The following is a 57671-nucleotide window of genomic DNA, read 5'->3' on the forward strand; positions in this document are numbered from 1 at the left end:
ATAGCAAATGAAATTAAAGAGGTCGTCTAAAAAGTAATATCTTTCTTGAGGAGTACAAATTGCATAAGTAGGCATAAATAATAACCTTTAAGAGCATACGAGGATGGTAACTCGAAGTTGCTACCACCCTTGTAACTTTGCTCTAATGCTGTATGTCTAAATTATCTACTATCGTGTTTACGACACGAACGGGATGATTCACAGGAACTAAATCATCATAACTTGGAGGTAATAAACTTAACTGGCCTTGATGGTAAGTTTTGAAAACTACTTTTTTGCGCATCCTTAAAGTTAAAAACTAACTCAGTAAATTACAAAAAAAAGACTGCCTTTTCAGACAGCCTCTTTACTATCTGTAATCAAACTTTTATTGAATGACTATTTTTTTAGTTTCTTTAAAACCTTTCGATGTGGTAATCTGAATTAAATACATTCCTTTATCTAGATTTGATAGATCTAATTTATTTTCTAAAAACTCATTTTCCACGTTTTTAAAAATGAACGTTTTAACAACTTTACCTTGTAAACTTATCACTTTTACTTGAACAGCAGCAGCGGAGTCTTCCAAATCTATTTCTGTTCTGATTGTTGTAAAGTTTTTAGCAGGGTTCGGATAAAAACTAAGGTCATCTACTTCGACTTCAAACTCATCTGTATTTAAATAGGATAATCTGCCTATAGAATTATTTTTACCGTCTTTTAAGTTACTTCCTGATGAACTGGCGACTCCAGAAACTTTGTCAATATAGATTTGGTCAGCATTTGAACTTGCATCACATCTAAACCTAAATTGTGCATTAGTCGGAAAACTATAATTATTACTAGAAATAGTAGCCGTAGCCGTGTAGAATGAATTATTTTCGAAATCAGTTCCACTAATATAGGTTTCGATAGTCTTCCAAGTGGTGCCATCAAAATATTGCAACCAAAAATCTTCCCCATTTTCCATGCTATAGCTGTAAAAGAAGAATGTTACTTCTAAGCTGCTATACGAAGACACGTTGTAAGCACTCGAAGTCATAGAAGAAGCTATTCCTGAGTTATCTCGAATTCTAATAGAATAATTGCCATCATACGAACGGGAGCTATTAATTCTGTAACAATCTGAACCACCGTCAGACCATCCTTCCCATCCACTCTCAAAAGAGTTATCAAATAATACTTCAGAAGTACTATTTGCGATTGTCGTCACTTGAATAGTATTACTATTAGCAGAGATATTATTGGCAGCATCTTTAGCATTCACATAAAAATTATAATTAGTTGCAGCTGTAAGTCCAGTAATATTTAAGCTAGTTGATGCGGTTGTTGCAATAATACTGCCATCTTGGTAAACGTCATAAGAGATAACATTTACATTATCCGTAGCAGCAGTCCAAGATAAATCTGTAGTAATTTGTGTAGTATTTGTAGCAGTAAGATTTGTCGGTGTTGTGGGTGCAGTTGTGTCTATTGTACTTGTATTGAGCGTACTACTAGCGGTTGAAATATTACCTGTAGCATCTTTTGCATACACAACAAAAGAATAATTGGTTACGATACTTAAACTGGTTACATTATAAGTGGTTTCATTAGTAGAAGCTAATAAATTACCATTCATAAAAATATTATAAGCTGTCACAGCTGTATTGTCTGTAGATGGATTCCACGTAAGTGTTAAAAAAGTTTCGCCAATATTAGAAGCTGCAAGATTAGAAGGGGCAGTTGGAGCTTCAGTATCTTGATTATTTCCGCCTCCATTTATGGTGTGATTCCCTAAACCACTAAAGGTATCAATGCTAAAAGTATCCCATTCAGATGGTACATAATTTGTATTAGGAGCATTCACTGACTGTTTTCTTCTTAGTGTAACATCTTGAGCAAAATTAGCTGAACCACCAGCAAAGGTTCCTATAACGTCAATCAAAACATTATTTTTAAATAAGCCTACAGGGTCATTTCCATTAAATAGTAGCGCATCAGATGAAGTAGTTGCATCAGCAACATTAAGAATCGTCGAATTTGATGAACTATTTGCAATTACAAAAACATCGCCATTTGCTACAGAGCCAGATAGACTATAAGCGGCTCCCCAAGAGCTTCCTCCATTAGTATTTCTTTTTAGTGAATAATCTGATAAGTTAACTATAGCTCCAGTAAAATTGGCAATTTCTAAAGCTTTATTGTTAGAAGAGCCTTCAACATATTCAGAAAAGAACAATTCATCGGTAGTACCAGAACCAGCTCCAGTTAGTGTAGTTATTGAAACAGAATTACTATTAACCGATGTATTACCAGCAGTATCTTTGGCTCTAACTGTAAAGGTATAAGTAGTGTTTTCAGTTAATCCTGTAACATTAAAAGTGGTAGTGGTTGTTGAGTTGAATAAACTACCATCTCTATATATGTCATAAGCCGTAACGGCAATATTATCAGTTGATGCATCCCAATTTAAAGTAGTTTCTGTTTGCGTGGTATTAGAAGCAACTAAATTAGCAGGAATGGTTGGTGCTTGTATATCACCATTATTACCTCCTCCAAATCTATCTTCAGCTTGAGGTCCGCCCCAAATTTCTGTCGCTAAGGCTGGATTGTCTATAAAAGGATTTCTATTTCCTTGTGCAAATGCATTTGCTGACAATCCATGATATTCATTTCTATTGATCTCGATTTGAGAAACAGGATCTTCAGCATTCCACTGTAGAAACAAATCAATCATTGCATCGGGTGTATTCGATGAAGAACCAATACCTACATTAGTAGGCAAACACTGACTTCCATAACGTAAATACATATACATCATCATACGCGCAATATCTCCTTTCCATTCATCTCCAGGATACCACCCTCCATTTGAGTCGCCTGCAGTACCTGAACCCGAGGCAAATTTCTTACTGCTTCTTTGTCCGTTAAAGGTTACATCTGAAGGACGTAGATGATGTGCATCAGAACCAGGGCCAGAAGTGCCAAGATTAGGGGTTCCTAATGATTTTGGGTATGTATGTTCGCGATTCCAATCTGTACCAGCAGTGCCTCCATTTAAATCTTTACTTCGTGTTCTATCTGTTATGTAATTACCATCATTGTCATTGTAACCATAGACTAAGATTATTTTTGACTCTGTGGCATCACTTGGGTCTAAATCAGTTATTTTCGAAGCGTCCCAAACTTGCGAATATGATAAAAATCGTGTATGCGTACTTGTAATTTTTGTGGCAAGCTCATCTTTTAAAGCAGTACCTGTTAAAGATAAATTCACATCATTATAATACGATGGAATCTGAGAAATTGCCATTAATGGTAAAAATAATAGCAAAAAAGTAATTTTTTTCATGTGTTGATTTTTAGGTTAAAATTTGAAAACATGCAAAAATAATAGTCTAACACTGCTATATGTTATATAAAAACCAATTTTATTAACTCATTTTTCAACATTTTGTAAAACTTTTGTAGCTGCAAGATGTTTCTTAACTTTAGAGAGTAAAATTGACTTATGATTTTTATTATTGATAGTGGCTCGACTAAGTGTGATTGGATAGCTGTAAATAGTAGTGGTATTCAGTTATTTGAAAAAATACGTACCAAAGGATTAAATCCTGCAATACTAAGTCCTGATGAATTATTAGGGCGCATTCAAGAAAGTGATTTATTAAGACTGCATAGAGAAGAAGTTGAAGAATTATATTTCTATGGCGCTGGATGTGGTACCGAAGGCCCAAAAATGGCTTTAGAACAAGTGCTTAAAGGTTATTTTAGAAATGCTACTATTCGTGTTGAAGAAGACACATTAGCGGCGGTATATTCTACCGTAGAAAATAATCAGCCAGCCATAGTTTGTATTATGGGAACAGGCTCTAATTGCACTTTTTTTGATGGTGAAAACATATATCAAGAAGTAAAGTCTTTGGGCTACATAATTATGGATCATGCAAGTGGTAATTATTTTGGTAAACAATTAATTAGAGACTATTTCTTTAATCATATGCCTTCAAATTTAAAAGTTTCTTTTGCAGAAAAGTATAATCTAGATCCAGATTTTATTAAATATAATTTATACAAGCAGCCAAATCCGAATGCATATTTGGCTTCATTTGCCGAATTTATGTTTTTAAATAAAGAGAGTAAGTATATTCGTGATATGATCAAATTAGGTTTTGAGCGCTTTACGCGGAATATGATTTATCAGTTTAAAGACAAGTTACATGAAGTACCTGTACATTTTGCGGGATCTATAGCCTTTCTTTCACAAGAAGAAATTAAAGAAGTGGCTGACAAAATGGGTTTTAAAGTTGGTAATTTTGTGAAAAGACCAATTGACGGATTAGTAAAATACCACACAAAATCGATAGCATAATTATTTAATTGCTATCATCGATATTTCTACATTCACATTTTTTGGTAAACGAGCTACCTGAACCGTTTCTCTTGCTGGCGCAGTTTCATTATTAAAATAAGAACCATAAACTTTATTAATTGCTGCAAAATCATTCATATCTGCTATAAAAATGGATGTTTTAACTACATTTTCGAATGTCATATCTGCTGTAGCCAAAACGGCGTTCATGTTTTTCATCACTTGTTTAGTTTCTGCTTCTATATTGTCTAGAACTAAATTCCCTGTTTCTGGGTCTAATGCAATTTGACCTGAAGTGTATAAGGTATTACCGTGAAGTACTGCTTGATTATAAGGGCCGATTGGCGCTGGTGCTTTGATTGTAGTAATAATTTTTTTCATATTTTTTTTTCTATTATTTTATGTTAAAATAACCTGCGATCGGGCACTCGGCGCTGGTCGTATTTTAAATCTTGTAGAATTGATCCTTTTACACCGATAAAGAAATAATAAGTTGCACTTCTACCAAAAGGTATCCAGTTAAAACTCATGCGCCAACTATCTAGATCACGCTCAAAATTTAAACTCGTTGGTGTAATTCCTTTATTCTTAAAGTCATAACCCGATGATATTCCTACATTCCATTTGGGTGACAATTCGACACTTCCAGAAAATTGAAGTGAATTATTAGAAATTTCATTTTCTCTTCTCGAATTACTATAGCCCATACTATAACGAAAACTTAAATTCCATGGAATTATCGCACCATATAATTTGGCAGTTTTGATTTCTTCTTCATCCGATCCGCCTCCTCTCGAGTCAAAGGCGCTATTTCTTGTGTTAAGGTTTCCACCTAACAATGCTTCTGAGTCCCCATCTTTAGCTCTGTTTGACGAATTTGATTTATTTTGACCCTTATTTTTACCTATGTCGTCACTAGATATAGAGTAGCTGGCACTTAAATTAGCACCTGTTAATCTAAACAAACTTCCGCCATTATTAATGTTAAATTTATCTATTTTAGTACCATTAGCATTCAACGCGTAAGGATCTAACGTAGCACCAAAATTCAAGCTCAATTTCTCATTGAAAATTCGTGTTCCGCCAGTCATTCTAACAGGGCTCCATTTTAAAGAATCAGCAGCCATATTATAATTTGTAGAAAAGTTAAGGTTGTTGAGTAAGGTTATTTTCTTGGGTTCTGTTTCGGTAGAGTCTTTAGACATTACTTTAGCCTCTAAAACATTGTTAATTTGTATGCCTATGCTGCTTGAAAGTCCTCTTGAAGGCTGACCAAAGATACCGCCTTCAAATCTACTATACTCTAGTATATCATCAGGATCATCACTCTGTTGTATTTCGTCATAAAAATTACTAAAATCAGGTCTGTAATTATAAGATATCGAAGGTCTTATAGTATGTCTAATCGCTTTTAAACGTCCTTTTTTAAAGATAAATCTTCCGTAAATATTAGTAGAGGCAGCGATACTACCAGAATATTCTCTAAACGACTCGAAACCGTTAATGGTATCAGTTACTACCTGATCACCTATAGGTAAAGAAGCATCAAATTCTCTACGTATCGTTTTTAAATACCAAACTTCATTATAATTAGCACTTGGGGCAATTGTAATATATTTTAGTGCCTTCATATTTGTGCTTGCAGTTACTGTTTGACGTATGCCATTTCGTGCATTTTCAAACATGCCAGCTTTTAAGAATTGATCGTCAGTAGTACTAATTCTATTCTGTAAGTCTAAGTTGTAATTTAAACCCAAGTTTTGAATAGCATTTTTCTTTGCCCCAGATCTTGGTGCGAATGGGTATATACGATCCATACTTACTTGTAGAGAGGGTAGATTCATATCAATACGTTCTGTATTTGTATTTTGAGAATGCGTTAATGAAGCATTCAATTTAAAAGGCGTGCCTACAAAACTCCTATAATAAGAAATCGAAGAATTAAACGTATTTGTTAAGTTCTGTGAAACATTAATTTCGTTTAATGATTCTCTAAAAAATCGACTACTTCCTAAATTTACTGATGCAGAAAATCTAGAATTCGGATTTGATTGTGTGGCTTGACCATGACTCCAGCGAAGATAAAAATTATTAGTTTTACTAAAATTGTCAAAGCCTCGTTGTCCAGAAATTAGATTCTCAAATCGTAAACTAAAATTACCTGTAAATCTATAACGTAGTGCGTAACTCGATTCAAATCGCATTCCCCAGCTACCATTGGTGTAAACATCACCTAAGACAGCCAGATCAACATAATCATTAATTGCAAAATAATAACCGCCATTTTGCAAAAAGAAACCTTGATTTCCATTTTCTCCCCAAGTTGGTAATATAATACCTGATTCTGCTCTTTCTTTACTTAAAGGAGCGTAGAAAAACGGCAGAATAGCTGGCGTGGGCACATCGGCTATATAGAGTTGTGATAAGCCGCCTACTACTTTCTTGCCTGGTACAACTTTAATGTTATTTGTACCTATATAATAATCTGGTTTTTCTTTTTGAGAGGTTGTAAATTTCGCACTGTTTATGTATAGAGTTGAATCATTTTCTCTTTTGGTGATTTCTCCTCTTATGATAACACCAGTTTGTTCTGTAGTTGTATTATAAATTACAGCTTTCTCGTTTTTAAAATTATAAACTAAAGAATCTTGTACAGATTCTTGTCCAGCTTGCTTAAAAATAGGTCTTTGTGTATAAACTCCCGCTGTATCTACAATACCCTTAGCATAGGCCAAGTTTTTTCTGTAATCTAGTATGATGATACCAGCGCTGAGCTCAATATCTTGGTAATTAATTTTAGCATTGTTATAAAGCGTGGCTTTTTTAGTAATAAAATCATTGGCTATATAATCATCGGAGCTCTTTTTAATAATATCGGCTAGCAACTCTTTGGGCACAGGAATGCTATCAACTTTAGTAGAATCGGTTGCATTTATGGTTAGCGGTTTACGAATAGTATCTCTTCTAATACTATCTATTTTAATAGTATCTCTTTTTTTTAAACCAATTCTAGTTTCCCTTTGTATGCCTAATTCTTTTTTATTTAGGTTAGAGGATGATCCCTTTCTAAGAACACTGCCAGAAAACTTGATTGTGTCTTTTTGACTGAAACTAAGCTGATTTACTAAACTAATAAAAAGTAAAGCTAAAAGTATGTGCCTTAGATTTGTGTGCAAAGCGAATAATACTATTTTTGTAAATTATAAAAACGGCTTAGTTTTTGAGTTCACAAACTTACATATATTTTTTGTGTGGTTATGCTTAAAGCTAAGTTAAAAAAAGAGAATATTATTTTTCCCCTAAATAATAGATAAGATAAATGAAAAAGATTGTATTGATTTTATTCATAGTAGGATATTTATGTGCTAGCCCTACTATTGTTAATGCTCAAGAAAAATTTAAAGTAGTGTTAGATGCTGGTCATGGAGGTACCGACCCTGGTAATACTGGCGTAAAAGGTAGTGGTTATTTAGAAAAAAATATTGCCTTAAAAGTTGCTAAAAAGGTGGGAACTAGACTAAATAAATATAAAAATATTGAAGTATTGTACACAAGAAAAGATGATACATTTATAGGGCTTAAAGAAAGAGGGGAGTTTGCACATAAGAATAAGGCCAATATTTTTGTTTCAATTCACTGTGATTCGTTTGATAAGACTTCAGTGCATGGGGCTGGTACTTTTGTTTTAGGCTTGAGAGGTAATGACGGTAATTTTAGGGTGGCCCAAAAAGAGAATTCAGTAATTTTATTAGAGGATAATTATGAAGAGAAATATGATGGATTTGATCCTAATTCACCTGAAGCTGTTATCGGAATCACACTTTTAATTGAAGAATATTTGGATGAGAGTTTATTACTTGCTAGTTATATTCAAAATAAAATTGTAAAGGATTTGGATAGAAAAGATAGATTAGTTAAACAGGATAATTTCCAGGTTTTAAGAGAAACCTTTATGCCAAGTGTATTAGTAGAGTTAGGCTTTTTAACCAATAAAAATGAAGGAGCCTATTTAAATTCAAGTAAAGGACAAGATCAATTGGCTAGTGCAATCTATCAAGGAATACTTAATTACAAAAAAGCATATGATGCAAATACTGTCGTAGATCCACCAAAACCAAAAGAGAAACCTATAACTGTTAAAAAGGATGCACCAAGAGTTTTTAACGGTGTAACGTTTAAGGTGCAAATAGCTTCAAGTGCAAGAAAAGTTACTACGGCATCTCAAAATTTTAAGGGTTTAAAAGGAATTGAACGTGTTAAAGTAGGAGCACATCATAAATATTATTACGGTAAAACTTCTGATTACACTAAAATCAAGAAAATGCAAAAATTAGCTAAAGATAAAGGCTATATAGGTGCTTTTTTGGTGGCATTTAAAAATGGAAAAAAAGTATCTGTACGTTCTGTTTTAAATTCTAAATAAAATAAGAAGGGGTGCTTTCTACTGCCAAAAATTATTAGTATTATTGTTCTATAAATAATACAATTTGAAAATTTCAAGCGAATTAAAAACAGGTGTAATTGCACTTGTAGCCATAGCTGCTTTTATCTGGGGATATAGCTATTTAAAAGGAGAAAACTTATTAGGTAGTTCGCGCTATTTTTACGCGGAATATGACAATGTTCAAGGTTTAGAAACCTCTGGTTCGGTAACGATTAATGGGTTAAAGGTTGGAAAAATAGACCAGATATACTTTCACCCTAAAAAAACAGGTCGTATTGTAGTTCGTTTTTCCTTAGAAAATCCTTATCAATTCTCAAGACAAAGTGTGGCTAGAATTTATAGTCCAGATTTTATTAGTGGTAAAGCTATAAAACTGTTACCAGTTTATGATGGTGATATGGCTAAATCTGGTGATACCTTAAGAGGAAACGTAGAAGTGGGCATTTTAGGAAGTATTAATGATCAAATAGCTCCTTTACAAACCAAAGTTGAGACGTTTTTAAAAAAGACTAATAGTGTGATTAGTAAATTTGATACTGTTTTTGATGATCAGAGTCAAAAGAACTTAAAAGAAGCAATAAGTGGTTTAAATTCAACTCTTTCGACTTTTAGATCAGCAGGAATTTCTTTAAATCAAATGTTATCAAAAAACGGAAAATTAGATTCTATATTAACTAATGCTAGTATTGCTTCTACTAATCTTAACAACCTTACCGATTCTTTAAACAATGCAAACATTAAGCAAACGGTATTAAAACTTGAAAAAACGATTGGTAATTTTAATGCGATTCTAGCTAAAGTAGAGAATGGAGATGGTACTTTAGGTAAATTACTCAAAGATGAAGGATTGTATAATAATTTAGAAGGCGCAACGAAAGAAATGGAAGCGTTATTACGTGAGATGAAATTAAATCCTAAGCGATTTGTGCATTTTTCTTTGTTCGGCAAAAAACCTAAGCAATACAAACCTTCAGATTCTACTGAAGCTAAAAAATAAACTACTTTCTAATTATTTGATTTCGTTGCCTTTAAATTAAAAGTTATTAAAAATTAACCGTTAATAACTTCACTTTTTCTTACTATTAAAACTTAAGATATTTGGTTAGCTTTACGCGACGCTTTTATTGTCGAAAGTAACCACAAACTAAAATAGTACGCCTTAATGCAATACTTGCCAAATATTATTTTTGCCATTCTTTTAGTTGCGGGGATTGGTTTTTTTATAAAGAATATTAAAAAGCTCGCTAGAAACATCAAATTAGGCAAAGATATTGACCGGTCTGATAATCCTTCTCAACGCTGGAAAAACATGATCAATATTGCCCTAGGCCAATCTAAAATGGTTAAAAGACCTATTGCAGGTATATTACATGTAATCGTATATATTGGTTTCATCATCATCAATATTGAAGTAATTGAAATTATTATAGATGGTCTGTTTGGTACGCATCGAATACTGTCATTTTTAGGTGGTTTTTATGGTTTTTTAATTGCGTCGTTTGAAATACTTGCACTGCTAGTTTTAGTGTCAGTCATTATTTTTTGGATTCGCAGAATGATAATGCGAATTCCTCGTTTCTGGAATAAGGAAATGAAAGGTTTTCCAAAAAATGATGCTTTGTACATTCTCTACTTCGAAATGGTGTTGATGATTTTGTTTTTAGTAATGAATGCAACAGATCAACCTTTTCAAGAGGCTGGCAATGGTAATATAATAAGCCAATTTATAGCACCATTTTTTAACGGATTTAGCTCGGAAACAGTACACTTCATAGAACGAGCGGCTTGGTGGTTACATATTGTAGGTATTTTAATCTTTTTAAACTATTTATATTATTCTAAACATCTACATATATTATTAGCGTTTCCTAATACCTATTATGCAAATCTTAAACCTAAAGGACAGTTTACTAATCTTGCTTCGGTAACTAAAGAAGTTCAACTAATGTTAGATCCTAATGTTGATCCTTTTGCAGCTCCTGCCGAAACTGAAACAGAAGAAGTTCCAGAAAAATTTGGCGCAAGTGATGTTACAGATTTAAATTGGGTACAGCTTATGAATGCTTATACCTGCACAGAATGTGGAAGATGTACCTCGGTATGTCCAGCAAACCTAACAGGTAAAGAATTATCACCTAGAGCTATTATGATGAAAACCAGAGATAGGTTAGAAGAGGTTGGGCGAAATATAGATGCTAATGGAGGAGAATTTAAAGATGACGGAAAACAATTATTAAACGATTATATAAAGCCCGAAGAATTGTGGGCATGTACCACCTGTAATGCTTGCGTGCAAGAATGCCCAATAGACATAGACCCATTATCGATTATTATGGATATGCGCAGATATCTAGTTATGGAACAATCTGCCGCACCACAAGAATTAAATATGATGATGACAAATATTGAGAACAATGGAGCAATGTGGCAATACAATCAAATGGATAGACTAAATTGGAAAGATGAAGAATAAATTTAATAAAGAATTATACGAGCTAAGAGATGATCAAGGAAACTTGTTGAGTCCTACATTGCCTGAAGATGTTAAAAATTATCTTATCGATATTGACGGAACTATCTGTGATGATATACCTAATGAAGAACCTGAACGAATGCTTACCGCAGAGGTGTATCCAGACGCGCTAAAAACATTAAATAAGTGGTATGAAGAAGGACATATTATTTGTTTTTTCACATCTAGAACAGAAGAGCATAGAACCTATACAGAGATTTGGTTACGTGAAAATGGATTTAAATACCATAGTTTATTAATGGGTAAACCTCGTGGAGGAAATTACCATTGGATAGATAATCACTTGGTAAAAGCAACACGTTATAGAGGTAAGTTTACTGACTTAGTTGATAAAAAAGTTACGATTCAAGTTTTTGATGACGGTAATCACGAATAAATTTTTTTAAGAATGAATGTACCTACGATGGCAGAAATGATGGCGCAAGGCAAACAACCAGAAGTGTTGTTTTGGGTTGGCTCTGCGGGTAGTTTTGATGATAGAGCAAAAAAAATTACAAGAGCATTTGTAAAAGTATTGCATGCTGCAAATGTTGATTTTGCTGTATTAGGAGTAGAAGAGAGCGCCACTGGAGATGCTGCTAAAAGAGCTGGTAATGAGTTTTTGTTTCAGATGCAAGCTATGACCAATATAGAAATTTTGAATGCCTATGAAGTCAAAAATATTGTTACTGCCGATCCACATTCATTTAACACGTTAAAAAATGAGTATCCAGGTTTAGGGGGAACGTATCATGTTTGGCATCATACACAATATGTAAAGAAATTAATTAAAGATGGGCGTTTAAAAATAGACGGAGATAAATACAAGCAGCAGCGTATCACATTTCATGACCCATGTTATTTAGGAAGAGCCAATGAGGAATATGATGCGCCTAGAGAACTACTAAAACAATTAGATACTCAATTTATTGAGATGCATAGAAACAAATCTAATGCACTTTGTTGTGGAGCAGGAGGGGCGCAGATGTTTAAAGAACCTGAGAAGGGAAACAAAGATATCAATGTTTTAAGAACAGAAGATGCTTTAAAGACAAACCCTACGATTATAGCAACAGCTTGCCCATATTGTAATACAATGATGACTGATGGTATAAAAAATAAAGAAAAAGAAGAAGAGATTAAAGTATTAGATATTATTGAACTCATAGCTATCAACCAAGACCTATAAATAAAAATTTCCCCTAAAATTATGCCCTATATAAAAGACAAAAATCTAATTAATATTTACGAAGAGGTAGATAAGGCGAACCAAACCATAGGTAAACTAACAGATCTTTTAAAAGAAGAGGAAGAGAATAATTCTATACTTAAAAAACACCGTGCTTTACTGGGTATTCTAGGCTTACTTTTACTAATTATCTTTTTATGGTCTTTTTTAAGTAAGGATAAAACAGCTAAAATTAATGATGATTATCTTATTCAAAATAACTTATCACTAGTAGATACTGATAGTTTAGCTTTATTTAGAGATGTGGCAGCTATACAAGTTGCAGATGATGAGTTTATTAATGATGAAGGAGCTGAGCAATCTACAGGTTTAGAGGGAGAAACGATAGTGTATAGTGTACAGATAGGTGCTTTTAATAATTTTAAAGCAAAGTTATTTTCAGATGACTTAGCACATATGAAAGAATTTGAAGAAGGAGGTCTTAACAAATATGCGATTGGTAATTTTATAACCTATAAAGAAGCTTCTGAGCTTAAAAATGACCTAAGAAATCTCGGTTTTAAAGACTGCTTTGTTATTGCGCAATCATACGGAGAACCTGTAAATATACAAGAAGCTCTTCAGTTGAGTGAAGAGACCGAGTATCTGTCAAGTAACTAATTATGTTTAAAGCTTTTCTAAAAGCTGCACGTTTACGCACCTTACCATTATCTATTTCTGGGATTATTGTGGGTTCCTCTATGGCTTATTCAGAAGGATATTTTGATTGGAAAATATTTTTATTGGCTATAGCAACAACTATTGGATTTCAAGTAGTTTCGAACTTTGCTAATGATTATGGTGATGGTGTAAAAGGTACCGATAATGATGATCGGGTAGGACCGAAAAGGGCACTGCAGAGTGGTGAAATTTCACCTAAACAAATGTTAAATGCTATAAAAATAACAAGTGTTTTTACCTTTTTAATTGCTCTTTTACTTATTTATTTTGCTTTTGGTCTTAAAGAAAATTCAAAATATTTTTTCCTTTTTCTGGTTTTCGGATTAGCGAGTATAGCTGCAGCTATAACATATACCATGGGCAAAAAAGCCTATGGTTATAGTGGTTATGGTGATGTTTTTGTTTTTTTATTTTTTGGATGGTTAAGTGTTGTTGGTAGTTATTTTCTATTTACAAAAGAATTAAATTTCATTGTTTTTTTACCAGCGACTTCTATAAGTATGTTAAGTGTAGGTGTACTAAATCTTAATAATATGCGTGATCGTATATCTGATGAAAAAGCAGGTAAGAGAACACTTGTGGTAAAAATTGGTGAAGAGTTTGCCAAGTATTACCACTATTATTTATTGGTAGCTGCTTTTTTATTGGCATTGTTATACACTACGTTTAATTACCAAAAGCCAGTACAATTTTTATTTATAATCGCATTTATACCTATAGCTGTGCATTTATTTACAGTATATAGAAACAAAGATGCAAGATTACTCGATCCAGAGCTTAAAAAACTAGCATTAAGCACTTTCCTATTTGCCGTCTTATTCGCGTTTGGTCAAATTTTTTAATTCATTTTCATTAATTTTAGGGTCAATAAACTAACTTATAATGAAGATTACTTACTTAGGTCATGCAACTTTAGCTATAGAAGTTGCAGGTAAAAACCTTATTATCGATCCTTTTATTTCAGGTAATGACTTAGCAAAAAGTATTGATGTAAACTCGCTAAAGGCTGATTATGTTTTGATTACGCATGCACATCAAGATCATATTTTAGATGTTGAAAGCATAGTCAAAAATACGGGAGCAAAAATTATTTCGAACTATGAAATTGTTTCTCATTACGGCACTAAAGATATCGAAGGGCATCCTATGAATCACGGTGGGTCTTGGCAATTTGATTTTGGTAAAGTAACCTATACAAATGCGGTACATACAAGTTCTTTTCCAGATGGAAGTTATGGAGGTCAGCCAGGTGGGTTTTTACTTCAGACAGACGAAGGAAACATTTATATAGCTGGTGATACATCACTTACGTATGATATGAAATTAATTCCGCTTAAAGCGAAAATAGACTTAGCTGTATTGCCCATTGGTGATAACTTTACCATGGGTATAGATGATGCAGTTATTGCTTCAGATTTTGTTGAATGCAATAAAGTGTTAGGCTATCACTATGATACTTTTCAATACATAAAAATTAATCATATTGAAGCAAAATCAAAATTTTCTGTAAAGAATAAAGAACTTATCTTATTAGCGATTGGTAACCATATAACTATTTAAAATTTTAGAAAATTAATATTATGAAACAACAAATGGTAGGCTGGTTCGAAATTCCTGTTTTAGATATGGATAGAGCTGTTAAATTTTATGAGAATATTTTCCAAATAAAAATTACTGTGCAAGAGTTTGGACCTACACTCATGGGCTGGTTTCCAGCATCTCATGACGAAAAAACTTCTGGCGCGAGTGGCTCATTAATTCATAATTTAAAGCATTATAAACCGTCTGATCAAGGTACATTGGTCTATTTTAATTGTAATAATCTAAGTGATGAACTAAATAGAGTGAGTGCGTTAGGAGGAACAGTATTACAAGAGAAAACTCAAATAAGCCCAGAAATAGGCTATATGGCTTTATTTAAAGATACAGAAGGTAATAGAGTAGCATTGTATTCTAAAGCATAATGCAAGCCACTTTTAAAAGATACATTCTTGATTTTAAACAAGCTAGCGGCACTTCTCGTGGTATTTTGCATACGAAAGAAACCTATTTTTTAATTATCAATAAAGATGGAAAACAAGGAATAGGCGAATGTGGGCTTTTTCGAGGATTAAGTGCTGATGATAGACCTGATTATGAAGAAAAGTTATGGTTGGTTTGCGATAATATTATTAAAGGCAAAGAGTGGCTACTAAATGAAGCCTATGGCTTCCCGTCTATTCAGTTTGGAATTGAGCAAGCATTTTTGTCATTAGAGAGTAGGCATCCGTTCGAATTATTTCCTTCAAAATTTACTAGAGGAGAAGATGTTGTATCAATAAATGGATTGATATGGATGGGTGATGAAGCTGATATGAAACAGCAGATTATCGATAAGATTGCTGCAGGATTTACCACGGTTAAACTAAAAATTGGAGCCATTGATTTTGAAACCGAATTAAGTTTATTAAAATTTATACGTCAAGAATTTTCTGAAAAAGACATTGAACTTCGTGTTGACGCTAATGGTGCTTTTCATCCAGATCAAGCCTTAGAAAAACTTAAAAAGTTATCTGAATATAACCTACATTCTATAGAGCAACCCATAAAACAAGGACAATGGGAAAAAATGGCTAAATTATGTGAACAAACACCCTTACCTGTAGCACTAGATGAAGAATTAATCGGTGTTTTCGATTTTTCTGATAAGAAAAAATTAATTGAAACCATACAGCCCCAATATATCATTCTAAAACCTAGTTTAATAGGTGGTTTTACAGGAAGCGAAGCGTGGATGAAAATTGCTAAAACCCACTCTGTGGGGTGGTGGATTACTTCTGCACTAGAAAGTAATGTGGGTTTAAATACGATAGCTCAATTTACCTATACATTAAATTCAAACATGCCACAAGGTTTGGGTACTGGCGGACTCTTTACGAACAATTTTGATTCACCATTATATGTTGAAAGTGGCACACTAAGGTATAATCCCAAAATGGTATGGAATTTTAATTTGTAAACCCTACATTTGAGAATTAAAGTTAATTAGTATGGATTTTATTCAACAAGGATTTAAAGGAAATACTGAATGGTACAGGTATATAATTACCTTTATTATTGTATTTATTTTCTGGCAGGTAATTGGTATTGTACCACTTATGGCGGTGGCTTTTCAATATTTGGGCGCAGATGTTAATGAATTTATGAAAGCTGGTGAAGATGGCTTTGCATCCATTGGTTTGAATTCTAATTTCTATTTATTCTTAGCACTATTATCGCTCATTATGGGATTGGTAGGCTTAATTATAAGTGTAAAATTTATACATAAAAGATACATTAAAACTATTGTAACCGCTAGAATTAAGATTGATTGGAAGCGTGTATTTTTTTCTTTTTCCCTTTGGGCAAGTATTTCGATTGGGTTTATAGTTATTGGTATTTTATTAGAACCTGAAAATCTTGTCTGGAACTTTAGACCAATTCCTTTTCTTATACTTTTGGTGATATCTTTATTGTTAATTCCGTTGCAAACAAGTTTTGAAGAACTTTTAATGCGAGGGTATTTAATGCAAGGATTGGGAATCTTAGTAAAAAATCGTTGGCTACCACTTTTGTTAACGTCTTTAATTTTTGGGCTTTTACATGGTGCCAACCCCGAAGTTGCCAATTTAGGATGGGAAATAATGATTTTTTATATAGGAACTGGACTTATTTTTGGAATTACAACCTTAATGGATGAAGGTACAGAAATAGCTTTGGGGATGCATGCTGCTAATAATATCGTTGCTGCGCTTTTTGTGACTACAAATTGGACTGTTTTTAGAACAGAGGCACTTTATTTAGATACTTCTGAACCATCAATGGGGTGGGAAATTTATTTTACTGTTTTTGTATTGTACCCTATAGTACTATTTATTTTATCAAAAAAATACAAATGGTCTAATTGGAAGCAAAAATTATTTGGTAAAGTTGAAAAGCCAGATTTAATAATAGAGAATTAATTTCATTCTAAATAAAGTGGAAGATTTTAATTTTCATAAAGATTTTCGCCTTAACGGAAAGCGTTTTGTAACTGAAAATGAGTTACTACATCACTCAAGAAAGATTTCTTCACCTATCTTTTCTTTTTTATCTAGTTGGTTTAATAAAGACGATTTCATAATTGTAAATACTTCGGGATCTACAGGAGTACCCAAAGCCATTCAGTTAAAAAAAGAACACATGGTGAATAGTGCGATGGCTACAGGCACCTATTTTAGCCTACCTAGTAGAACTACAGCACTATTATGCCTCTCTACAGATTATATTGCTGGTAAAATGATGTTGGTAAGAGCTTTAGTATTAGGTTGGCATATCGATATAGTAGATCAGACTTCAAGTCCGTTAACGCAAACGAATAAGACGTATGATTTTTCGGCAATGGTACCTTTACAAGTACATAATTCTCTAGATAAACTTTCTCAAATTAAAAAGCTCATTATTGGTGGAGCTGTGGTTTCAAAAGACTTAGAAGCAAAATTACAAGTGGTTTCGACGCAGTGTTATGCAACCTATGGTATGACAGAAACCATTACACATATCGCGGTAAAACAACTTAATAATTTTGATACCATTGCGAGTGAAACGAAGCAATCTGTTACTTCACAAGAAGAGATTACTTCGGTTGCTAGGCAACCTCGTAATGACCTATACATGATTTTACCCAATGTGACCATTTTACAAGACGACCGTAATTGCTTAGTTATTGATGCACCAAAAATATCTGATGAGTTAGTTGTCACTAATGATGTAGTCGATATTATTTCTAAGAATGAGTTTAAATGGTTAGGACGCTATGACAATATCATTAACTCAGGAGGTATTAAATTAATACCAGAACACATAGAAGCAAAATTATCTAAGATTATTGATCAGCTTTTTTTCGTAATTGGCTTACCAGATGAGGTTCTTGGCGAAAAATTGATTTTAATAGTAGAACAGGATACTAACTCGAGAAAAGCTAACAATTTTCTCAAATCTCAAATCTCAAATCTCAAATCTCTAGATAAGTACGAAATACCGAAAGAGATTTATTTTATACCTAAGTTCGTAGAAACTGAGACAAAAAAAATCCAACGTCAACAGACATTAGATTTGATTTTAAAAAAAAGTTGAATTTAGTAATGTTTTTAAAAAGGGAAGGCTACATAATTACTAGAAACTTATCATGAAGCTTCTCCCTAAATGAATAATAGAAAAATTTATCCCAATCTATATATGGTTTGAACTTAAAATTTAAGACTAGAGAGCCACCACCAAGAAAATCTTTCTTTTGTAAATAGGTTAATAAGCTAATTTTGAAGAAAATAGATCAAGAAACAAACTAATACTAAATCACGAAAGTTATTTTCAACCTTCCTTAGCACGAAATGATAACTATCGTTGGTAAGCAGATTTCGGTTTTGAACTACCCATTTGGAAATTTTTAAACTTTAAAATAAATTACCTTCATGCATTTGAAAGCATAGTGATAGAAAGCCAAAAACAAGAAGATAAGTTTTTAACTTTCGGGTTTACGCTAAAAAGCTATTAATTCCTTAAAAAGTAACTTAACGCTTACGTCTCTTACCTTTATGTTTAAATGATTTGTCACTAAAATCAGAAGAACGGTTTCCTTTCTTAAAGCCACCAGAACGTCTGCCACCGCCAAAACCACCACGTTTTTTACCACGTGAACGTTGCTTTTGCTTTTTAGTAACTTCTACAATTACTTCACGTCCTTCAAATTCTTGATGTCTAAACGATGTTAAGACCTCTTCTTCAACAGCTTTATCAATCTCAAAAAATGAAAAATTCTTTAAAATCTCTATCTGACCTATTTCTACATTATTTTTTTTGATATGCTCATTAATGAATCCTATTAATCGTGCAGGATTCAGTTTGTCCATTTTTCCTAAATTAATATAGAAACGTGTAAAGTTTTCATCACCGCTTCTTTTACGCTCTCTAGATGTGTCACCATTAAGATCTGGTGCATCTTCATAATACGACAAAAATTGATTGAATTCTATAGAAACAAAACGCCTAATCAATTCTTCCCTATCTAGACCATCTAGTTTTTTGTAGATTCCGTCAAGATATCCTTCAATTTGAGATTCATTTACCTCTACTTCTTTTACTTTTTCAATAAGTTTGAATAATTGTTTTTCACAAATTTCTTCACCATTAGGTATCTGTTTTGCAACAAACTTTTTACCAATTTTCTTTTCAATTGGCGCGAGCTTTCTCTTTTCACCATTCGTAACAATAGCGATAGAAATCCCTTTATTACCTGCTCTGCCTGTTCTACCGCTGCGGTGTGTATAAGACTCAGCTTCATCAGGTAATTTATAATTGATTACATGAGTTAAACTATTAACATCTAGACCTCTTGCTGCTACATCGGTGGCTACTAACAGTTGCAAATGTTTATCTCTAAATTTTTGCATGACAATATCACGTTGCGCCTGTGATAGATCACCATGTAGCGCGTCTGCATTGTATCCGTCTTCAATGAGCTTTGCAGCTACATCTTTGGTTTCTCTACGGGTTCTACAAAAAACAATACCGTAAATATCTGGATTAACATCTGCTAAACGTTTTAAAGCTGCATATCGATTGCGTTCTGAAACTAAATAGAATTCATGAGAAACATTATCTGTACCAGAATTTACAGTACCTGCATTAATCTCAACAGGTTTTTTCATATAGTTTTTTGCAATCGCATTTACCTCTTTAGGGAAGGTAGCTGAGAAGAGTAGTGTTTGTTTAGAAGCAGGAGTAACCTCTAAAACTTTATCTAGATCTTCTTTAAAGCCCATATTTAGCATTTCATCGGCTTCATCTAAAACAACCCATTGTATGTTTTCAAGCTTTAATTTTTTACGCTTTATAAGATCTACCGTACGACCTGGTGTACCTACAACAATGTGTACACCTTTTTTAAGGCTACGTATTTGTTTTTCGATATCTGATCCACCATACACTGTCAGCACACTTAAGCCTTTTATGTTTTTAGAGAACTCTTCTATGTTTTTACCTATCTGTATCGCTAATTCGCGTGTAGGTGATAAAATGATCGCTTGCGTATCATTTGATGTTGTATTAATTTGTTCTATTATAGGTAAGCTAAAAGCCGCTGTTTTTCCTGTTCCGGTTTGCGCAAAAGCTTTTAAGTCATCTGTTGAACTTAAAATCTGAGGAATTGTTTTTTCTTGAATTGGAGTGGGTTGCTCATACCCTAATGTTGTTAAGGCAGCAACAATTTCTTGACGTAAGCCAAGTGTATTGAATTGAGACATATTTTTTATTTATCTAAACTAAGACTCCAAGATACATGCACGACTAGCAGATAAATAAGCCTCCTGTTTTTTATGAGGGTGCAAAAGTACACTAAATAAATGGAAGAAAATAATTTAAATATCAGTTACTCAAGTGCTTTTAACTGATCTTCAAAATTGCGCGTATTTAAATGCGTAAAGCCGTTAGAAACAATACCGTCTTTAGATACCAGAATTGTTCTAGAAAAATCAAAATGTAACCAATCATTATTTACTTCTTTGTCTAGTAAAAACTGATTTTTAGCATTGAATTGCTGTTTTTTTAGAAAACCATTCCAGTTTTTAGTAGGGAATTTAGAATTGATACCAACAAATAATAGATCGGGATGCTGTTTTTCCAGATATTTTACTCGCTTAGACAGATTTTCTACCTGCCCAACTTTTTTTGGCCAGAAGTAGATAACAGCGTTATGTCCTTTTATAACATCGTTAAGACGAATTTTATTAAAAGAGTTATTATAGATAATAAGTTCAGGTAATTTTGAATCTTTAGGTAAAGCTTCTTTAGCCTTCATTAAAGAATTGATAGTGTTTACAATCTTTTTATCATTACACTTTTCAAAAAAGATGTTTTTTGCTTCGCTTAAATCTTCTGCTGTTAGTTCACTCGATACACATAGATTCCACATAGCCTCATCAAGCAGATTGTTTCGCAACTCATCATTTTTAACCGCAAGAGAAACTTCTTTTAAAAAATACAAAGGCATCGGTTTTTCTTTACCATCTGTCAAGTACTTTTCATAGCTGATATGATTTAGACGTGTTCTCATATATTCACGATATACATAAAATGTAGCTAAATCGTCATCATTATAGTTGATAGTATTTCTATAGTTATAAAAATCTTTCGTAAGCTTAGGATAGTCTGCTAAGGCTAACGCTCTTTTGTGCAAATGAGGATACGCTTCTTTCTTACGATACAAAGGAAATTCAATTAACGCATTGGTATATTTTTCATACAAAGGCGTTACCGCATTGTCTTTTTTAAATTCTGCGAAAAGTGCTTGTTTTATTTGTTTAAGAGAGTCAATTACTTGCTCAAACTTATCGTGTTCTAGTTTATAATATTCGTAAAACGACTTGTTTTCTTTTTCATTGATTAAGAATAGATTAATTAACAGATTATTTCGTTCAGCTCCTGTCCCACTAAAAACTAGTGATTCATCAAAATCCCATGTATTCAATCGTAATAGTAAGCTATCATTAGGTTTTAGAAAAATAAACTGATATTCATTGCCATGAAAGAAACTATAAAGGCCTTCATCGATATCATCGAATTTAAACATAAACCGATTCTTTTCAGATAGATCTACAGAATCTAATAATTTTTCGCCTTTATAGAATAGAACTTGTGACGATTTAGGGTTTACAATTTTTCCTCCAAAATAGGTAGCATCTACTAGATGCTTATCAGTTTTACAAGCGGCAAATAAAAAAGGTAAAATAAAAAGTAATTTATATCTCAATAAAATCTCCATTTTAAAAAATTATCCAAAGCTAACATATTCATCCTAACAGCGCAAAAGTACTTTAAAGCCAATTTTTAGCTTGTTAATTAGATGTTAAATTATCTGGCTTTCATATCGCTAGAAATACTTCATTTCATTACTTTTGCCAAAATTTTAAAAAAGATAAAATGTTAACAGTTTCAAACTTATCTGTTCAATTTGGTAAGCGCGTTTTGTTTGATGAAGTAAATACCATATTTAATAAAGGTAATTGCTATGGTATTATTGGAGCCAATGGTGCAGGGAAATCAACATTTTTAAAGATATTATCAGGTGAATTAGAAGCTACTTCTGGAAACGTTTCGCTAGAAGGCGGAAAACGTATGTCGGTATTGTCACAAGATCACTTCGCGTATGATGAATATACAGTTTTAGATACGGTTTTAAGAGGAAATAAACCGCTTTATGAAGTGAAGAAAGAAATGGACAAACTTTATGAAGATTATTCTGATGAAAATGCTGATAGAATAGGGGAGCTACAGGTACAGTTTGAAGAAATGGATGGCTGGAATGCCGAAAGTGAAGCTGCTGCATTACTATCTAACCTTGGTGTTAAAGAAGATTTACATTATACATTAATGTCAGATATTGACGGAAAATCTAAGGTTCGTGTATTACTTGCACAGGCGTTATTTGGTAGTCCTGATGTATTGATTATGGATGAGCCTACAAACGACCTTGATTATGAAACAATCTCTTGGTTAGAACATTTTCTTGCAAATTATGATAATACGGTAATAGTTGTTTCGCATGACCGTCACTTTTTAGACGCTGTGTGTACCCATATTTCAGATATAGATTTTGGTAAAATTAATCATTACTCTGGTAACTATACGTTTTGGTATGAATCTAGCCAGTTAGCTGCCCGTCAGAGAGCACAGCAGAACAAAAAAGCTGAGGATAAAAAGAAAGAATTAGAAGAGTTTATAAGACGTTTTTCTGCGAATGTAGCGAAGTCTAAACAGGCTACTAGTAGAAAAAAGATGATTGAAAAATTAAATGTTGAAGATATTCGCCCGTCTAGTAGAAGGTATCCTGCCATTATTTTTGAGCGCGATCGTGAAGCAGGAGATCAAATTTTGAATATTGAAGGTCTAAGTAAATCATTAGACGGAGAATTATTATTTAAAGATGTGCATTTAAACCTTACCAAAGGTGATAAAGTGGTGATTTACTCTAAAAATTCAAAAGCGGTTACCGCTTTTTATGAAATTATCACTGATAATTTGAAGCAAGATAGTGGCACTTACTCTTGGGGAGTAACTACCACACAATCGTATCTACCTTTAGATAATTCTAAGTTTTTTAATAATACACTTACACTAGTAGATTGGTTACGTCAATGGGCAACTACCGAAGAAGAACGCGAAGAGGTTTACATTCGAGGCTTTCTAGGTAAAATGATTTTTAGTGGTGATGAAGCGTTAAAGAAAAGCAATGTGCTTTCTGGAGGTGAAAAAGTGCGTTGTATGTTATCACGCATGATGATGATGCGGGCTAATGTATTGTTGCTAGATGAACCAACCAATCACCTAGATCTAGAGTCTATTCAAGCATTTAATAATTCGCTTAAGAATTTTAAAGGAACTGTATTATTTTCTACACATGATCATGAATTTGCGCAAACTGTTGCGAATAGAATTATAGAAATTACACCAAATGGTGTTATAGATAGATATATGAACTTCGATGAATATTTTGAAGATTCAAAAATTAAAGAGTTGCGACAAAAAATGTATTCTTAAGTCAAAAAAGGAAATTATTTGGCTTCCTTTTTTATGGTTTTGAAACTATATATCCTTTATTTGATTTTAATTTCATGTAAAAAACACCTTTGCATTTATAATATGTTTTTCCAGTAAGTTTTACATTTTCTCCACCTTCAGGTAACTCTGCAATAATGGCTCCTTTTGGTGCTGGTTTTAATACATACTTATTTTTCATTTTGGTATGCCATAAACCATCAATCATATAAAAAGTAATACCATCGTGTTTTATTACTTTAGTATTCTTTTTTTTAGTAGCAATAATCGTTTCTTTTTCTTTTATGCTCGTCTGTGCCTGTATTGATTGAATACCAATAACTCCTAAAAGCAAGACAAAGCACCATTTCAATTTTTTCATGCTCCTCTTTTTTGAAATTTCACTTTGCTGTTATAACGAAAAATATGTGGGATTCTTATGACAAGTGCTACTTTTTTCTTCGATTTCTAAACTCGCGTAATAGTCTTTTGTTAAAATCTTGCTCTGCTTTAAAGAGTTTAATCATTTTTTTTCCAGAAATGATACCTTTTAAATTTTTTCTAAGTTCTTGCTTCGCATTAGCGATGTCAAAATCTATGTTGATATAAGCTTCTAGAATTTCATTAGCTTCTTTATCTGACAAATTCTCTACACCGCCTGCCAATCGTATTTTTTTAGTTAAGCTACGTGTTTTTACTATTTTGGCATTAAATATTTTTTTATCATACTCATTATAAACAGGCCAGAATTGTTGCGCTTCTTTAGAACTCAAATCTAATTCTGTAGTAATGAATGCTGTTTTCATCGCCTTGATCTTATCTGTATTACCTCTTTGACCCAAGGCGTAGTTAACAGAAATTGTTAAAATTAATAGTACTAGTATTTTCTTCATCTTTATTAATTTTCTAGCATGATACTTTCAACATCTATGCCATTTAAATAATCGTCGGTTAATTCTATATCTTCGGTGAGTGTAAAATTCTCTATATCAGTATCATCATATACTTCAGCAATTTCATAGGTATTAAGAGAAACCAAATCTTCTTCTATAAATGCATCTAAATCTACTTCAGCCAGTATTGCAGGCGCAGTATCATTAGTATAGGTTAGCAGAAATACCAAAAGAATTGAAGCAGCAACTGCAACAGGAATCATTACTTTTTTTAAACGATTATTTAAGCTAATTACTTTTGGCTCTTCCTTTTTTAATTTTTCAAAAACACGATCTTCTACCGTATCAAAATAGCCTTCGGGTATAGCTGGTTTTTTAACTGAACTAAATACATTGTCTTCAATAGTTTCAAAATACAATTCAGGTAGCTTGAATCCTTCTTCTTTGGGTAGTTTATTCAAATTTACATGTGTTATTACAGTGTTCTCTACCGAATCAAAATAATCGTTAGGGACCGTAAAACCCGACCCTTTTTCTTTTAGCATGTCTAGAAGAGTCTTTTCCATTTTATTGCGTTAATATATTTTGAATTTTCTTTACGGCATGATGATATGAGGCTTTTAGGCTTCCTACAGAAGTATCTAAAATTTCTGACATATCATTGTATTTCATTTCGTCAAAATATTTCATATTAAAAACCAATTGCTGCTTTTGTGGAAGCGTGGCAATTGCTTTTTGTAATTTTAATTGTATCTCATCACCGTTAAAATAGACATCACTTTCTAAATTTTCTGCTAACTGATATTGTATCTCGGTAATATCAACATTACGTTGCTTTGCTCGTTTGTTTAAAAACGTAATGGCTTCATTTGTGGCTATACGATACATCCATGAATACAATTTACTTTCTTCATTAAAACCAGCTATATTTCTATATACCTTAATAAAAGTATTTTGTAAAACATCATCTGCGTTGTCATGATTCAATACAATTTTACGTATATGCCAGTACAAACGCTCTTTATAAAGCGTCATTAATTTCCGAAAAGCACTGTCAAGTGTTTCAGTATTCTTTAATTGTCTAATTAATTCTGGTTCTTCAATCACCAAGCTTGTGTTTGAAACTTAGACCTTAAAGTTACTAAAAGGTTTAAAACCTAATTTTAAAAAAGATAGCTATAGGTGAATGACTAAAAGCTGGCCTTAAATTTTAAGTTCAAAACTCTACCAGATAAGAAATTGGGAATGGCTACTGATTGTTGTGCCGAAATATCACGCACCCAAGTGTTTGTAATGGTATTTTGTACATCAAACATGTTAAACAATTCAAGTCCTGCTGAAAATTCTTTAAATTTTTGAAGCCAGCTAGCATAAGGTTTCTTTTTACCATCTACAAAAACATACGATATCCCAATATCTGATCTAAAGTAATCTTTGAGTCTGTTTTGAAAAATATATGGGTCGGCGTACGATGGCGACCCTCCCGGAACCCCCGTATTATATACCATATTCAAATACATTTTTAAATTAGGATTCTTAGGTAAATAATCCTGAAAAAGTATTGCAAATTTTAAGCGTTGATCGGTGGGCCTAGAAATATATCCTCTATTGTCAATATTTTCTTTGGTGATTAGATATCCAAAAGTCACATATGACTCAGTTCCTGGCACAAACTCTCCGTTTAAACGCATATCTAAACCCGTAGCAAAAGCTTTAGCGTTATTTCTAGCTCTATAGCGTATTTGCACATTATCTACTGTAAAGGGATTGACATCAGATAACGTTTTGTAATAAGCTTCTGTAACAAGTTTAAAAGGGCGATCCCAAAGTTTGAAACTGTAGTCATTTCCTAAAACAAAATGTATAGAGCGTTGTGCTTTTACCTGCGGATTCACCATTCCTAATGAATCTCGCAATTCTCTGTAAAATGGAGGCTGGTAGTAAAACCCCGTAGCAAACCTAAATAGCATATCTTTTTCCCAATTAGGTTTAAAAGCGAATTGTGTTCTAGGGCTAATCACCGTATGATTATCAGGCAGATTACCTTTGGGTTTTACCTTCCAATATTGTAAACGTGTACCTGCATTCACCCAAAATTGGTGTTCATTAAGTTCAAAGCGGTGGCTCCATTGTGCAAATGCAGAAACTCTATTTGTACTTACATCATTAAATGCTCTAACTCCTGAAAAAGGAAAAATAGGGCCAGTAAATGGAGTGTAAGGCTCGTCATTTCTTGGAATTAAGTTTGGTGGTCTTACTGAAAACCCAGCAGAGTCAATCACTTCCCATTCAATAATTCGATCTTTAATATTTTCTATTTGGTATTTTATGCCCGCTTCAAATACATGATCATTTTTTGTAAGATTTGCGCGCAATTGTACATTTGCTATTGCTGCATCTAGATCATTACGTGCATGGTCTAATTGAGACCCTATGGCTTGAGAAAATTCAACATCACCAAAATTTTCACTACCAAAATCGGCATTGACTTCACCAATAGAGTAGCTTCCTAATATATCATAATATTCTTCTTCTTGCGTATTATAAGAAGAGGTTATTAAACTGATGGTTACATCTTTATTTGGTTGGTAAGTGGCTTTTAAAGCTCCGAAAAGTGTTAAGTAATTATCCTTTTCTTGTCCTTGGTAATTTACGGTAAGCGCTTGGGTATTCGCTATTGTACCAAAATTAGTTCTACGTGTCAATGGCTTGTAATCATAATTATTCAAGGAAAAAGTTCCAAGAAAATCAATAGTTAATTTATCTGAAACTGCATATGAAAAGTAGGATTGAATATCTGTAAATACAGGCTCAAAATTTGTTTCAGTGTTTTTACTATTTACAAAAAGGCTATTATTACGATAGCGTGCTCCCAGAATAGCTGATAGCTTATTATCGAACATTAATCCTTCTAAAGTCAAACTGGCACCTAGTAAACTTGCTTCTGCAATAATACCAAACTCTTTAGGCTTTTTATAGGTAATATCTAAAACTGAAGAAAGTTTGTCTCCATATTTCGCTTGAAAACCGCCTGCAGAAAACCGTACATTTCGTGTCATATCTACATTAACAAAACTAAGTCCTTCTTGCTGACCCGAGCGCACCAAAAAAGGTCTATACACTTCGATGCCATTTACATATACTAAATTTTCGTCATAATTACCACCTCTAACATTATATTGTGTACTTAACTCATTGTTACCACTTACGCCTAAGCCTATATTTTTCAATGTACCTTCAATTCCTGCATTCGCACTAGGTAGTTCTTTTGCAGTTTCAACATCAATTTTATCAATGCCTTTTACTTTATCACGATCATCAGTAACGACAACCTGATCTATTTTTTCTGCTCTAAAATTAAGTTTTGGGTAGAAATTTACTGTACGATTTCTTTGAACACGAATTCGCTTTCTAATAGTGTCATATCCTATATGAGTGAATAGTATCGTTACTAACCGTCCAGAGGGAATTTTAAGTTCATATTCACCTTTGGTATTGGTAGCAGTGCCTTTTTGCTCATGACGAATGTTTACACCTTCAATAGGTTTGCCGTTTTGATCTTTAACCACACCTTTTATAGTACCTGTTTGTGTATAAACAGTACTAAAAATACCTAGAGCTAAAAATAAAAAAAGAAATAACTTTTTCAAGAAAGTTGACTTAACCGATAACACTACTTATTTTTTCTATAAAACGTCGCAATATACGTATTCGAATTGTCAACGTTATCGACAACCGTGAGTTTTAATACCTGCTTTTCTTCCGTCAATTCTGTATCATTAAAATCATAGGTAAGCAATCCTCTTTTTGCATCAAATTCCATCAGTATCCATTTACCATTCAACTCTGCTCTGTAGGATTTTATACCTGATAAGTTATCAGTTATTCTAACTTTTAAATATCTATATTTAGATAACCATTGGCCATCTTTAAAATTTATGGGTTTTATTTTAGGTTTTTGATTATCAGAAAATAACGCATAATTACCTAGTGTTTTATTTAAGGTGTAAAGTTTATTGGGTTTTCTTCTTGTCCTAGAATAGTAAGGTTTCCCTTTGGTGGTTAATCTAGCAATAAATAGTTTATCCTGTTCTTCTTTCGTATATTTTGAAACATCAAAAGTTAAAGTGAAATTTTTATGTATGGGTACACCTTGATTGTGTAAACGCACTACATTATCTTCATGTTTAAAGTCAAAATATACATCTTTGTAAAAGCTTTTTTTGGGAAAAGCTACTGTAACCGTACTATCCGTAATCTTATTAAACTCGCTAGCTTTAAAATAATAAGGAGTGACTTTTACATTGTTCTTTATGATAATGCTGTCTTTTTTTCCTTTTACAGGAATAATAAGTTTACTTGAATTACCTTTAAAGTCTTTCGCAATAATTGCTACCTGATATGATTCACCATCTTTGACTTTTAGCAATCCGTTATTTAAAACATTATCATAAATACTCAGTTTATTACTTGGTTCAACAAAACATTTTTGAATGCGTTGTCTCTTTTTATAGTACCTACCATAATCGATATGCGTGTTGATATATCTAGATTCTGCAAAAGAAAAAGTACTTACTTTATGTTGATAAGTCGTTTTACCATTCACTTTCATTTCTAGTTCGTAAATACCATTGTTATTTAGAGCGCCGTCTTGTTTATCAACAACATTAACACCGAAACCAATTGTACCGTAAGCATCTATTTTATTAGCCACTATAGTACCCTCTTTTTTTGATGTTAACGTCAATTCGCGTATGGTATTGGTTTGATCTACATTTGAAGAATCCCCAAATGAGTAGGCGACGGCAGCTCTTATTAATGGGTTTTTCGAATCAGGTATATTAATGCCAAAATGCATTGGGTTAATAGGCTTTGCATTCGCATCTCGTATCTCATAGTGTAAATGAGGTCCGCCAGAACTTCCACTATTACCACTATAGGCAACTACTTCACCTTTTTGCACCTTTAATTCAGTGTTATTTGGGAAGAGTTCAATTTCATAACTTTCTTTTTCATATTGTTTTTGTTTTATATAGCTTTCTATTTTGTCGCCAAATTTTTTTAAATGAGCATATACTGTCACATAATCATTAGGATGTGTTATGTACAAGGCTTTGCCATACCCCCAATGAGAAATTTTGATTCTGGAGACATAACCCTCAGCAGCAGCAAAAACATCCCAACCTGTTCTTTTTTGAGTTTTAATATCTAAGCCTGAATGAAAATGGTTACTGCGTAGCTCGCCAAACGTTCCTGACAAGATTAGAGGTATGTCTAAAGGCTTTCTAAAATAATCTTTTGGATAGTTCTCTTGGCTAAAAGAAATAAAGCATGTACCGATAAAAAATAAAACAAAAAATATTCTCCCCATAATTGCAGGCTAAAATACAGATTAGAATTATAAATAAAAAACATGATTATAAGTATTTGCAGGTTAGTGTTTTACTACCTTTTTTTAATATAAATACTTAAAACAGTTGTTTAATTGAAAGCATAATATTAAATTTGTTGAGAACGCTTATACTCTTTGTATTTGATGAGTAATGTTTTAGAAATAGTTGATTCTCTGCAAGGTAAGTTAGAATTACTACTATCGAAATATGAATTATTAAAAATTGAAAATCAGCAATTGCTTGACAAGAGTAATTTATTAATTCAAGAAATCGATAAACACAAAGAATCAATACACATTTTAGAAAACAAACACGAGTCGTTAAGAATTGCAAATGCAATTGTAGGCAGCAAAGAAGATAAGCATACAACTAAATTAAAAATAAATACGTTAATACGCGAAATAGATAAATGCATAAACCAATTAGCAGAGTGAACTTACAATGAGTAAAAAACTTAGAATAAAAGTTACAATAGGCGATAGGGTTTATCCGCTAACCATAAACAGCGAAGGAGAAGAAGAAGGTATTAGAAAAGCTGTAAAAAAAATTAATGATCTTATTAAAAAGTTTGAAGAAAATTATGAGGTCAGAGATAAGCAAGATGTACTAGCTATGTGTGCTTTACAGTTTGCTTCGTTGAAAGAGGTTAATAGTGTATTTAATTCGCAAGATAGTGTAGCTGTAGAGCGCAAATTAAAAGAAATGAATGCCACTATAGACGCACATTTATAAGTTCTTTAAAATACAACAATTACTGCCTACATTAGTTATTTGTTTATTAAACTCAACACTATTTAATTAGAAAGGGTGAGTTTTAGTTGAGAAAGCGTGCCGTCTCGAACGGATTTTTGACCAACTAGTTAGCCCTAAACCTGTTTTTACGGAGTTTAAAAAACCCCAGACTAGTGTAGGCTTTTTTTATATCTAAAACTAATAACATGGACGGAATGATATTACCAATAGTGATTGGTATTGCAGGCTTAGCTATAGGTTTTTTTATAGCTAAAGCTTTAGAAAAAAATAAAGCATCAGTAATTATAAAAAACGCCAAAAAAGAAGCTGCTTCAGTTTTAAAAGAAGCTAAAATTGATGGCGAAAACATCAAAAAAGATAAGATACTACAAGCAAAAGAAAAATTTATTGAACTTAAATCTGAACACGAGAAAGTAATACTTTCGCGTGAGAAAAAAGCTTCAGATGCCGAAAAAAGAATTCGGGATAAAGAATCTAAAGTTTCTCAAGAACTTGATAAAAACATAAGGCTTAACAAATCTTTACAATCTAAAGAAGACGACTATAATTATAGAATTGAGTTTCTAGATAAAAAGAAAGCCGAAGCAGAAAAACTTCATAAAAAGCAAGTTGAACAGTTAGAGGTAATTTCTGGTTTGTCTGGAGACGATGCTAAGGCGCAATTATTAGAATCTTTGAAAGAAGAAGCTAAAACAGATGCGATGGCCTTTATACAAGATACTTTAGAAGAGGCGAAGTTAACTGCCCAACAAGAAGCCAAAAAGATAGTATTAAATACGATTCAAAGAGTTGGTGTTGAACAAACTATAGAAAATTGTGTTTCGGTATTTAACTTAGAATCAGATGATGTTAAAGGGAGAATTATTGGTCGTGAAGGCCGTAATATTCGTGCATTAGAATCTGCAACAGGTGTTGAGATTATTGTAGATGATACTCCCGAAGCGATTATACTATCTTGTTTTGATCCAGTTAGAAGAGAAATTGCTCGTTTATCGATGCATAAATTAGTTACCGATGGTAGAATTCATCCGGCAAGGATAGAAGAAATAGTAGCCAAAACTCGTAAAGAAATTGATCAGGAAATTATTGAAGTGGGTAAGCGCACAGTAATTGACTTGGGTATTCATGGACTACATCCTGAATTAATAAAAATTATAGGGCGTATGAAATATCGTTCTTCTTACGGTCAAAATTTGTTACAGCATTCTCGTGAGGTAGCGAACTTATGTGCATTAATGGCTTCAGAACTTGGCTTAAACCCTAAGGTTGCAAAACGCGCTGGTCTATTGCACGATATAGGTAAAGTACCTGAAACAGAAAGTGAATTACCACATGCTTTACTAGGTATGGAGTGGGCAAAGAAATATGGAGAGAAACCAGATGTATGCAATGCTATCGGAGCGCATCATGATGAGATAGAAATGAAATCTTTAATATCGCCTATTGTTCAAGTATGTGATGCAATTTCAGGAGCCCGACCAGGTGCGCGTCGTCAGGTATTAGATTCTTACATACAACGGTTAAAAGATTTGGAAGATGTAGCTTTTGGTTTTAATGGTGTTCAAAAAGCATACGCAATTCAAGCAGGTAGAGAGTTGCGTGTGATTGTAGAAAGTGAAAAGGTAGATGATGTAAAAGCTTCAGAACTATCCTTTAATATTTCTCAGAAAATACAGAATGATATGACATATCCTGGTCAGGTTCGTGTGACCGTGATTAGAGAGACTAGGGCTGTAAATATTGCCAAATAAAATTTTACTAATTCAAATGATTAAGAATCCTTTTCAAAAATTGAGAAGAATTTTTTATTTTCTTGGGTGGTATTTTTCAACGACTTCTTTTAAGAATGTTTTATCTACGTGCATATAAATTTCGGTAGTGGTGATGCTTTCATGACCTAACATTTGTTGTATTGAGCGTAAATCAGCACCATGTTCCAGCAAATGCGTTGCGAAAGAATGTCTAAATGTATGTGGACTCACATTTTTTTTAATATCGCTTTTCTCAGTATGTTCTTTTACAATTAAAAAGATCATATTTCTGGTTAATTGCTTACCTCGTCTATTTAAGAATAGGGTGTCTTCAAATCCTTTTTGAGGATTCATATGATTTCTAACTTCATTTTTATAAATAGTTATGAGTTTTTCTGTATAGTTGTTTATCGGTACAAAACGCTCTTTATTTCCTTTACCCAGCACTCTAATAAAACCTTCATTAAAAAAAAGATCAGAGATTCGAAGTGATACTAATTCAGAGACGCGCAATCCGCAACTGTATAAAGTCTCTAAAATTGTTTTGTTACGTTGCCCATGCTGATGAGTTAAATCAACAGCATCAATTATTTTATTAATATCTCCCTCTGAAAGTGTGTCTGGCAGCTTTCTACCTATTTTAGGAGCTTCTATAAGTGCTGTAGGATTGTCTTTTCTATAATCTTCAAAAATCAGATAATCAAAAAAACTTCGTAATCCCGATAATATTCTTGATTGCGAGCGAGGATTGATATGTTTTGCTGTTTCATAGATAAATTGCTGTATAGTTTCTTCGTCAATTGAAATTGGAGTATTTGTTATTTCATTCTCCTCTAAAAAAACAACTAATTTTTTGACATCTCTACCATAATTTTCAATAGAATTCTTAGATAAGCCACGCTCAATTTTGAGATAGTGTTGAAAATCAAATAAAGCTTGCTTCCATTTCATAATGTGGCATCCAGTTTACTAAAATTTGTATATTGCAATTTAAACTAAAAGATTAATTATGAAAAAAACATGTCTGGTTATATTATTAACCATTTTTAGCTTATTAACAACTAACGCTCAAAGCGAAACGAATTTTGGAATAACAGGAGGATATATTAATGGTTCAGGAAAAGCTAGTGTTGCGGGATTTGATGTCGCAGAAGTTGTGGATGGATCAGGTTTTTTTATTGGATTGCTGGCCGACATAGCTGTAGCTGAGAAATTTAATGTTCAGCCAGAAGTTATGTACGCAAGAATAGACGGTGAAGGTGTAATTTTAATTCCCATCATGGCAAAATATTATATTGCTGATAAAATAAATATTCAAGCTGGACCACAATTAGATTTCGCTGTAGGGTTAAATGATTTAGAAAAAGAGATAATTAAGACCACTGGTTTCAGTATTGCCTTCGGAGCTGGCTACGATATCAATGATAGTTTTGCTGTACAAGCTAGATATAGTGTTGGATTAAATAACCGTGTTGATGGTGATATTACAAGACTTTTAGATGGATTTGATATACCAATTTTAAGTAATCTAGTCAGTCCAGAACTTAAAGTGAACACATTTCAAGTAGGTGTGGTATATAAGTTTGATTAATCAATTTAAAACACTCATTATCAACTTTTTGTTAACAACACTGTTGATTAATTGTTAATAAAGCTGTTTATTTAAAAGAAATTGTACTTAATTTGTAGTTATAATTATCAAAAATTAAAATTATGAAAAAATTATTTTTAGTTGCAGTTGTAGCTTTATTTGGGATAACTGCTGTGAATTCACAAAGTTTTAATGGAGGTGTTAACTTGGGATTACCAATAGGTGATGCAGGTGATTTTTACACATTTAACATTACATTAGATTTAAATTATTTATGGGAAGTATCAGATCAGTTTGAAGCTGGGGTAGCTTCAGGTTTCTCTTATAATTTCGGAGATGAAGTAGGAGGTTTTGATTTTGATGACATTAGCTTCTTACCGATAGCTGGAGCAGGACGTTTTCATGCCTCTGAAGAATTTACTATTGGTTTAGATTTAGGATATGGTATTGGGATTTCACCTAGTGGAAATGACGGTGGATTCTACTATGCTCCTAGAGTACAATACGCAGTTTCTGAAGCACTTGATATTGTTGCTGCTTATCGTGGTGTAAGTAGAAAAGGTGGATCTTTTGATGTACTTACCTTAGGAGTTGAATTTAGCCTTTAAGAACAAATAATAAGTATATAATATTTAAAGGAAGCTATAATTAGCTTTCTTTTTTTATTTTAGCAATATGAAGAAGCTAATCATAATAAATGGTCCTAATCTTAATTTACTCGGTAAACGTGAACCAGAAATATATGGCGATACTACTTTTGTAGATTATTATAATGAGTTAAAAGCAAAATTTTCTTCTGTTCAATTAGAATATTTTCAATCAAACATTGAGGGAGAACTTATAGATAAGTTACACGAAGTAGGTTTTGAATATGATGGCATTATTCTAAATGCTGCGGCTTATACGCATACTTCTATTGGTATAGGCGATGCGGTTAAAGGAATAGCAACTCCCGTTATTGAAGTACATATTTCAAATGTATATGCTCGCGAAGAATTTAGACATAAATCGTACATCTCACCAAATGCAGCAGGAATAGTGATTGGATTCGGTTTAAATGGTTACGAATTAGCTGTTCAGTCTTTTACTAAATAAAAGCCTAATTATTAGTATTCTAGAAAGAATATTAAATTTACATTTTGCTATCAATAAACTTTATTACTTTTTCTTCTCTTTTTAAAATTGATTGGTATATGGCTTCAGCCTTAGCAATAATGATATCTGCAAAGGCTCTATCTTTAATATCTTTTGCATTAATACGTACATTAAAATACGCACCAATTACAGCGGCTCTAGCACATAATATTCCAACGCCAGCATCAGATAGTGAACTTTGTAATCCTTCTTTAAGCATAGCTTCCATTATTTCCATCGAATCATGAGCAGTTTTCATTACCTCAAAAGGAATTTCGGTTGCATATTTGGTAGCACTTTCAATAGCTTTTTTTCGAAGCTCTTTTTCTTGGTCAGTATTTTTTGGCATTCTAAAGCCTTCAATAATCTTATTAAAAGCACGTGTATCTTCATCTACTAGAAACAAGAGTCTTTCTTTATAAGCTTGTCCTTTTTCTGCCCATTTAGAATAAAATTCCCATTTGTCGTCCCAACCAGGTTTATGTGCTGATAGATTTGCTACCATGGTTCCTAAAGAAACACCTAAAGCACCTACGTATGCAGAAATAGATCCGCCGCCAGGCGCCATAGATTCGCTAGCAGTTTCATCGGCAAAAGCATTTAATTTAAAATCTACAAGCTTTTTAGTATTGTTGTTAAGTTGATATTCAATAATCTTTTCTTCTGGATTAAAAGGCTTTAAATCGTCTAAACCTAGAGATTTTACTGCAATTTTAATTTTCTCACCTTCAGCAATACCTAAAGAGCGTCCTTGTTTCATTAAATAGTAATCAGCAGCATCGAGCATCGCTTTTAATGGAACCAAACCTATCAATTCTGAACCTGTTACACGCAACCCTCTTGATTCAGCTGCTTTACAGCTTTCATCAAAAGCTCTATGCATGGGTGTTATAGAAATATTCGTAAGATTGTAAGAAATTTGGGCAATCCCATATTCTTCTATATACCATCCAATACCTTTTACTGCTTTTAGCTTACCTGCAATGCGTATGGGCTCACCATTACTATCTAAAACTTTTTTTCCTGTGATAGGATTTCCTTCTCGTTTAATACGACCTGCTTCTCGAATATCAAAAGCTATGGCATTTGCCCTTCGGGTAGAAGTAGTGTTTAAATTAATATTATAAGCTACTAAAAAGTCTCTTGCAGAAATCGCTATCGCACCTGTTTTTGAAACACTAGCGTTGAATGCTGCAGGGCCAAAATCTGGTTTCCACGTTGGATCAATCAGTTTTTTTGGTAAACCTTCATATTCACCTGAACGGCAATTTGCCAAGTTTTTACGTTTTTCTTCTGTAGCAGCTTCTTCATAAAAATAACCAGGAATACCCAACGCATCACCAATACGTTTTCCTAAGGCATGTGCATAGGTGGCAGTTTCTTCTAGTGAAATGCCAGAAATAGGTACTAAAGGACAAACATCTGTTGCACCAAATCTCGGGTGTTCACCTGTGTGTTTGCTCATATCGATCAATTCAGAAGCTTTTTTTACCAATCTAAAAGCAGCTTCAATAACTAGTTTTGGTTCACCAACAAACGTAATTACGGTTCTATTTGTTGCTTTACCAGGATCAATATCAAGTAGCTTTATACCTTCGACAGTTTCAACTGTGTGGGCAATTTCATTGATCTTATCTAAATCGCGCCCTTCACTAATATTTGGTACGCATTTTATAAGTTGTTTTTGCATAGTTAGGCTTAAATTTCATATCAAAAATAAACTAGTTTTGTTAAAAGTGAATCTTTTTTATGATAAAATATACTGTAGAACATCGTAATTTTTCTATTTTTGGCATTTCTAAAAAATAAACAATGAAATACTTTAAATCAATACTATTTATAGCAGCTACTATTACATTAGTGGCATGTAATAAGCAAGGAACTACTACTAAAGAATTAAAAACAGAAATTGATTCTGTAAGCTATGCCCTAGGAATGAATATGGCGAATCAAACAAAAGCTAACTTTCAAGAAATAAATCAAGATGTTTATATTCAGGGGTTTGAAAACGGATTAGATTCCACAAATCTATTGTTAGCTCAAAAAGATGCTGGGCAGGTAATCAATAACTTCTTTAGAAAACGACAGATGGAGAAGCAACAACAGATGCAAGAAGAAGCATTGAAAAAAGCAGAGGCAGAATTTGGTAATGTGAAAAAAGAAGGAGAAGATTTTTTAGCAGAAAATAAGAATAAAGAAGGTGTAAAAACTACTGAAAGTGGTTTGCAGTATGTTGTTTTAAAGGAAGGAACTGGAGCAAAGCCAAAAGCTACTGATAAAGTTAAAGTTCATTATCATGGTACTTTACTCGATGGAACTGTTTTTGATAGTTCAGTAGATAGAGGAACTCCTCAAGATTTTTTTGCAAATCAGGTTATAAAAGGTTGGACAGAAGGTTTACAATTAATGTCTCCAGGTTCTAAATATAGATTTTATATTCCTCAAGAGTTAGGCTATGGCGCTTTTCCGAGAAAAGGTGGTAAAATTAGACCCTTTGATGCTTTAATTTTTGATGTAGAATTGTTAGAAATTGTTAAATAATTTATTGCAATCATTGATAAATAAAGAAAAGAGAAGCTGAAAAAGCTTCTCTTTTTTGTTAATAAATACTAAGTAAGTATTTGGTTTTCAAAACAAAATGTACTATATTTGAATAATTAATTTTCACTATAAATAATATTTATGAAGAAAATTATACTTTCTCCTCTTTAAAAACCAAATAGTTTCAGATTATTTGGTTTTTTATTTTTAGCTGTTTAATTCTTCTAGTTCTAATTGGTAATCATATTGCAAATCTTCGTGTAAAGTGCTAATATTTTTATAAATTAATAAAAGCTGCCTTTCAAAAATATTCGTTAATACCGTATTTCTATAGATTGAGGGTTTCATTTGTTTTAAAACTTTACAAAAGTGTAGTAATAATTCAATTTCGGTTTCTTTTTGTTTAGAATAACGTATATATTTTTTGACCATTCGTAAGATCTTACGAATGCTTTTTTTAATATAAAAATAACTCTTCGTATTTATTTGCGTGAATTGATAATCAATTTCTTCTTTTACACTTTCTATATAACCAGTTTCATAATCAGCTTCAAATAATAAATAGGTAAGGAGTTCTTTATTTTCTTTTTTGAATTTTGACAAACGTAGGCATAATGCTACCAATTCTGATTGAGATTTATGTGTAAGCTCTGATTTAAGCTCTTTGACTGTGGCAGTTTTCATACTAAGAAATTCTTATGACGAATGTACTGTTTTTTAAGAAGTGATTTTTGTAATTGTGCTTATCGATTTGTATAAGAGCAGTAACGAATTAAAATATGTTACTAGTAGTTATCTTTTTGTTTTAGGTTCTTCTATAAAATTATCTAGAATCATGCTTTTAAACACACCATCATTTCGATGATAAATAGTAACTTCATCATTAAGCTTATTGCGAGTTTGTATAGTCGATATATTACTTTCTTTGAAAGGTATTTCTAAACTATAAATTCCTTTATGTGATATTGTTTTAGTATAAGTAGCTGATTTTTCTTTTTTAATAAAATAATTTTTTACCTTAAATAATTTTGTTTCTTTATCGGCAAAAATACTGTCAATAATAATCTCATTATTTGTATCAATAGAAAATTTAAAACATAATTAATATAGGGTTTTACTCTTGGTATATCAGGATATACTGTTTGTTTAGTTTTAGAAATTAAAGTGATTGGTGAATTATAACTAGTAAAAACCAGAAAACAATAAAATTAAATTTTTCATAACCATTAACAAAAAAAAAGCGATTGAGAATTTCTCAATCGCTTCATAAATATTTTATTTTACAAGTAATAGTTTTGTAATACTTTTATTATTGTTTGTGATTTTAACAATATAAGTTCCACCTGAAAAATTATTTAAGTCAACTGGTATTAAACTTTCTGAACTAGTAAAGTCTTTTACTACACTACCAATTATGTTATAAATCAAGACACTACTCTCTCCTCCTAAATTATTTAATTGAATAGTAAAGTTTTTATTTACCGTAGGGTTTGGGTACAAACTTACTGAATTGTCAGGTAATTGATTATCTGCTACACTTAAAGAACTAGCATTAATAGGCGCTTCCCACATTCCTCTACCGTAAGTAGCTACTCTTAATTTTTCAGTGCCATAATGTATTTCTAAATCGTTTACAGCTACATTAGGCAACCCTGTTCCGAACCTGACCCAATCACCTGCAGTGTTGGTTCTATAATACACACCAAGATCTGTAGCTAAAAATAGCTCTCCATCGGTAGTTCCTGTTCTGTAAATTATTTTATGTGTAGGTACATTTGGCAATGAACCAGTTATATTTGTCCAGTTTACACCACCATCTGTAGATTTATAAACCTTACCTGCAAGATATCCTGAATAAGCAATGTAAATTTCAGAGGTGTTGGTAGCGTGTACTTCTATACTTTTAACAGTTCCATTTTGAGGTAGATTTATATCTTGCCATGATGTACCACCATTTGTTGTCTTAGCTACACCATTATTTCCTGAAACATAAATTACATCAGCATTAGAAGGTGCTATGGAAATAAATTCTATATCACCTACTCCAGAGCTTAAGTTTGTCCAACTATCTCCACGGTTGGTAGATTTATAAATATCATCAAATCCTCCAAAAATTGTTGTAGGTACTGTTGGATGTATTTCTAATTCCCAAAGAAAAGGTCCACCTGGCGTATTTATAAATGATTCTGATGTAAAATTATTAAGACTTCTAAGCAAAAGACCATTATTACCACCAACCCAAGCAATATCTTGGTTCGAATAATCAATTAAACCATTAACACCGTCTCCTGTACCAATAATTCCAATTGTTGCTCCATCAAAATGAGTAACATCGTTATCTTGCGCACCACCAAAAAATCTTCCTATATTTTGAGGTGTTCCATCAATACTATAGTATTGTGTAATAGCTAAACCAGCGGTTAAATCTGTCCATTGAGTGTCTAAAGAAGCATCACCTTTTATAATACCTCCATCATTAACATCAAAAGCAATATTTGTACCTGGTACAAATTTTATATCATGGTGGTCAACATGTGCAGGAGTAAAGGGATCTCCAGTTGTCCATTCATGATCTAAATATACCACCCAATTTGAACCACCATCTGTTGATCTTTGACCAGTTACTCCTCCTACTAAAATTAAATTTTTATTAATAGGTGATATGGCCAAAGTTTGGTTATAACCTCCTTGTGATTCATAAATTGGAACGGAAGATACCGTTGTCCAAGTTGATCCTTGATCGGTAGATTTTCTTATAACACCATTTGTATCCAGTGTTAATATTAAATTGACATCGGCTGCAGTCAAAGCTAAATCTAACCTACCACCACCAGTTGCAGGGGTAGATGCAACTGACCAACTTGTGCCGTTGTTTGTAGATATATAAAACTTTCCAGTTTTTGAAGTTGCATATAAAATGGTGTTACTACCTTCTTTATAGACTATATCATTAAAAAAAGCTTCATTTTCAGTAAAAACATCTGTCCAGGTTGTTCCTCCATTTGTAGTTCGTTTTATGGAATTCATTGTTGTAGCGAAAACAGTATTTACATTATTTGGGTCTATAAGTAATTTACTGATAATATTATTTTCAATTAACGTAAAAGTTAGACCAGTTATAGTCCAGTTATCTCCACCATCTGTTGATTTATAAACACCTATAGATCTACTTGTAACACCATCCCAATCTCCAGTTGCTAGGTATAATATATTAGTATTTGTTGGGTTAATAACAATGTCTGAAACTGACATAGTTCCGAGTGCATCTCCTTTAGGTACCCAAGTGGACCCGCCATCTGTAGTTTTCCAAACGCCTCCACCAGGACTTGCAATATATAATGTATTGGTATCTGTGCCATTAAAAGCAACTGTATTGATTCTTCCTAAACCAGTAGATAAAGTTGAAGGACCAATAGATGTCCAATTAACATTACTAACCGTTTTACTATTTAATTGCAAATTATTTTGACGCTACTGTTCTTTTTTCCATTCGTTATAGGTATGTGTTGCCGAAACAAATGAGCCATCGGGTAAAACTCGATCTCTCCAAAAAGCTTTCCATCGTTCAAATTGTTTAATTTGTTTTTTGCTTTTTCGATCTGTTTTACCTTTTAAAGATGCGAGTTCTTTGTTTTTTTTGTTTACAATTTCAAAATAGTTACTTTTTTCATCTAGAGTAGATGTTCTAAAGTTTTTGTTTTGTGCGATTGTTAAATTAGAAACTAGAAGGCTTCCTAAAAATAAGAAGAGTAATTTTTTTTTCATTGAATATGTGCTTTATTAAAATTAGTGGTACTTCTATAGTTTAAACAAGATAATTGACATTTACCCTATGTATAAAAAAAATAATTATATTAATTGGTGTAAATATACTAAACTTACAGAACTAAAAAACATAACAAGCTAACTAATAGTAAACTAATTTACTCTTCGTATAAAAAGTTAGTATAAGGAAAACGTTGAATATAAATTTCTTTTATTTTCACTCTTTCTTATACAATTTCCTTTTCATTTTTAGCAGAAAAATTTTGTAAAACTTCTATTTTGTAAAGAATTACCGCCAACGTTAAGATATGATTCTGTTTTAATGAACTCTATCGAGTGATTGATAAGCGGAGTTCGAAGAAAAATCATTAAGAAACAAACTAAATTATAATTGCTCTTTTAAGACTTTTATCTCATCGCGTAACTGTGCTGCTGCAATAAAATCTAAAGCTTTCGCAGCTTGCTCCATTAGTTTTTGACGTTCCCGAATACGTTTTTCTATTTCGGGCCTAGGTAGATATTCTACATCTTGCTCTGCCGCTTTTAATGCAGCAGCATCATAATGAAATGAGGTAATATTATTTTTAGTAAGACTGTCATCGATACTCTTTTTAATCTGTTTTGGTGTAATATTGTGCGCTGTATTATAGCTAACTTGCTTTTCACGTCTTCTATTGGTTTCATCAATGGTGAGTTGCATACTGTTGGTTACCTTATCGGCATACATAATGGCCATACCATTAACATTTCGCGCCGCACGACCTACAGTTTGGGTTAAAGAGCGATGACTTCTTAAGAACCCTTCTTTATCAGCGTCTAAAATAGCTACCAAAGATACTTCGGGAAGATCAAGTCCTTCGCGTAATAAGTTTACACCAATAAGAACGTCAAACAAACCTTTACGGAGGTCTTGCATAATCTCTACACGTTCTAAGGTGTCGATATCACTATGTATATAGCGACAACGAATTTGAATTCTAGACAAATACTTTGTTAACTCTTCGGCCATGCGTTTGGTAAGTGTGGTTACCAGTGTACGTTCATCTTTTTCAACACGAAGTTGAATCTCTTCTATTAAATCATCTATTTGATTTACACTTGGTCGAATTTCTATCACTGGGTCTAATAATCCCGTTGGGCGAATCACTTGTTCGGTAAAGACACCCTCTGTCTTTTGCAATTCATAATTGGCAGGGGTTGCACTTACATAAATCACCTGATTTTGTAGGGCTTCAAACTCCTCAAATTTTAACGGACGATTATCCATAGCGGCAGGTAATCTAAAACCAAATTCTACTAAGTTTTCTTTTCTCGATCGATCACCACCGTACATCGCATGTACTTGAGGGATGGTGACATGACTTTCATCAATAACCATTAAATAATCTTCTGGAAAGTAGTCTAGCAAACAGAAAGGTCTGGTACCCGCTTCCCTTCCGTCAAGGTAACGCGAATAATTTTCAATACCAGAGCAATACCCTAGCTCTCGAATCATTTCGAGGTCAAACTCTGTGCGCTCTTTTAAACGCTTTGCTTCGAGGTGTTTTCCTATTTCTTTAAAATAATCTACCTGTTTTACTAAATCGTCTTGAATACTTTTAATCGCATTTTGTAACACATCTGGAGAGGTCACAAAAAGGTTAGCTGGATAAATATTTAGCTTTTCAAAACGCTCTATAATGGTGTTGTTTACAATATCAAAACTCTCTATTTCTTCTATTTCATCACCAAAAAAGTGGACACGGTATCCATGATCTCCATACGATGGAAAAACGGTTATGGTATCTCCTTTTACTTTAAACGTACCACTTTTAATTTCGAAATCGGTTCTAGAATAGAGGCCTTGCACCAAGAGATGTAAGAATTTTGTTCTTGCTAATTTCTGATCAACTTCAATAGTAATCACATTCTTTTTGAATTCTATCGGGTTACCGATTCCATACAAACAAGAAACAGAAGCCACTACTAAAACATCTCTTCTTCCAGAAAGGAGCGAAGAAGTAGTACTTAATCGCAAACGCTCGATATCTTCGTTTATAGATAGGTCTTTTTCGATGTAGGTTCCTGTAACGGGTATATATGCTTCAGGTTGATAATAATCATAATAAGAAACGAAATATTCAATTGCATTATTGGGAAAGAACTGTTTGAATTCTGAGTAGAGCTGCGCAGCCAAGGTTTTGTTATGTGCTAAAACCAGCGTAGGTCGTTGTATCTCTTGAACTACATTCGCTACTGTAAAGGTTTTACCAGAACCTGTTACCCCTAATAGCGTTTGATACTTTTCCTTTGCAAAGATACCGTCGCTTAATTCTTGTATGGCTTGAGGTTGATCACCCGTTGGTTTGAAGTCAGATTCTAATGTGAATTTCATTTACACAAAAATAAGAAGTCTTTTATAACTACTAAGAGAATATAAGTTAATGTTTATTTAATCTTGAGATAACATTCATACTATAATGACATGCTATCTTTGTGGTATTCATATATTATTTGGGTTAGTAAAGGTTTGAGCGTTGTTGGGTTTAGCGGCGCTCATTTTCTTTCATAACAAAATAGAAATACAGGTCTCTTATAAATCTCTTTTTTGCAATAATCTATACGATAAGTAGATAAAAATGAATGTCCATACTGAGACGATGATTACATCTGTAAACTGAACAGAAAAGTCTTTTGAAAGATCTTCACCTACTTGTTTTGCTACGCTTTGTACTGCACCGAGTCGCGTAAAAGGTTCTTTAATCAAGTTCGCCATGGCTTCTAATGGAAAGAATTGCATAACATCATTTACTTTTTCTGAAACAGCATTAAAATCTAGATTTCTAAACTGCCAGAAGAGATACCCTTTTACAATACTTTCAATAATAAGCCATACAACAATGCCACCAACAGCGAAAGCAGATCTTTTTACTAAGATGCCCATAAACAATCCGAAAGAGAAAAACCCCACTAATTTTATAAAGAAGGCGAGGAGGTACTCTAAGTCAGAGAATACAATGCTAAATTCATTGTAGTCAGAATAAATATATCCTAAGATTAAGGAAACAATAAAAACAAAGACGGTCGATATTGCCGCAAATGCCAGTACGGTATAAAACTTTGAAAGTATAAACTCTTTCTTACTTAACCCGTCAATTAAATTTTGTTTTAACGTCTTATTACTATATTCATTAGCCATCATAGATACAATGACCAGCAGTAAGAAAAACTTAAAAATAGCCGCCATAAAGCTGTTAAAATGCCATATATATGGAAAGTTAAAAATACCTTGTTCAGCTAAATGGAACTTTATTGGCCCAATATCAAATTTAATCGCGGCTATAAGGGCAATAGAGGTTAATAAAGCAAAATATATAATAGATAAGACACGACTTGCTCTGTTGTGTTTTAACTTATGAAATTCGATATCTAAAAGACGTAACATGTAAATTTTTTGTGTTTAGTTATTGTTGGTTAAAGAAAGGAACTGCTGTTCTAAGGTTGGCTTACGTTTTACCAAATGCGATAATATGATACCATTTTTAAATAGAAAAGCATTCATATCTGCTGAAGACATTTCTTGGTTGAGGGTAGCAATAATCTTATCATCCTCTACTTTTACTGAACTAATAACTTCGTGATTTTCTAATAGTGATTTTAATTTATCCTCTTCTACATCAACTTTTAATTCAAATAAACCATTCGAAGCGGTCATTTCATCAACGCGACCCGAATATAATTTTATGCCTTGACGAATTACCACAACATGCGAGCAAACCTTTTCTACTTCATCCAATAGGTGAGAGGCAAGTAAAATAGTGGTTCCGTTACTGGCTATTTTTTTAATTATTTGCCGTATCTCATGAATTCCTTGTGGGTCTAAACCGTTTGTGGGTTCATCAAGAATTAATATTTCTGGATCGTTTAATAGTGCAGAAGCAATAGCTAGTCGCTGTTTCATCCCTAGCGAATAAGTCTTAAACTTACTATCTCTTCGCTCATAAAGATTTACAACTTTTAGTTTTTCACCTATTTTGTCATACGAAACTCCTTTTATTTTGCATATCAATTTAAGATTCTGAACGGCAGTCATGTAAGGATAGAAGTTGGGTCGTTCTATAATAGCGCCAACCCGTTTTAAGGCTTCATGGGTAGAAATAGCACCGTCAAACCAACTAAAATCGCCTGAAGTTTTATTCACCACATTTAAAATGATGCCCAGCGTAGTAGATTTACCACTTCCGTTAGGTCCTAGAATGCCATAAACATTTCCTTTGTGAATATCAAAAGAAAGGTCATTTACAGCATGTACCGAACCGTATTTTTTATCGAGATTTTTAAGAGATAGAATTGTTTCCAAGAATGAAAATTATTTTGGTTATTTACAGTTAGACGACCAAAATAAAAATTCGTAACAGAAAAGAAGGTTTTAATTCATTAAATCATCGAAGTTATCGAATCCCATTTCGTTAAAATCGATGTCCTCATCAAAGGCATTAGCGGTGTCTTCTGTTTTTTCGATTGTAAACTGCTTTTCTGGAGCTTCATTAGGCACATTTCCTAAGGTGAGTAATAGTGCCGGAAGCTCATTTTCATTAATATCTTCGAGAATACCAACCAATTCGACATAGAAAGACCACATCGCAAAAAAGTCATAGACGTAAATGAGCTTATCTTTATCTTCATCTAAAATTTCTCCAATTAGAATGTGCTGCATGGTAATTGCATCGCCTTCTTCGCTCATATCAAATAACGGAATTTCTTCACCCTGTGTCCATTGTTCATCAGTAGCAAAAAAAGAAGCCATTTCGGTTCCATCAAAACCAAAAGCGTTGGCAATAGCATTGTGTAAGTCTTCTAAAGTTGAATTAGCAGCGATCGCAATCTCTCTAATTACATCTTCTTCTGTATCTAATATTATCCGAATTTTATATACCATGAATAAGTATTATAATCTGCGCAAAGTTAGCTATTTTAGCGTCATAAAAACCAGATTTTTAATTACTTTATTTTATGGATAAAACTACAATGCTTGCCAAGTTAAATGCGGCTTCGAAGAATACCCTGATGGAAACCTTAGGCATTCAATTTATAGAAGCGAGTAAAGATCAAGTTATTGCAAAAATGCAGGTTTCTTCTAAAGTGCATCAACCCGATGGTGTATTGCATGGTGGCGCAAGTGTAGCTTTGGCAGAAACAGTAGGAAGTTTTGCTTCGTTTTTGAATATTGATTCTGAGAAACAGGCAATACGAGGTTTAGAAATTTCAGCAAATCACTTACGTGGAAAACGAGAAGGTATTGTTGTGGCAACTGCAACACCAATTCATAAAGGTAGAACTACGCATATCTGGGAAATTAAAATTACTGATGAGCATTTCAAATTAATATCGCATTGTAAACTTACTACAATAGTAATTGATAAAAGCTAATATCTTATGCGCTTAGTAAAACGTATCTTAAAGATTGTAGTAATCATTGTACTAGTTGCGCTCACTAGTTTATTAATTGCTGCACACCAATTTTTAAAACCAGCTACTGACGTTACAATACTAGAAGACCTAACTACGAATTTTACCGAGCCAATTATAACTTATAATACGTATAAAAAGCAAGAATACAGGGTCATTTATTTGCAAAAGAGTATCGATACCACGTTGCCTATTTTACTATTTGTTCATGGTTCTCCTGGTGGGGCTATGGATTTTAAACGCTATCTAAAGGATTCACTCTTAAATAGTAAGGCTACTATGATAGCATATGATAGGATAGGGTACGGGCCAAAAAATCACGGGGATACGCCAGCTAATATGGAAGACGAGCTTGGCGTTTTGCATGATCTTCTTAAAGAGTTGCCTATAGAAAAGGTGGTGCTAGCTGGGTACTCGTATGGAGGTCCAGTGGTGCTTGCATCAGACAAAGTATATAAAGCTAAGGTTACAATGGCTCCAGCTGTAGTAGGTGAATATGAACCTATGTTTAAAGCATTGGCTTTTTATAAGTTTGCACCCACGCGCTGGTTAATGCCTCCTAAGGCAAGAGCAGCTGCAAAAGAGAAATATGCCCATGTAGATGAGTTTCCTAAGTATAAGAGTAAATGGAACAATAGTCCTTCGAAAGTAATTAATATCCATGGTGATAAAGACTGGATTGTACCCTATAAAAATTCTGAATTTTTACAAGATTTATTTGATAAAGATCAGTTTGAAATGATTACAATTCCAGAAGGAGGGCATGATCTTATCTGGTCAGATTTTGAACTCATTAAAAAACAACTTTTAAAAACGTTAAATTGAATTTTTCTGAGTTAACCGAAAAGATAGAAACTTCATTAAAAGATAAGACTCCGTTTGTTGCTTACAGAAAGCGCTCGGAAGACACCATCACTGCCATTTTTCAACGAGACGCCACCTTAACAATTAGTAATGACTTTAGTTTAGAAGGATTTATTTTCGCTCCATTTATACTAGATAACGGCGCCGTACTATTTCTAAAAAAGGATTGTACGATGAATACCGTAAAATTTAATCGGAGTACTAGTAGAATTACAGATACTGACCACCCGATTAATCGTGATGATGAACTACGTTATAAAAGCCTCGTAGAAAAAGCCATTACAACAATTAGAGATGGAAGCATTAAAAAAATTGTCGTATCGAGAAAAGAATCCGTAGTTATTAATCGCTCGATAGCAGTCATCTTTAAGAATTTACTTTCTGTATATACCAATGCTTTTGTGTATGTCTGGTATCATCCTAAAATAGGTTTATGGATAGGTGCTACACCAGAAAAACTCTTAAAAATAGAAGGACAAAAATTTACAACGATGGCCTTGGCGGGTACGCAAGTATTTAATGGTGCTACTGAGGTAACATGGAATCAGAAGGAATTAGACGAGCAACAACATGTAACCAACTATATCAAAACCGCTTTAGAAGGTAACATAACAAAGCTTCAAGTTTCCAAACCGTTTACCATACAAGCAGGAAACTTACTGCACTTACAGACAGATATCTCTGGGATTATTGAAAATAAAGAAGAGCAGAAGTTATTGATTGCAACCTTACATCCAACACCAGCAGTTTGTGGCTTGCCTAAGGATGCCGCCTTGCAATTTATACAAGATCATGAAGGCTACGATCGTGAATATTATACAGGGTTTTTAGGAGAGTTGAATATGGAAAACCACACGGAACTTTTTGTGAATTTACGATGTATGAAAGTCGTTGATGCAATGGCATCTTTATTTGTTGGTGGAGGTATCACAAAAGATAGTATTTCTGAAAATGAGTGGCAGGAAACAGTAGCGAAGAGTAAAACAATAAAGAAAGTTTTATAATACTCTTTTTGAATTTTGAAATAAATCCAATGAAACGTTAGTTCGAGTGCTTCTGAGGAACGAAAAATTGTATCGAGTACTAATTTTAAGCTAAAATTCTTATTCGCGATACAAATTTCACAGATTTTCAATCGAAAAATTTATTAGAATTAACAAATGGTATCAAAATGTAAAAGGGTTGTAAAATAAAAAAGTCCTAGCATAGCTAAGACTTTTTTCCCCTCTTTAAAATGTTTTTTAACTTATAGTAGTTTCTAGTTTTTTAAGTTAATAATAATTACTCTTCACTTATAAAACAACTGTGTTCTAAATATTCCCACCCTAAAAACACTTTTTTTTCAAAAAAAATGTAAATACCTGATAATCAATTATAAAAATTTAATATTACTAAAAAATATCTATTAAGTTGTGCTGTTCTATTGGAGAATGATTAAAAAGATGAAACTCGTCTGAAAATGGTTTTCTGGTTCCAAAAAAAAGTCCTAGCATTGCTAAGACTTTTTTACCCCTTTTTAAAATGTTTTTTAACTTATAGTAGTTTCTAGTTTTTTAAGTTAATAATAATTACTCTTCACTTATAGAACAAGCGTGCTTCGAAGATTCCTACCAGATATGCTAAAAAAAATTAATAATATTTTTAAAAAAACTGATAAACAGCAAATTAAATTTATTTTTTTGCCTTAAAATGTACCCAAAAATGATCTTTTATGGAAATTTCAAAGTCTTTAAAGCCAATTTTTTTCAACCAATCTAGTTGACTATATAGGTCATTTGGTTTATCAAATGTAGTGTAATGTTCCATGAGCCATGTCCACTTTTCACCATCGGGAAATGTTTGATACACAAATGCTTTCCATTTTTCGAGCATAATTTTATGGGCAGTAGTTGAGCGATCGATCATAAGATCAGAACAAGCAAAAACTCCATTGGGCGTCAATGCATCATAAATATTTCTAAATAGCTCTTTCTTCTCATTTGTTGCACAATGATGTAGGCTAAACCCTCCAGCGACCAAATCAAAGTGCATTTTAGGAAAGTTATAGTTGTTAAAATAGGACTTCACAAAATTCATATTTGTATTGGTGAACCGTGCTTTACAGTGTGATAACATCTCTTGCGAAGCATCTAATAGGGTGTACTGAGCATTGGGTGCAAATTTTAATACTTCAGCAGTCACGTTACCATTACCACAGCCCAGATCTAATACATGAGAAGGTCTAAAATCATTTTTATACCCCTTCGAAAATAGTGTCATTAAAAAATCATAGTTGGGCACAAGCGCGCGCATATCGTTGGTGTAGTTTTTAGAAAACTCATCAAACTCAGATGCTATGTCATTATGAAGTTTCATTTTTTGGTTTCGGTTATCGGTTTGTAAATGATTAGTCGTGTGATGGTTATCAAGAAACATTCAGCTTTAAGCTAAGACAATTAATATATATGAATTTACGATTAGGAAATTCCGTAGCAATTAATCATACTTTGTTGTACCCAGTAGTATTTGATAATAATTAGTTTGTCAAAATATGCATGTCATTTACTAATCGTTCGATTTCTTTGTTATTTGTTCCATCATAAATTCCGCGTATTTGTTTTTTCTTGTCCACCAATATAAAGTTAGGTGTATGAATAAAATCTTGTAGCCCGCCATCACCTTTTTCTATAACGGCAAAATAACTTTTTCTTGCTAATTCATAAATATGCTTTTTATTTCCAGTTGTAATATTCCATTTTGAATCTATTACGCCTTTGTCGGTGGCATATTTTCTTAACACAGGAATACTATCAATATCAGGTGTTACTGACAATGATAAAAACATAATATTTTCATTCTCTAAATATAATTTTTGAAGTTTTCCCATATTATTGGTCATTACAGGGCAAATACTTGGACAACGAGTGAAAAAGAAATCGACTATATAAATTTTATTATGGTAATCTTTTTGAGTTACAATTTTTCCGTTTTGATTTATTAATTCAAAGTCAGCTACTTTATGATTTTCACTTGTATTTTGTAGATTTATATCTACCAATTCTGGATTAAAATCTGAGGGATTATAAACGGGTAATTCATTTTTCGTTGTTCTATTACACGATACTGAACAACAAATAATGAAGGCTATGAGAATGCTATAAGGTTTTCCTAAGCGCATATTAAATGGTATTCTGTTCTATAAATGTATTAGCCTCTTTGATTTCTTTTCTATCGCTATCTATATTCCTAGTTAGTTTTAGCAATGCTTCAAAATAAATGACTGATTTTTCGATATTACCAGACTGTTTTGCTGCAATGGCCGCTCCATAGAGACCGTTGAATCTGTTTGGACGCCTTTCTAGATTTAGCTCATAGGCTGCTAATGCTTCTTGAGGTTTATTTAATGTTAAAAGCATATCTGCCAAAAGTTCATCCGCTGGTAAAATTTCACCCGGAGTTACAGGATGTTTGGAAGTTAAACTTTCCATTTCTGACGCAGTAGTCATTAAAGATATGGCTTCTTCGTTGTTGCCTTTTTTTAATTGGAGCCATGCTTCTATGGTTTTAATTTGGATAGCGACTTGATTTGCTTTATAAGCATCCTTCAAATCTATCAACTCTTTTTCAAAAGAACGTAGCAAATCAAGTTCGTTCTGAGCCTCATTTATATTATTAATATGTATGTTTCCCAGAGCTTTTGCATAATGAAGTAATGCTTTCTGCCAAGGGAATTTCTGCCACTCTAATCCCGAAATTTGAGGCAATTCAATACTTGCAGCCTCTTTCCAATTTTTGTTTTCCACGGCTAAACGTGCAGGAATAGCAGCAGCTGTATATGCAATTTTAAAGTTAGGAGGAAAGATTTCTTTAAAAGATTTAAGATACTCGTATTGTTCATAAGCAAGTTTATTATTTCCTGTTTGCAGATAGGCATAAACCAAATATCCCATGGCGTGTACTTCTTCATCCCAATGAGCTCCAGGTGAAATGCTTTCAGCATAACAAATTGCTGATTCGGCAGAATTGAGATTAGTGTCAATTGATTCATCCCAAAGTCCCAAACGTGTAAAAATATGTGATGGCATATGTTGGGCGTGGGCAGAATTTGGAGCAATATCTGCATAGCGTCTAGCTGTACTCAGACCTAGTTTGGCCAATTCTTGATAATCATAAGAATGAATAATATAGTGTGCAATACCTGGATGGTTCGGTTCTTTTCTGAACAAATCGTCTAATATTTGTCCAGCCTCACGTTGTTTTGAATAGGTTTTGTCTGAGGCTACTGCTGATGCACGAAGGGCCAAGGCATAGAATACAGCTACTTCGGTATCCTCGCTATTTTCTTCATACATATCTTTCATTTTTTGAGCATAAGCAAGCTTTCGGGTTTGGTTATCAACTGATTCCCAGTTCTTATAAAAAGAACCTATGGCGTCTAAATATTGTTCCGCTTTTTTTGATTTGGGTAGTTTTTTGGCTACCGCAATAAGTTTTACTCCTTTTTCTAAAACGGATTTCTCTGGAGGTGCCCATAATCCATGATAGATACTCATTGCTACACCCCAATAGGCCATGGCGCAATCAGGGTCTTTATCTATTATTTCTACAAATGCTTTTTCTGCTTCAATATATTCAAAGGAATGGAGCAAAGAAATAGCAAGATTGAAAGTTTCTCTTGTTTCGTAGCTACAAGATTCAGAAAAGTTGACATCTCCAAATTGTCCATCACCACACAATTGGAGTTCACCTCTTAATAGGTTTAATGATGTTAAATTTGGATTCGGTGTTTTGTTTTTACATGAAGAAATCGAAAAAAAAAGGATAGTTCCCAGAATGAGCAGTGCGCTTTTAGAATATTTCATTCTGAAAGGTACGGAATTAATTATTAAGGGTTTGGGCTATTGTGTACAACTTAAAGATATGATTCCGTTTTAATACTTCGATTACACTCAGTACGGTTACCTATATCTACTGATAAGCGAAGTTAGTTTTTTAAAATTTTAAAATCAATAAAAGTGAAAAACTACTCATAAATGGCTTTTAGCATGCGATCATTCGAGAATAGGTCTTTTCGTAATTCAATATTTTTAAAACCTTTTTGGGTTAACAATGCTATAGTTTCCTTACCAAGATATTGGTTAATTTCAAAATATAAATGTCCATTTACTTTTAATGATTTCCTTGCCATAGTAGCTATTTTATCATAAAAAAGTAAGGGGTTGTTATCTTTTACAAACAAGGCTACATGGGGTTCATTTTCTAAAACATTATTTTTTATTTCATGTTTTTCCAACTCTCTAACATATGGTGGATTCGAGACAATGATATCAAATTGTAAAGATTCTTCATGATCACTTGTAATAATATTGGTTTTTAAAATATCACGATGTAAAAAATGAATCACAACTTCATTCAGTGCTGCGTTGTGCTTAGCTACGACCAATGCTGCTTCTGAAATATCTAAAGCATATACCGAAATATTCGATAAATTTTTAGCTAAGCTAATAGCGATACAGCCACTACCTGTGCCAATATCTAGTATGTTAAACTTTGAATTATCAGTTAAAGACTTGGGATTGTCTTTTGTCTTTTGTCTTTTGTTCTTTATATCTTTAATAATCCAATCAACCAACTCTTCAGTTTCTGGTCTCGGTATTAATACATCTTTAGTGACTTTAAATGGTAAACCGTAAAACTCAGTTGTACCAATACTATATTGAATAGGTTTTTCTTGTTCAAGGTCAGTTAAGGCGGCTAAAAAAGAATCAACGGCTTTGGTACTCAATTTTAACTCAGGGTTAAGAGCAATATCTATTTTTTGAAATTGTAAGATATGTTCAGCGAGTAAATATAAAAACTGCTGTATTTCCTCATTAGGATACAGATGTGTTAATTTTTCATAAAAAAGGTGTTGTACTTCTTTAACAGTCATATCACAGCTCTTTTAACATCCAAATGCCACAAGCTGTATGCCCTGTATTTCCTAAGGGTCCTTTCAAATGTTTAAATCCGTTTTTCTCGTAAATAGTAATGGCTGCTGTCATGCCAGGATCAGATTCTAGATAGCATTGTTGATATCCCAATTCTTTAGCAGCTTTCATACAAGTATTGAAAAGCTGTCGGCCATATCCTTTACCACGAGCATCAGGTTGTAAATACATTTTTTGTAACTCGCAAGTATGCTGAACATCTCCCTGTAAAGCTTTAATGCCACCACCGCCAATTACTTCATTATTAACTTCTAAAACAAAATATACTTGATCATCATGTTGATAGGCTTCATACATAGCGACGGTATCAAGATCTTCGTATGCACTACCCGTTGTTGGTAAGCCATATTCTTGAATAGTCGATTTTATAATTTGCTCTATTTTTTTATTGTCTTGAGGTTTAATTTTTCTGATTTTCATTCTTTTAAAACTCACTTTTAAAACTCACTTTTAAAACTGTACATTTGTGGTGTGAATATACACGAAAAATACATAAAACGCTGCTTACAACTCGCTAAAAATGGGTTGGGTATAACCAGCCCAAATCCCTCAGTAGGTTGTGTGCTAGTCGTGAATGATGCTATTATTGGAGAAGGATACACGAGTGCCTATAGAGGTAATCATGCCGAGGTCAATGCTATTAATAGTGTACAAAACACATCATTACTTTCTAAAGCGACGCTTTATGTGAGTTTAGAGCCTTGTAATCATTACGGTAATACACCACCATGTGCTGATTTGATTGTAAAAAGTGGAATTAAACATGTCGTAATTGGTTGTGTTGATCCTTTTGAGAAAGTTGCTGGTGGAGGGATTCAAAAGCTAAAAGATCATGGTGTTAAGGTGGTGCTTGGGGTTTTAGAAAGAGAATGCCTAGAAAGTAATAAGCGCTTTTTTACATCGGTAACAAAAAAACGTCCTTTTGTTATTCTAAAATGGGCTGAAACAGCCAATGGTTTTATAGATGTAATTAGAAATGTGACTGACAAAGAAGCAGCAAACCCGACATGGATATCTACTAGCTATTCAAGACAGTTGGTGCATAAATGGCGAGCCGAAGAAGACGCTATCTTGGTAGGTACGAATACCGTTTTAAACGATAATCCAAGATTAACAGTTAGAAACTGGTCTGGTAAAAACCCAGTACGAGTCGTGTTAGATAGAAATTTGAGAATTCCAACAGACTATCATGTTTACGATAAAGAAGTTAAAACAATTATTTTTACCGAAAAAGAAAAGCCATCTGCTGATGTGCTGCTTTTTCAAAAAGTCGATTTTTCTAAAAACCTAGTTGAGCAGATTTTAGAAACCTTACAAAATCACAAAATTAATTCTGTTATTATTGAAGGAGGTAAGCAAACCTTACAAACATTTATAGAAACGAATATTTGGGATGAAGCTAGAATCTTTACGAGTATTACTTCTTTTAAGGAGGGTGTCACTGCTCCTTCAATTCAAGGTGAATTAATCTCTGAAGTAAAAATTGAAGGAGATTCATTAAAAATTCTAAGAAACAATAGTGCAGATCTGTGCGTGTGAAAGATATCTATAAAACTGTGGTAATACCTTCAGAAGAAGCTATTTTTAAAGATAGAGGTAGTAAATTTTTGGGGTATGTTTTTCCATTGTGTCATGAAGAAGAGGTTCGTTCGATTATTGCTACTTTAAAAGAGCAGCACCCAAAAGCGAGGCATTGGTGTTATGCCTGGCGACTAGGAGTTGAAGCATCAACCATAAGTTTTAGGGTAAATGATGACGGAGAACCCAATAATTCTGCAGGTAATCCTATCTATGGTCAAATTCTTTCGAAAGGAGTTACAAATATTTTGGTTGTGGTTGTTCGTTATTTTGGAGGTACTAAATTAGGAGTTGGAGGTTTGATTAACGCCTATAAAACGACAGCAGAACTTGCACTCACAAATGCCGTTATTGTTGAAAAGACGGTAACGCAGTTGTTGAAGTTGACCTTTGAGTATAAAGAAATGAATAAGGTAATGCGCATAATAAAAGAGCAAAACCTATCTATTAAATCACAAAAAATGGAACTTAATTGTGAATATATAGTTGCTGTTAAAAAGAGTAAAGCGAAAGAAATAACAACTCAATTTAAAGCGCTTCGATTTATAAAAACAGAAACACTTTAAAAGAATTCGTTTACCTTGTCTAAAATGTACTCAGGAGCCCTAGTAGGTCTATTTCGTTTCATATCTATAAAAACTAAACGTATGTAAGCTTTTGTTAATAAAATACTATGTTCATTATATAATTCAAAACTAAATTCAATTTTGGCAGACGGCTTTTTTAGTAGGGTGGTTTTTAAGGTAAGTAAATCATCATATTTAGCGGGTTGTATGTAATCTATAGTTAAGTTGTTTACAGGTAACATAATACCAGTAGATTCCATGTCTTTATACGATATACCGAGGTTGCGTAACCATTCTACCCTTCCCATCTCAAAATATTGAGCATAATTACCATAGTAAACATAGCCCATTTGGTCTGTTTCACCATATCTTACGCGGATTTGTATTGAATGTGTTTGCAATTTTTTTAGTAATTTAGCAGGAGAGTTTACGTAAAAAAAAATTAAAAACCAATAGCAATTTTATTTTTTTATACTGAAAAATATTCACACTTTTGTAAGACCGAAAAAGAGGAATAATAATCCCCGTTATTATCCTCTAACGCTAAACCTAAAAACTTAAAATACTAGACCCTAATAATGACAAAAACTGCTGACTCAGTATGGAATAGTTGTCTGTCTTTTATCGAAGATAACATCAAGCCACAAGCCTATAAAACCTGGTTTGAACCGATAAAACCCATAAAGATCACTGGTGAAGCCCTTACAATACAAGTTCCGAGCAAATTTTTTTACGAATGGTTAGAAGAGCACTATATTAAATTATTAAGAGTAGCGCTTGTACGTGAATTGGGGGATGATGCAAAATTAATCTATGATGTACGTATGGAAAATACGTATAGTAGTAAGAATCCTCATACCGTAAAGATACCGAGCTCAAATAGAAAACCTTTTAACTCGCAGGGCATGACGGTTCCTTTAGAGATAGATAAAAGAGAACTAAGAAATCCGTTTATTATTCCCGGCATTCAAAAGGTAAAGATAGAATCGCAGTTAAACCCTAATTACAATTTTGATAGTTTTATTGAAGGTGATGCAAATCGTTTAGCGCGTTCTGCGGGTATGGCTGTTGCGAATAAACCAGGGGGTACTTCTTTTAACCCTTTGTTGATTTATGGAGGTGTTGGTTTAGGAAAAACGCATTTATCGCATGCTATAGGTGTTGACATAAAAGATAAGTATCCAGAAAAAACGGTTTTATATATTTCTGCTGAGAAATTTACACAACAATATATTGATTCTGTAAAAGGTAACACCAGAAATGACTTTATCCATTTTTACCAAATGATAGATGTACTGATTATTGATGATGTACAGTTTTTGTCTGGTAAATCGGGTACTCAAGATGTGTTTTTTCATATATTCAATCATTTACATCAAAATGGTAAACAAGTAGTGTTAACGTCTGATAAGGCGCCGGTTGACATGCAAGATATTGAACAACGTTTATTGTCTCGCTTTAAATGGGGGCTATCAGCTGAGTTACAACCGCCTGATTACGAAACTAGAATCTCAATTTTACAACGTAAGCTCTTTAGAGACGGCGTAGAAATGCCTGAAGAGATTGTTGAATATATTGCAAAGAATATTAAGACAAATGTTAGAGAATTAGAAGGTGTGTTAATATCAATGATTGCACAA

55 protein-coding genes and 1 other RNA gene (1 of these 56 running past the window's edge) are annotated in these 57671 nt (G+C 33.0%); 28 read left to right on the top strand and 28 right to left on the bottom strand.

What is annotated here, in order from left to right; all coding sequences use genetic code 11:
• Nucleotides 1-13: 13 nt before the first annotated feature.
• The 3 genes from AC1EUY_RS08155 to AC1EUY_RS08165 form a co-directional block, all read right to left on the bottom strand.
• A complete protein-coding gene (locus AC1EUY_RS08155; RefSeq protein WP_480195026.1) occupies nt 14-127 on the bottom strand; it encodes a transposase in 114 nt (37 codons plus the stop codon).
• Nucleotides 128-142: 15 nt separating this feature from the next.
• Nucleotides 143-283, bottom strand: a complete 141-nt coding sequence (locus AC1EUY_RS08160) for a hypothetical protein (RefSeq protein ID WP_480195027.1) — start codon at nt 281-283, stop codon at nt 143-145.
• 84 nt (nt 284-367) lie between these two features.
• Nucleotides 368-3313, bottom strand: a complete 2946-nt coding sequence (locus AC1EUY_RS08165; RefSeq protein ID WP_480195028.1) for an endonuclease — start codon at nt 3311-3313, stop codon at nt 368-370.
• Between the two features lie 159 nt (nt 3314-3472).
• Between AC1EUY_RS08165 and AC1EUY_RS08170 the strand changes: the two genes are divergently transcribed.
• On the top strand, nt 3473-4333 hold the full coding sequence (locus AC1EUY_RS08170) for an N-acetylglucosamine kinase (RefSeq protein ID WP_480195029.1): 861 nt from the start codon (nt 3473-3475) through the stop codon (nt 4331-4333).
• On the opposite strand, the gene AC1EUY_RS08175 is transcribed toward AC1EUY_RS08170, so the two are convergent.
• Nucleotides 4334-4714 carry a RidA family protein gene (locus AC1EUY_RS08175; RefSeq protein ID WP_480195030.1) on the bottom strand — a complete coding sequence of 127 codons (381 nt, stop codon included), beginning with the start codon at nt 4712-4714 and terminating at the stop codon, nt 4334-4336.
• A 23-nt stretch (nt 4715-4737) separates the two neighbouring features.
• The gene (locus AC1EUY_RS08180; protein WP_480195031.1) at nt 4738-7509 is read right to left on the bottom strand and encodes a putative LPS assembly protein LptD; all 2772 of its coding nucleotides are present in this window, start codon (nt 7507-7509) and stop codon (nt 4738-4740) included.
• 143 nt (nt 7510-7652) lie between these two features.
• Here AC1EUY_RS08180 and AC1EUY_RS08185 point away from each other — a divergent pair, with 143 nt between their 5' ends.
• From AC1EUY_RS08185 to AC1EUY_RS08240, 12 genes are all read left to right on the top strand, one after another.
• Nucleotides 7653-8756 carry an N-acetylmuramoyl-L-alanine amidase family protein gene (locus AC1EUY_RS08185; protein WP_480195032.1) on the top strand — a complete coding sequence of 368 codons (1104 nt, stop codon included), beginning with the start codon at nt 7653-7655 and terminating at the stop codon, nt 8754-8756.
• Between the two features lie 64 nt (nt 8757-8820).
• Entirely contained in the window at nt 8821-9774 is a 954-nt protein-coding gene (locus AC1EUY_RS08190; protein ID WP_480195033.1) for an MlaD family protein, read from the top strand.
• A 165-nt stretch (nt 9775-9939) separates the two neighbouring features.
• On the top strand, nt 9940-11250 hold the full coding sequence (locus tag AC1EUY_RS08195; RefSeq protein ID WP_480195034.1) for a 4Fe-4S dicluster domain-containing protein: 1311 nt from the start codon (nt 9940-9942) through the stop codon (nt 11248-11250).
• Nucleotides 11240-11686 carry an LNS2 domain-containing protein gene (locus AC1EUY_RS08200; RefSeq protein ID WP_480195035.1) on the top strand — a complete coding sequence of 149 codons (447 nt, stop codon included), beginning with the start codon at nt 11240-11242 and terminating at the stop codon, nt 11684-11686. The genes AC1EUY_RS08195 and AC1EUY_RS08200 overlap by 11 nt, the downstream gene beginning before the upstream one ends.
• Nucleotides 11687-11698: 12 nt before the next feature.
• Nucleotides 11699-12478 (top strand): (Fe-S)-binding protein, encoded by a 780-nt coding sequence (locus tag AC1EUY_RS08205; RefSeq protein WP_480195036.1) that lies wholly within the window; start codon nt 11699-11701, stop codon nt 12476-12478.
• 21 nt (nt 12479-12499) lie between these two features.
• Entirely contained in the window at nt 12500-13138 is a 639-nt protein-coding gene (locus AC1EUY_RS08210) for an SPOR domain-containing protein (protein ID WP_480195037.1), read from the top strand.
• 2 nt (nt 13139-13140) lie between these two features.
• Entirely contained in the window at nt 13141-14040 is a 900-nt protein-coding gene (gene menA, locus AC1EUY_RS08215) for a 1,4-dihydroxy-2-naphthoate octaprenyltransferase (protein ID WP_480195038.1), read from the top strand.
• A 40-nt stretch (nt 14041-14080) separates the two neighbouring features.
• Nucleotides 14081-14758 carry a metal-dependent hydrolase gene (locus AC1EUY_RS08220; RefSeq protein WP_480195039.1) on the top strand — a complete coding sequence of 226 codons (678 nt, stop codon included), beginning with the start codon at nt 14081-14083 and terminating at the stop codon, nt 14756-14758.
• Nucleotides 14759-14778: 20 nt separating this feature from the next.
• On the top strand, nt 14779-15162 hold the full coding sequence (locus AC1EUY_RS08225) for a VOC family protein (RefSeq protein ID WP_480195040.1): 384 nt from the start codon (nt 14779-14781) through the stop codon (nt 15160-15162).
• Entirely contained in the window at nt 15162-16196 is a 1035-nt protein-coding gene (locus tag AC1EUY_RS08230; protein WP_480195041.1) for an o-succinylbenzoate synthase, read from the top strand. The genes AC1EUY_RS08225 and AC1EUY_RS08230 overlap by 1 nt, the downstream gene beginning before the upstream one ends.
• 31 nt (nt 16197-16227) lie before the next feature.
• A complete protein-coding gene (locus AC1EUY_RS08235) occupies nt 16228-17178 on the top strand; it encodes a CPBP family intramembrane glutamic endopeptidase (RefSeq protein WP_480195042.1) in 951 nt (316 codons plus the stop codon).
• A 16-nt stretch (nt 17179-17194) separates the two neighbouring features.
• Nucleotides 17195-18331 (top strand): AMP-binding protein, encoded by a 1137-nt coding sequence (locus tag AC1EUY_RS08240; RefSeq protein WP_480195043.1) that lies wholly within the window; start codon nt 17195-17197, stop codon nt 18329-18331.
• A gap of 434 nt (nt 18332-18765) precedes the next feature.
• Here AC1EUY_RS08240 and AC1EUY_RS08245 read toward each other — a convergent pair whose 3' ends face one another.
• A complete protein-coding gene (locus AC1EUY_RS08245) occupies nt 18766-20496 on the bottom strand; it encodes a DEAD/DEAH box helicase (RefSeq protein WP_480195044.1) in 1731 nt (576 codons plus the stop codon).
• Nucleotides 20497-20621: 125 nt separating this feature from the next.
• The gene (locus AC1EUY_RS08250; protein WP_480195045.1) at nt 20622-22001 is read right to left on the bottom strand and encodes a TlpA family protein disulfide reductase; all 1380 of its coding nucleotides are present in this window, start codon (nt 21999-22001) and stop codon (nt 20622-20624) included.
• Between the two features lie 170 nt (nt 22002-22171).
• Here AC1EUY_RS08250 and AC1EUY_RS08255 point away from each other — a divergent pair, with 170 nt between their 5' ends.
• Nucleotides 22172-23788 carry an ABC-F family ATP-binding cassette domain-containing protein gene (locus AC1EUY_RS08255; RefSeq protein ID WP_480195046.1) on the top strand — a complete coding sequence of 539 codons (1617 nt, stop codon included), beginning with the start codon at nt 22172-22174 and terminating at the stop codon, nt 23786-23788.
• A 31-nt stretch (nt 23789-23819) separates the two neighbouring features.
• Here the strand turns inward: AC1EUY_RS08255 and AC1EUY_RS08260 are convergent, their stop codons facing one another.
• The 6 genes from AC1EUY_RS08260 to AC1EUY_RS08285 form a co-directional block, all read right to left on the bottom strand.
• Nucleotides 23820-24167: a DUF6515 family protein gene (locus AC1EUY_RS08260; protein WP_480195047.1), complete on the bottom strand. Its 348-nt coding sequence runs from the start codon at nt 24165-24167 to the stop codon at nt 23820-23822.
• Nucleotides 24168-24234: 67 nt separating this feature from the next.
• Nucleotides 24235-24678, bottom strand: a complete 444-nt coding sequence (locus AC1EUY_RS08265) for a hypothetical protein (protein ID WP_480195048.1) — start codon at nt 24676-24678, stop codon at nt 24235-24237.
• 5 nt (nt 24679-24683) lie between these two features.
• The gene (locus AC1EUY_RS08270) at nt 24684-25244 is read right to left on the bottom strand and encodes a hypothetical protein (RefSeq protein ID WP_480195049.1); all 561 of its coding nucleotides are present in this window, start codon (nt 25242-25244) and stop codon (nt 24684-24686) included.
• Between the two features lies 1 nt (nt 25245).
• Nucleotides 25246-25785: an RNA polymerase sigma factor gene (locus tag AC1EUY_RS08275; RefSeq protein WP_480195050.1), complete on the bottom strand. Its 540-nt coding sequence runs from the start codon at nt 25783-25785 to the stop codon at nt 25246-25248.
• A gap of 83 nt (nt 25786-25868) precedes the next feature.
• Nucleotides 25869-28328 (bottom strand): TonB-dependent receptor, encoded by a 2460-nt coding sequence (locus AC1EUY_RS08280; protein ID WP_480195051.1) that lies wholly within the window; start codon nt 28326-28328, stop codon nt 25869-25871.
• A gap of 23 nt (nt 28329-28351) precedes the next feature.
• Nucleotides 28352-30049, bottom strand: coding sequence for a M23 family metallopeptidase (locus AC1EUY_RS08285; protein WP_480195052.1), 1698 nt, complete (start codon nt 30047-30049; stop codon nt 28352-28354).
• A 165-nt stretch (nt 30050-30214) separates the two neighbouring features.
• Here AC1EUY_RS08285 and AC1EUY_RS08290 point away from each other — a divergent pair, with 165 nt between their 5' ends.
• The 4 genes from AC1EUY_RS08290 to rny all read left to right on the top strand — a co-directional run bounded on the left by AC1EUY_RS08290 (nt 30215) and on the right by rny (nt 32575).
• The gene (locus AC1EUY_RS08290) at nt 30215-30505 is read left to right on the top strand and encodes a hypothetical protein (RefSeq protein ID WP_480195053.1); all 291 of its coding nucleotides are present in this window, start codon (nt 30215-30217) and stop codon (nt 30503-30505) included.
• 7 nt (nt 30506-30512) lie between these two features.
• On the top strand, nt 30513-30803 hold the full coding sequence (locus tag AC1EUY_RS08295; protein ID WP_480195054.1) for a cell division protein ZapA: 291 nt from the start codon (nt 30513-30515) through the stop codon (nt 30801-30803).
• Between the two features lie 50 nt (nt 30804-30853).
• Nucleotides 30854-30960: non-coding RNA, 6S RNA (gene ssrS, locus AC1EUY_RS08300), on the top strand.
• Nucleotides 30961-31009: 49 nt separating this feature from the next.
• Nucleotides 31010-32575 carry a ribonuclease Y gene (gene rny, locus AC1EUY_RS08305; RefSeq protein WP_480195055.1) on the top strand — a complete coding sequence of 522 codons (1566 nt, stop codon included), beginning with the start codon at nt 31010-31012 and terminating at the stop codon, nt 32573-32575.
• A gap of 54 nt (nt 32576-32629) precedes the next feature.
• On the opposite strand, the gene xerD is transcribed toward rny, so the two are convergent.
• Nucleotides 32630-33526, bottom strand: a complete 897-nt coding sequence (gene xerD, locus AC1EUY_RS08310; protein ID WP_480195056.1) for a site-specific tyrosine recombinase XerD — start codon at nt 33524-33526, stop codon at nt 32630-32632.
• 58 nt (nt 33527-33584) lie between these two features.
• Between xerD and AC1EUY_RS08315 the strand changes: the two genes are divergently transcribed.
• The 3 genes from AC1EUY_RS08315 (at nt 33585) to aroQ (ending at nt 35261) form a co-directional block, all read left to right on the top strand.
• Nucleotides 33585-34166, top strand: coding sequence for a porin family protein (locus tag AC1EUY_RS08315; RefSeq protein ID WP_480195057.1), 582 nt, complete (start codon nt 33585-33587; stop codon nt 34164-34166).
• A 122-nt stretch (nt 34167-34288) separates the two neighbouring features.
• Nucleotides 34289-34774, top strand: a complete 486-nt coding sequence (locus AC1EUY_RS08320) for a hypothetical protein (RefSeq protein ID WP_480195058.1) — start codon at nt 34289-34291, stop codon at nt 34772-34774.
• Nucleotides 34775-34841: 67 nt separating this feature from the next.
• Complete coding sequence (aroQ, locus tag AC1EUY_RS08325; protein ID WP_480195059.1) at nt 34842-35261, top strand: type II 3-dehydroquinate dehydratase; 420 nt, start codon at nt 34842-34844, stop codon at nt 35259-35261.
• A 37-nt stretch (nt 35262-35298) separates the two neighbouring features.
• Here the strand turns inward: aroQ and ftcD are convergent, their stop codons facing one another.
• On the bottom strand, nt 35299-36990 hold the full coding sequence (gene ftcD, locus AC1EUY_RS08330) for a glutamate formimidoyltransferase (protein ID WP_480195060.1): 1692 nt from the start codon (nt 36988-36990) through the stop codon (nt 35299-35301).
• A 122-nt stretch (nt 36991-37112) separates the two neighbouring features.
• Here ftcD and bamJ point away from each other — a divergent pair, with 122 nt between their 5' ends.
• Nucleotides 37113-37841, top strand: a complete 729-nt coding sequence (gene bamJ, locus AC1EUY_RS08335; RefSeq protein WP_480195061.1) for a BamJ family beta-barrel-assembly machinery protein — start codon at nt 37113-37115, stop codon at nt 37839-37841.
• Nucleotides 37842-38048: 207 nt separating this feature from the next.
• Here bamJ and AC1EUY_RS08340 read toward each other — a convergent pair whose 3' ends face one another.
• From AC1EUY_RS08340 to AC1EUY_RS08370, 7 genes are all read right to left on the bottom strand, one after another.
• Nucleotides 38049-38525: a hypothetical protein gene (locus AC1EUY_RS08340; protein WP_480195062.1), complete on the bottom strand. Its 477-nt coding sequence runs from the start codon at nt 38523-38525 to the stop codon at nt 38049-38051.
• A 591-nt stretch (nt 38526-39116) separates the two neighbouring features.
• Nucleotides 39117-41300, bottom strand: coding sequence for a T9SS type A sorting domain-containing protein (locus AC1EUY_RS08345; RefSeq protein ID WP_480195063.1), 2184 nt, complete (start codon nt 41298-41300; stop codon nt 39117-39119).
• A 12-nt stretch (nt 41301-41312) separates the two neighbouring features.
• Entirely contained in the window at nt 41313-41606 is a 294-nt protein-coding gene (locus tag AC1EUY_RS08350) for a hypothetical protein (RefSeq protein ID WP_480195064.1), read from the bottom strand.
• A gap of 385 nt (nt 41607-41991) precedes the next feature.
• Entirely contained in the window at nt 41992-43980 is a 1989-nt protein-coding gene (uvrB, locus tag AC1EUY_RS08355) for an excinuclease ABC subunit UvrB (protein ID WP_480195065.1), read from the bottom strand.
• A gap of 198 nt (nt 43981-44178) precedes the next feature.
• On the bottom strand, nt 44179-45030 hold the full coding sequence (locus AC1EUY_RS08360) for an ABC transporter permease (RefSeq protein ID WP_480195066.1): 852 nt from the start codon (nt 45028-45030) through the stop codon (nt 44179-44181).
• Nucleotides 45031-45045: 15 nt separating this feature from the next.
• Complete coding sequence (locus tag AC1EUY_RS08365) at nt 45046-45945, bottom strand: ABC transporter ATP-binding protein (protein WP_480195067.1); 900 nt, start codon at nt 45943-45945, stop codon at nt 45046-45048.
• A gap of 69 nt (nt 45946-46014) precedes the next feature.
• On the bottom strand, nt 46015-46524 hold the full coding sequence (locus AC1EUY_RS08370) for an IS1096 element passenger TnpR family protein (RefSeq protein WP_480195068.1): 510 nt from the start codon (nt 46522-46524) through the stop codon (nt 46015-46017).
• Nucleotides 46525-46598: 74 nt separating this feature from the next.
• Between AC1EUY_RS08370 and AC1EUY_RS08375 the strand changes: the two genes are divergently transcribed.
• Genes AC1EUY_RS08375 through AC1EUY_RS08385 form a run of 3 tightly spaced genes read left to right on the top strand, consistent with a single transcriptional unit; the run spans nt 46599 to nt 48922 of the window.
• Entirely contained in the window at nt 46599-47015 is a 417-nt protein-coding gene (locus AC1EUY_RS08375; RefSeq protein WP_480195069.1) for a PaaI family thioesterase, read from the top strand.
• A 6-nt stretch (nt 47016-47021) separates the two neighbouring features.
• A complete protein-coding gene (locus tag AC1EUY_RS08380; protein ID WP_480195070.1) occupies nt 47022-47879 on the top strand; it encodes an alpha/beta fold hydrolase in 858 nt (285 codons plus the stop codon).
• On the top strand, nt 47876-48922 hold the full coding sequence (locus tag AC1EUY_RS08385; RefSeq protein WP_480195071.1) for a chorismate-binding protein: 1047 nt from the start codon (nt 47876-47878) through the stop codon (nt 48920-48922). The genes AC1EUY_RS08380 and AC1EUY_RS08385 overlap by 4 nt, the downstream gene beginning before the upstream one ends.
• A gap of 667 nt (nt 48923-49589) precedes the next feature.
• Here AC1EUY_RS08385 and AC1EUY_RS08390 read toward each other — a convergent pair.
• From AC1EUY_RS08390 to AC1EUY_RS08410, 5 genes are all read right to left on the bottom strand, one after another.
• The gene (locus AC1EUY_RS08390; RefSeq protein ID WP_480195072.1) at nt 49590-50273 is read right to left on the bottom strand and encodes a class I SAM-dependent methyltransferase; all 684 of its coding nucleotides are present in this window, start codon (nt 50271-50273) and stop codon (nt 49590-49592) included.
• Nucleotides 50274-50433: 160 nt separating this feature from the next.
• Nucleotides 50434-51075: an SCO family protein gene (locus tag AC1EUY_RS08395; protein ID WP_480195073.1), complete on the bottom strand. Its 642-nt coding sequence runs from the start codon at nt 51073-51075 to the stop codon at nt 50434-50436.
• A gap of 1 nt (nt 51076) precedes the next feature.
• Nucleotides 51077-52546, bottom strand: coding sequence for a tetratricopeptide repeat protein (locus AC1EUY_RS08400; protein WP_480195074.1), 1470 nt, complete (start codon nt 52544-52546; stop codon nt 51077-51079).
• 374 nt (nt 52547-52920) lie between these two features.
• A complete protein-coding gene (gene prmC / locus AC1EUY_RS08405) occupies nt 52921-53829 on the bottom strand; it encodes a peptide chain release factor N(5)-glutamine methyltransferase (RefSeq protein ID WP_480195075.1) in 909 nt (302 codons plus the stop codon).
• A gap of 1 nt (nt 53830) precedes the next feature.
• Nucleotides 53831-54307 (bottom strand): GNAT family N-acetyltransferase, encoded by a 477-nt coding sequence (locus AC1EUY_RS08410; protein WP_480195076.1) that lies wholly within the window; start codon nt 54305-54307, stop codon nt 53831-53833.
• 51 nt (nt 54308-54358) lie between these two features.
• Between AC1EUY_RS08410 and ribD the strand changes: the two genes are divergently transcribed.
• Nucleotides 54359-55426 carry a bifunctional diaminohydroxyphosphoribosylaminopyrimidine deaminase/5-amino-6-(5-phosphoribosylamino)uracil reductase RibD gene (gene ribD, locus AC1EUY_RS08415; protein ID WP_480195077.1) on the top strand — a complete coding sequence of 356 codons (1068 nt, stop codon included), beginning with the start codon at nt 54359-54361 and terminating at the stop codon, nt 55424-55426.
• Nucleotides 55423-56031 (top strand): IMPACT family protein, encoded by a 609-nt coding sequence (locus tag AC1EUY_RS08420; protein ID WP_480195078.1) that lies wholly within the window; start codon nt 55423-55425, stop codon nt 56029-56031. The genes ribD and AC1EUY_RS08420 overlap by 4 nt, the downstream gene beginning before the upstream one ends.
• Here AC1EUY_RS08420 and AC1EUY_RS08425 read toward each other — a convergent pair.
• Nucleotides 56028-56432, bottom strand: coding sequence for an acyl-CoA thioesterase (locus tag AC1EUY_RS08425; RefSeq protein ID WP_480195079.1), 405 nt, complete (start codon nt 56430-56432; stop codon nt 56028-56030). The genes AC1EUY_RS08420 and AC1EUY_RS08425 overlap by 4 nt on opposite strands.
• Nucleotides 56433-56609: 177 nt before the next feature.
• Here AC1EUY_RS08425 and dnaA point away from each other — a divergent pair, with 177 nt between their 5' ends.
• A protein-coding gene (gene dnaA / locus AC1EUY_RS08430; RefSeq protein WP_480195080.1) for a chromosomal replication initiator protein DnaA crosses the window boundary here: on the top strand, nt 56610-57671 show its 5' portion. 366 nt of this gene lie beyond the right edge of the window; 1062 of the gene's 1428 nt are visible here — the first part of the coding sequence; the start codon lies at nt 56610-56612; the stop codon falls past the right edge of the window.

The sequence above is a fragment of the Maritimimonas sp. 2210JD6-3 genome, from assembly GCF_056591795.1.

Bases quoted from the DNA above. Each gene is read 5' to 3' on its own strand.
- AC1EUY_RS08170 (WP_480195029.1), top strand. From the start codon at position 3,473: ATGATTTTTATTATTGATAGTGGCTCGACTAAGTGTGATTGGATAGCT.
- AC1EUY_RS08200 (WP_480195035.1), top strand. From the start codon at position 11,240: ATGAAGAATAAATTTAATAAAGAATTATACGAGCTAAGAGATGATCAA.
- AC1EUY_RS08360 (WP_480195066.1), bottom strand. From the start codon at position 45,030: ATGTTACGTCTTTTAGATATCGAATTTCATAAGTTAAAACACAACAGA.
- AC1EUY_RS08265 (WP_480195048.1), bottom strand. From the start codon at position 24,678: ATGAAGAAAATACTAGTACTATTAATTTTAACAATTTCTGTTAACTAC.
- AC1EUY_RS08175 (WP_480195030.1), bottom strand. From the start codon at position 4,714: ATGAAAAAAATTATTACTACAATCAAAGCACCAGCGCCAATCGGCCCT.
- AC1EUY_RS08195 (WP_480195034.1), top strand. From the start codon at position 9,940: ATGCAATACTTGCCAAATATTATTTTTGCCATTCTTTTAGTTGCGGGG.
- AC1EUY_RS08160 (WP_480195027.1), bottom strand. From the start codon at position 283: ATGCGCAAAAAAGTAGTTTTCAAAACTTACCATCAAGGCCAGTTAAGT.
- AC1EUY_RS08315 (WP_480195057.1), top strand. From the start codon at position 33,585: ATGAAAAAAACATGTCTGGTTATATTATTAACCATTTTTAGCTTATTA.
- AC1EUY_RS08370 (WP_480195068.1), bottom strand. From the start codon at position 46,524: ATGGTATATAAAATTCGGATAATATTAGATACAGAAGAAGATGTAATT.
- AC1EUY_RS08375 (WP_480195069.1), top strand. From the start codon at position 46,599: ATGGATAAAACTACAATGCTTGCCAAGTTAAATGCGGCTTCGAAGAAT.
- AC1EUY_RS08390 (WP_480195072.1), bottom strand. From the start codon at position 50,273: ATGAAACTTCATAATGACATAGCATCTGAGTTTGATGAGTTTTCTAAA.
- AC1EUY_RS08225 (WP_480195040.1), top strand. From the start codon at position 14,779: ATGAAACAACAAATGGTAGGCTGGTTCGAAATTCCTGTTTTAGATATG.
- menA (WP_480195038.1), top strand. From the start codon at position 13,141: ATGTTTAAAGCTTTTCTAAAAGCTGCACGTTTACGCACCTTACCATTA.
- AC1EUY_RS08220 (WP_480195039.1), top strand. From the start codon at position 14,081: ATGAAGATTACTTACTTAGGTCATGCAACTTTAGCTATAGAAGTTGCA.
- AC1EUY_RS08410 (WP_480195076.1), bottom strand. From the start codon at position 54,307: ATGAAAATCAGAAAAATTAAACCTCAAGACAATAAAAAAATAGAGCAA.
- AC1EUY_RS08235 (WP_480195042.1), top strand. From the start codon at position 16,228: ATGGATTTTATTCAACAAGGATTTAAAGGAAATACTGAATGGTACAGG.
- AC1EUY_RS08380 (WP_480195070.1), top strand. From the start codon at position 47,022: ATGCGCTTAGTAAAACGTATCTTAAAGATTGTAGTAATCATTGTACTA.
- prmC (WP_480195075.1), bottom strand. From the start codon at position 53,829: ATGACTGTTAAAGAAGTACAACACCTTTTTTATGAAAAATTAACACAT.
- AC1EUY_RS08255 (WP_480195046.1), top strand. From the start codon at position 22,172: ATGTTAACAGTTTCAAACTTATCTGTTCAATTTGGTAAGCGCGTTTTG.
- AC1EUY_RS08270 (WP_480195049.1), bottom strand. From the start codon at position 25,244: ATGGAAAAGACTCTTCTAGACATGCTAAAAGAAAAAGGGTCGGGTTTT.
- AC1EUY_RS08205 (WP_480195036.1), top strand. From the start codon at position 11,699: ATGAATGTACCTACGATGGCAGAAATGATGGCGCAAGGCAAACAACCA.
- AC1EUY_RS08210 (WP_480195037.1), top strand. From the start codon at position 12,500: ATGCCCTATATAAAAGACAAAAATCTAATTAATATTTACGAAGAGGTA.
- AC1EUY_RS08350 (WP_480195064.1), bottom strand. From the start codon at position 41,606: ATGAAAAAAAAATTACTCTTCTTATTTTTAGGAAGCCTTCTAGTTTCT.
- AC1EUY_RS08185 (WP_480195032.1), top strand. From the start codon at position 7,653: ATGAAAAAGATTGTATTGATTTTATTCATAGTAGGATATTTATGTGCT.
- xerD (WP_480195056.1), bottom strand. From the start codon at position 33,526: ATGAAATGGAAGCAAGCTTTATTTGATTTTCAACACTATCTCAAAATT.
- AC1EUY_RS08260 (WP_480195047.1), bottom strand. From the start codon at position 24,167: ATGAAAAAATTGAAATGGTGCTTTGTCTTGCTTTTAGGAGTTATTGGT.
- AC1EUY_RS08230 (WP_480195041.1), top strand. From the start codon at position 15,162: ATGCAAGCCACTTTTAAAAGATACATTCTTGATTTTAAACAAGCTAGC.
- AC1EUY_RS08295 (WP_480195054.1), top strand. From the start codon at position 30,513: ATGAGTAAAAAACTTAGAATAAAAGTTACAATAGGCGATAGGGTTTAT.
- AC1EUY_RS08290 (WP_480195053.1), top strand. From the start codon at position 30,215: ATGAGTAATGTTTTAGAAATAGTTGATTCTCTGCAAGGTAAGTTAGAA.
- AC1EUY_RS08395 (WP_480195073.1), bottom strand. From the start codon at position 51,075: ATGCGCTTAGGAAAACCTTATAGCATTCTCATAGCCTTCATTATTTGT.
- ftcD (WP_480195060.1), bottom strand. From the start codon at position 36,990: ATGCAAAAACAACTTATAAAATGCGTACCAAATATTAGTGAAGGGCGC.
- uvrB (WP_480195065.1), bottom strand. From the start codon at position 43,980: ATGAAATTCACATTAGAATCTGACTTCAAACCAACGGGTGATCAACCT.
- rny (WP_480195055.1), top strand. From the start codon at position 31,010: ATGGACGGAATGATATTACCAATAGTGATTGGTATTGCAGGCTTAGCT.
- AC1EUY_RS08165 (WP_480195028.1), bottom strand. From the start codon at position 3,313: ATGAAAAAAATTACTTTTTTGCTATTATTTTTACCATTAATGGCAATT.
- AC1EUY_RS08245 (WP_480195044.1), bottom strand. From the start codon at position 20,496: ATGTCTCAATTCAATACACTTGGCTTACGTCAAGAAATTGTTGCTGCC.
- aroQ (WP_480195059.1), top strand. From the start codon at position 34,842: ATGAAGAAGCTAATCATAATAAATGGTCCTAATCTTAATTTACTCGGT.
- AC1EUY_RS08340 (WP_480195062.1), bottom strand. From the start codon at position 38,525: ATGAAAACTGCCACAGTCAAAGAGCTTAAATCAGAGCTTACACATAAA.
- AC1EUY_RS08320 (WP_480195058.1), top strand. From the start codon at position 34,289: ATGAAAAAATTATTTTTAGTTGCAGTTGTAGCTTTATTTGGGATAACT.
- AC1EUY_RS08285 (WP_480195052.1), bottom strand. From the start codon at position 30,049: ATGGGGAGAATATTTTTTGTTTTATTTTTTATCGGTACATGCTTTATT.
- bamJ (WP_480195061.1), top strand. From the start codon at position 37,113: ATGAAATACTTTAAATCAATACTATTTATAGCAGCTACTATTACATTA.